Source organism: Marinobacter sediminum (assembly GCF_016820575.1).
GTDB lineage: Bacteria > Pseudomonadota > Gammaproteobacteria > Pseudomonadales > Oleiphilaceae > Marinobacter > Marinobacter sediminum.
Window position 1 is genome coordinate 172,639 of record NZ_JAEMQH010000001.1, and the last position, 56,158, is coordinate 228,796.

Annotated in this window: 56 protein-coding genes (2 of these 56 running past the window's edge); 32 read left to right on the forward strand and 24 right to left on the reverse strand. The window is 56.9% G+C overall.

All coding sequences use genetic code 11. From position 1 onward, the window contains the following. Together FGO67_RS00790 and FGO67_RS00795 are read right to left on the reverse strand one after the other, a co-directional pair. On the reverse strand, positions 1-1,322 hold the 5' portion of the coding sequence (locus tag FGO67_RS00790; protein ID WP_203298843.1) for a methyl-accepting chemotaxis protein. Its footprint begins 316 nt before the window's first position; the window shows 1,322 of its 1,638 coding nt (coding positions 1-1,322); it begins with the start codon at positions 1,320-1,322; the stop codon falls past the left edge of the window. Positions 1,323-1,496: 174 nt separating this feature from the next. Next, positions 1,497-1,889 (reverse strand): glutaredoxin family protein, encoded by a 393-nt coding sequence (locus tag FGO67_RS00795; protein ID WP_203298844.1) that lies wholly within the window; start codon positions 1,887-1,889, stop codon positions 1,497-1,499. 658 nt (positions 1,890-2,547) lie between these two features. Between FGO67_RS00795 and FGO67_RS00800 the strand changes: the two genes are divergently transcribed. Next, positions 2,548-5,097, forward strand: a complete 2,550-nt coding sequence (locus FGO67_RS00800) for an EAL domain-containing protein (RefSeq protein WP_203298845.1) — start codon at positions 2,548-2,550, stop codon at positions 5,095-5,097. A gap of 237 nt (positions 5,098-5,334) precedes the next feature. Here the strand turns inward: FGO67_RS00800 and FGO67_RS00805 are convergent, their stop codons facing one another. Together FGO67_RS00805 and FGO67_RS00810 are read right to left on the reverse strand one after the other, a co-directional pair. Further along, positions 5,335-5,793, reverse strand: coding sequence for a response regulator (locus FGO67_RS00805; RefSeq protein ID WP_238942121.1), 459 nt, complete (start codon positions 5,791-5,793; stop codon positions 5,335-5,337). Between the two features lie 19 nt (positions 5,794-5,812). Further along, the gene (locus FGO67_RS00810; RefSeq protein WP_203298846.1) at positions 5,813-5,962 is read right to left on the reverse strand and encodes a hypothetical protein; all 150 of its coding nucleotides are present in this window, start codon (positions 5,960-5,962) and stop codon (positions 5,813-5,815) included. Positions 5,963-6,402: 440 nt separating this feature from the next. On the opposite strand from FGO67_RS00810, the gene FGO67_RS00815 reads away from it, so the two are divergent. After that, positions 6,403-8,754, forward strand: a complete 2,352-nt coding sequence (locus FGO67_RS00815; RefSeq protein ID WP_203298847.1) for a 7TM diverse intracellular signaling domain-containing protein — start codon at positions 6,403-6,405, stop codon at positions 8,752-8,754. Positions 8,755-8,785: 31 nt separating this feature from the next. Here FGO67_RS00815 and FGO67_RS00820 read toward each other — a convergent pair whose 3' ends face one another. After that, complete coding sequence (locus tag FGO67_RS00820) at positions 8,786-9,478, reverse strand: type 2 periplasmic-binding domain-containing protein (RefSeq protein ID WP_203298848.1); 693 nt, start codon at positions 9,476-9,478, stop codon at positions 8,786-8,788. A 214-nt stretch (positions 9,479-9,692) separates the two neighbouring features. Between FGO67_RS00820 and FGO67_RS00825 the strand changes: the two genes are divergently transcribed. From FGO67_RS00825 to FGO67_RS00855, 7 genes are all read left to right on the forward strand, one after another. Then, positions 9,693-10,388, forward strand: a complete 696-nt coding sequence (locus FGO67_RS00825) for an ABC transporter permease (protein ID WP_203298849.1) — start codon at positions 9,693-9,695, stop codon at positions 10,386-10,388. Beyond that, positions 10,381-11,091, forward strand: coding sequence for an ATP-binding cassette domain-containing protein (locus FGO67_RS00830; protein ID WP_203298850.1), 711 nt, complete (start codon positions 10,381-10,383; stop codon positions 11,089-11,091). Before FGO67_RS00825 ends, FGO67_RS00830 begins: the two co-directional genes overlap by 8 nt. A gap of 56 nt (positions 11,092-11,147) precedes the next feature. Further along, complete coding sequence (locus tag FGO67_RS00835) at positions 11,148-11,945, forward strand: ABC transporter substrate-binding protein (protein WP_203298851.1); 798 nt, start codon at positions 11,148-11,150, stop codon at positions 11,943-11,945. Between the two features lie 100 nt (positions 11,946-12,045). Beyond that, positions 12,046-12,915, forward strand: a complete 870-nt coding sequence (locus FGO67_RS00840) for a formate dehydrogenase accessory sulfurtransferase FdhD (RefSeq protein ID WP_203298852.1) — start codon at positions 12,046-12,048, stop codon at positions 12,913-12,915. 12 nt (positions 12,916-12,927) lie between these two features. Continuing rightward, on the forward strand, positions 12,928-13,515 hold the full coding sequence (gene mobA, locus FGO67_RS00845) for a molybdenum cofactor guanylyltransferase MobA (protein WP_203298853.1): 588 nt from the start codon (positions 12,928-12,930) through the stop codon (positions 13,513-13,515). Next, the gene (gene mobB, locus FGO67_RS00850) at positions 13,512-14,033 is read left to right on the forward strand and encodes a molybdopterin-guanine dinucleotide biosynthesis protein B (RefSeq protein ID WP_203298854.1); all 522 of its coding nucleotides are present in this window, start codon (positions 13,512-13,514) and stop codon (positions 14,031-14,033) included. The genes mobA and mobB overlap by 4 nt, the downstream gene beginning before the upstream one ends. Then, positions 14,030-15,292: a molybdopterin-binding protein gene (locus tag FGO67_RS00855; protein ID WP_203298855.1), complete on the forward strand. Its 1,263-nt coding sequence runs from the start codon at positions 14,030-14,032 to the stop codon at positions 15,290-15,292. The genes mobB and FGO67_RS00855 overlap by 4 nt, the downstream gene beginning before the upstream one ends. Here FGO67_RS00855 and FGO67_RS00860 read toward each other — a convergent pair whose 3' ends face one another. Genes FGO67_RS00860 through FGO67_RS00875 form a run of 4 tightly spaced genes read right to left on the reverse strand, consistent with a single transcriptional unit; the run spans position 15,293 to position 19,312 of the window. After that, the gene (locus FGO67_RS00860; protein ID WP_203298856.1) at positions 15,293-15,769 is read right to left on the reverse strand and encodes a DUF6505 family protein; all 477 of its coding nucleotides are present in this window, start codon (positions 15,767-15,769) and stop codon (positions 15,293-15,295) included. After that, positions 15,766-16,470, reverse strand: a complete 705-nt coding sequence (locus FGO67_RS00865; RefSeq protein WP_203298857.1) for a biotin/lipoate--protein ligase family protein — start codon at positions 16,468-16,470, stop codon at positions 15,766-15,768. Before FGO67_RS00865 ends, FGO67_RS00860 begins: the two co-directional genes overlap by 4 nt. After that, a complete protein-coding gene (locus FGO67_RS00870) occupies positions 16,467-17,315 on the reverse strand; it encodes an Mrp/NBP35 family ATP-binding protein (protein ID WP_203298858.1) in 849 nt (282 codons plus the stop codon). The genes FGO67_RS00865 and FGO67_RS00870 overlap by 4 nt, the downstream gene beginning before the upstream one ends. Positions 17,316-17,332: 17 nt before the next feature. After that, complete coding sequence (locus FGO67_RS00875; RefSeq protein ID WP_203298859.1) at positions 17,333-19,312, reverse strand: 4Fe-4S binding protein; 1,980 nt, start codon at positions 19,310-19,312, stop codon at positions 17,333-17,335. A 143-nt stretch (positions 19,313-19,455) separates the two neighbouring features. Between FGO67_RS00875 and FGO67_RS00880 the strand changes: the two genes are divergently transcribed. The 9 genes from FGO67_RS00880 (at position 19,456) to FGO67_RS00920 (ending at position 26,854) form a co-directional block, all read left to right on the forward strand. Next, positions 19,456-20,034, forward strand: coding sequence for a DUF3305 domain-containing protein (locus FGO67_RS00880; RefSeq protein ID WP_203298860.1), 579 nt, complete (start codon positions 19,456-19,458; stop codon positions 20,032-20,034). Then, complete coding sequence (locus tag FGO67_RS00885; RefSeq protein ID WP_203298861.1) at positions 20,034-20,660, forward strand: DUF3306 domain-containing protein; 627 nt, start codon at positions 20,034-20,036, stop codon at positions 20,658-20,660. The genes FGO67_RS00880 and FGO67_RS00885 overlap by 1 nt, the downstream gene beginning before the upstream one ends. 109 nt (positions 20,661-20,769) lie before the next feature. Beyond that, entirely contained in the window at positions 20,770-21,381 is a 612-nt protein-coding gene (locus tag FGO67_RS00890) for a TorD/DmsD family molecular chaperone (protein ID WP_203298862.1), read from the forward strand. A 41-nt stretch (positions 21,382-21,422) separates the two neighbouring features. Beyond that, complete coding sequence (locus FGO67_RS00895) at positions 21,423-21,614, forward strand: twin-arginine translocation signal domain-containing protein (RefSeq protein WP_203298863.1); 192 nt, start codon at positions 21,423-21,425, stop codon at positions 21,612-21,614. Positions 21,615-21,704: 90 nt separating this feature from the next. After that, positions 21,705-24,590, forward strand: a complete 2,886-nt coding sequence (locus FGO67_RS00900) for a formate dehydrogenase subunit alpha (RefSeq protein ID WP_238942122.1) — start codon at positions 21,705-21,707, stop codon at positions 24,588-24,590. Between the two features lie 15 nt (positions 24,591-24,605). Then, a complete protein-coding gene (fdh3B, locus tag FGO67_RS00905) occupies positions 24,606-25,214 on the forward strand; it encodes a formate dehydrogenase FDH3 subunit beta (RefSeq protein ID WP_203298864.1) in 609 nt (202 codons plus the stop codon). 86 nt (positions 25,215-25,300) lie between these two features. Beyond that, complete coding sequence (locus tag FGO67_RS00910) at positions 25,301-26,473, forward strand: formate dehydrogenase subunit gamma (protein ID WP_203298865.1); 1,173 nt, start codon at positions 25,301-25,303, stop codon at positions 26,471-26,473. Beyond that, the gene (locus FGO67_RS00915; protein WP_203298866.1) at positions 26,470-26,610 is read left to right on the forward strand and encodes a hypothetical protein; all 141 of its coding nucleotides are present in this window, start codon (positions 26,470-26,472) and stop codon (positions 26,608-26,610) included. The genes FGO67_RS00910 and FGO67_RS00915 overlap by 4 nt, the downstream gene beginning before the upstream one ends. Next, on the forward strand, positions 26,591-26,854 hold the full coding sequence (locus FGO67_RS00920) for a sulfurtransferase TusA family protein (RefSeq protein ID WP_203299994.1): 264 nt from the start codon (positions 26,591-26,593) through the stop codon (positions 26,852-26,854). The genes FGO67_RS00915 and FGO67_RS00920 overlap by 20 nt, the downstream gene beginning before the upstream one ends. Before the next feature lie 23 nt (positions 26,855-26,877). Here the strand turns inward: FGO67_RS00920 and FGO67_RS00925 are convergent, their stop codons facing one another. Then, positions 26,878-27,645 (reverse strand): metalloregulator ArsR/SmtB family transcription factor, encoded by a 768-nt coding sequence (locus FGO67_RS00925; protein WP_203298867.1) that lies wholly within the window; start codon positions 27,643-27,645, stop codon positions 26,878-26,880. Between the two features lie 200 nt (positions 27,646-27,845). Between FGO67_RS00925 and FGO67_RS00930 the strand changes: the two genes are divergently transcribed. After that, entirely contained in the window at positions 27,846-28,109 is a 264-nt protein-coding gene (locus FGO67_RS00930) for a hypothetical protein (protein ID WP_203298868.1), read from the forward strand. 306 nt (positions 28,110-28,415) lie between these two features. Here FGO67_RS00930 and nei read toward each other — a convergent pair whose 3' ends face one another. The 3 genes from nei to FGO67_RS00945 form a co-directional block, all read right to left on the reverse strand. Continuing rightward, positions 28,416-29,291: an endonuclease VIII gene (gene nei, locus FGO67_RS00935; protein ID WP_238942123.1), complete on the reverse strand. Its 876-nt coding sequence runs from the start codon at positions 29,289-29,291 to the stop codon at positions 28,416-28,418. A 66-nt stretch (positions 29,292-29,357) separates the two neighbouring features. Beyond that, entirely contained in the window at positions 29,358-30,182 is an 825-nt protein-coding gene (locus tag FGO67_RS00940) for a DODA-type extradiol aromatic ring-opening family dioxygenase (RefSeq protein WP_203298869.1), read from the reverse strand. 91 nt (positions 30,183-30,273) lie between these two features. Further along, complete coding sequence (locus FGO67_RS00945) at positions 30,274-30,750, reverse strand: DoxX family protein (RefSeq protein WP_203298870.1); 477 nt, start codon at positions 30,748-30,750, stop codon at positions 30,274-30,276. Between the two features lie 155 nt (positions 30,751-30,905). Between FGO67_RS00945 and FGO67_RS00950 the strand changes: the two genes are divergently transcribed. From FGO67_RS00950 to FGO67_RS00960, 3 genes are all read left to right on the forward strand, one after another. Further along, entirely contained in the window at positions 30,906-31,814 is a 909-nt protein-coding gene (locus FGO67_RS00950) for a LysR family transcriptional regulator (RefSeq protein WP_203298871.1), read from the forward strand. 83 nt (positions 31,815-31,897) lie between these two features. Further along, entirely contained in the window at positions 31,898-33,055 is a 1,158-nt protein-coding gene (locus FGO67_RS00955) for an iron-containing alcohol dehydrogenase (protein ID WP_203298872.1), read from the forward strand. A 27-nt stretch (positions 33,056-33,082) separates the two neighbouring features. Further along, positions 33,083-33,502 (forward strand): acyl-CoA thioesterase, encoded by a 420-nt coding sequence (locus tag FGO67_RS00960; RefSeq protein ID WP_238942124.1) that lies wholly within the window; start codon positions 33,083-33,085, stop codon positions 33,500-33,502. Between the two features lies 1 nt (position 33,503). On the opposite strand, the gene FGO67_RS00965 is transcribed toward FGO67_RS00960, so the two are convergent. Continuing rightward, complete coding sequence (locus FGO67_RS00965; protein ID WP_203298873.1) at positions 33,504-34,388, reverse strand: LysR family transcriptional regulator; 885 nt, start codon at positions 34,386-34,388, stop codon at positions 33,504-33,506. Positions 34,389-34,489: 101 nt separating this feature from the next. Here FGO67_RS00965 and FGO67_RS00970 point away from each other — a divergent pair, with 101 nt between their 5' ends. Then, entirely contained in the window at positions 34,490-35,662 is a 1,173-nt protein-coding gene (locus FGO67_RS00970; protein ID WP_203298874.1) for an MFS transporter, read from the forward strand. Between the two features lie 170 nt (positions 35,663-35,832). On the opposite strand, the gene katG is transcribed toward FGO67_RS00970, so the two are convergent. Then, positions 35,833-38,061 (reverse strand): catalase/peroxidase HPI, encoded by a 2,229-nt coding sequence (gene katG, locus FGO67_RS00975; RefSeq protein ID WP_203298875.1) that lies wholly within the window; start codon positions 38,059-38,061, stop codon positions 35,833-35,835. A gap of 436 nt (positions 38,062-38,497) precedes the next feature. On the opposite strand from katG, the gene FGO67_RS00980 reads away from it, so the two are divergent. Beyond that, positions 38,498-38,749, forward strand: coding sequence for a hypothetical protein (locus FGO67_RS00980; protein ID WP_238942125.1), 252 nt, complete (start codon positions 38,498-38,500; stop codon positions 38,747-38,749). Between the two features lie 106 nt (positions 38,750-38,855). On the opposite strand, the gene eat is transcribed toward FGO67_RS00980, so the two are convergent. Genes eat through FGO67_RS00995 form a run of 3 tightly spaced genes read right to left on the reverse strand, consistent with a single transcriptional unit; the run spans position 38,856 to position 42,564 of the window. Continuing rightward, entirely contained in the window at positions 38,856-40,289 is a 1,434-nt protein-coding gene (gene eat, locus FGO67_RS00985) for an ethanolamine permease (protein WP_203298877.1), read from the reverse strand. A gap of 39 nt (positions 40,290-40,328) precedes the next feature. Further along, on the reverse strand, positions 40,329-41,159 hold the full coding sequence (eutC, locus tag FGO67_RS00990) for an ethanolamine ammonia-lyase subunit EutC (RefSeq protein WP_203298878.1): 831 nt from the start codon (positions 41,157-41,159) through the stop codon (positions 40,329-40,331). Beyond that, a complete protein-coding gene (locus FGO67_RS00995; RefSeq protein WP_203298879.1) occupies positions 41,152-42,564 on the reverse strand; it encodes an ethanolamine ammonia-lyase subunit EutB in 1,413 nt (470 codons plus the stop codon). The genes eutC and FGO67_RS00995 overlap by 8 nt, the downstream gene beginning before the upstream one ends. A 220-nt stretch (positions 42,565-42,784) precedes the next feature. Between FGO67_RS00995 and FGO67_RS01000 the strand changes: the two genes are divergently transcribed. Further along, complete coding sequence (locus tag FGO67_RS01000; protein ID WP_203298880.1) at positions 42,785-43,726, forward strand: helix-turn-helix domain-containing protein; 942 nt, start codon at positions 42,785-42,787, stop codon at positions 43,724-43,726. Here FGO67_RS01000 and FGO67_RS01005 read toward each other — a convergent pair. Then, positions 43,718-44,896, reverse strand: coding sequence for a GGDEF domain-containing protein (locus FGO67_RS01005; RefSeq protein WP_203298881.1), 1,179 nt, complete (start codon positions 44,894-44,896; stop codon positions 43,718-43,720). The two genes, FGO67_RS01000 and FGO67_RS01005, sit on opposite strands and share 9 nt — an antisense overlap. A gap of 143 nt (positions 44,897-45,039) precedes the next feature. Here FGO67_RS01005 and nfsA point away from each other — a divergent pair, with 143 nt between their 5' ends. Continuing rightward, positions 45,040-45,777 (forward strand): oxygen-insensitive NADPH nitroreductase, encoded by a 738-nt coding sequence (nfsA, locus tag FGO67_RS01010; RefSeq protein WP_203298882.1) that lies wholly within the window; start codon positions 45,040-45,042, stop codon positions 45,775-45,777. Positions 45,778-45,822: 45 nt separating this feature from the next. Here nfsA and FGO67_RS01015 read toward each other — a convergent pair whose 3' ends face one another. The 3 genes from FGO67_RS01015 to FGO67_RS01025 all read right to left on the reverse strand — a co-directional run bounded on the left by FGO67_RS01015 (position 45,823) and on the right by FGO67_RS01025 (position 48,738). Beyond that, positions 45,823-46,578: a putative 4-mercaptohistidine N1-methyltransferase gene (locus FGO67_RS01015; RefSeq protein WP_203298883.1), complete on the reverse strand. Its 756-nt coding sequence runs from the start codon at positions 46,576-46,578 to the stop codon at positions 45,823-45,825. Between the two features lie 44 nt (positions 46,579-46,622). Beyond that, positions 46,623-47,768 carry a mechanosensitive ion channel family protein gene (locus FGO67_RS01020; RefSeq protein ID WP_203298884.1) on the reverse strand — a complete coding sequence of 382 codons (1,146 nt, stop codon included), beginning with the start codon at positions 47,766-47,768 and terminating at the stop codon, positions 46,623-46,625. 94 nt (positions 47,769-47,862) lie between these two features. Beyond that, a complete protein-coding gene (locus tag FGO67_RS01025) occupies positions 47,863-48,738 on the reverse strand; it encodes an Nmad3 family putative nucleotide modification protein (RefSeq protein WP_203298885.1) in 876 nt (291 codons plus the stop codon). Positions 48,739-48,898: 160 nt separating this feature from the next. Here FGO67_RS01025 and FGO67_RS01030 point away from each other — a divergent pair, with 160 nt between their 5' ends. Next, positions 48,899-49,897, forward strand: coding sequence for an LLM class flavin-dependent oxidoreductase (locus tag FGO67_RS01030; protein ID WP_203298886.1), 999 nt, complete (start codon positions 48,899-48,901; stop codon positions 49,895-49,897). Here FGO67_RS01030 and FGO67_RS01035 read toward each other — a convergent pair. Then, positions 49,894-50,445, reverse strand: a complete 552-nt coding sequence (locus tag FGO67_RS01035) for a glutathione peroxidase (RefSeq protein ID WP_203298887.1) — start codon at positions 50,443-50,445, stop codon at positions 49,894-49,896. The genes FGO67_RS01030 and FGO67_RS01035 overlap by 4 nt on opposite strands. Before the next feature lie 136 nt (positions 50,446-50,581). Between FGO67_RS01035 and FGO67_RS01040 the strand changes: the two genes are divergently transcribed. The 5 genes from FGO67_RS01040 (at position 50,582) to FGO67_RS01060 (ending at position 54,804) form a co-directional block, all read left to right on the forward strand. Continuing rightward, a complete protein-coding gene (locus tag FGO67_RS01040) occupies positions 50,582-51,121 on the forward strand; it encodes a YqiA/YcfP family alpha/beta fold hydrolase (protein ID WP_203298888.1) in 540 nt (179 codons plus the stop codon). A gap of 140 nt (positions 51,122-51,261) precedes the next feature. Beyond that, the gene (locus FGO67_RS01045; protein WP_203298889.1) at positions 51,262-52,290 is read left to right on the forward strand and encodes a TRAP transporter substrate-binding protein; all 1,029 of its coding nucleotides are present in this window, start codon (positions 51,262-51,264) and stop codon (positions 52,288-52,290) included. A 123-nt stretch (positions 52,291-52,413) separates the two neighbouring features. Further along, a complete protein-coding gene (locus FGO67_RS01050; protein WP_203298890.1) occupies positions 52,414-53,007 on the forward strand; it encodes a TRAP transporter small permease in 594 nt (197 codons plus the stop codon). A 35-nt stretch (positions 53,008-53,042) separates the two neighbouring features. After that, positions 53,043-54,329 (forward strand): TRAP transporter large permease, encoded by a 1,287-nt coding sequence (locus tag FGO67_RS01055; RefSeq protein ID WP_203298891.1) that lies wholly within the window; start codon positions 53,043-53,045, stop codon positions 54,327-54,329. Positions 54,330-54,363: 34 nt separating this feature from the next. Further along, complete coding sequence (locus tag FGO67_RS01060) at positions 54,364-54,804, forward strand: universal stress protein (protein ID WP_203298892.1); 441 nt, start codon at positions 54,364-54,366, stop codon at positions 54,802-54,804. Between the two features lie 9 nt (positions 54,805-54,813). Here the strand turns inward: FGO67_RS01060 and FGO67_RS01065 are convergent, their stop codons facing one another. Further along, a protein-coding gene (locus FGO67_RS01065; RefSeq protein ID WP_203298893.1) for a GGDEF domain-containing protein crosses the window boundary here: on the reverse strand, positions 54,814-56,158 show its 3' portion. It continues 929 nt past the right edge of the window; only the last 1,345 of its 2,274 coding nucleotides appear in the window; its start codon lies off the right edge, out of view; the stop codon is at positions 54,814-54,816.

Below are 56,158 nucleotides of genomic sequence, written 5' to 3' on the forward strand. Positions count from 1 at the left end.
CCTGTTTGCAATGCGGTGATCATCTTTTGGATGTCTTCGGTTGAGGTCTGAGTGCGCTGAGCCAGAGTCCGGACTTCATCGGCGACGACAGCGAAGCCCCGTCCCTGCTCCCCCGCCCTGGCCGCTTCAATTGCGGCATTCAAGGCCAGAAGGTTGGTCTGCTCGGCAACTCCCCGAATGACATCGAGTACAGAAGTAATGTTGTTGGAGTCCTCAGACAGCTGACGGATTACCTCTACCGCTTTCGAGATCTGCGCCGACAGTTGCTGGACCTGCTCGGAAGACTGACGAATAATTCGCCCTCCATTCTGACCTTTTTCCTCAGCGTCACGGGTAAGTTCGGAAGCCCTGGAGGCATTGCCAGCAACCTCCCCAATGGCGCTTTGCATTTCGTTGATGGCGGTTGCCACCATGGAAATGGAGTCGGTCTGGCGAGCCACACCATCGCTGTTTTCAGCGGCGGTTCGCGACAGATCAGTTGCCCCACCTGCAAGCTCGGTGGTCAGCTTCTGTGTAGATGCAATCATTGACTGCAGATTCTCCAGCACCTGATTGAAACTCTGCGCCAGCTTCCCCAGGTCGTCTTCTTGCTCAACGGCTACACGCTGAGTGAGATCTCCTTCGCCTTGGGCGATGTTATCCAACTGACCGCGAATGTCGGCTATCGCACTGATAATCAGCCTGAGGAAAAACACGAAAAATCCGGTGCTCAAAAGCAGCGTGACCCCTGTCACTGAAATGATGACGATGGAGCTTGACTGACCTTCCTCAGAGGTGGACTTTGCCTGGGCGTGAGCTTGCTGGTCAGCGTGGGCACCCACTTCGTCGAAATAATTTCGCAGGTTCTCAAAGAGCTCTTTGGCTTCTGAAGTGGCGATTTCCTGAGCCGCTGAAACATTGCCGTTGCGAGCTTGTTCGAACACCCTATCCGCCGAAGCCTTCCAGTCGTTGAACGCCGATTCAAAGCCCTCAGCAATGTCAGACACATTTGTGCCCTGGAGCCGGCTCACGGCCTGATTAAAACGATCATAGGCCTGCTGGGCGTTCTCTTCATAGCTGGCCCTATACCCTTCGGCCTCATCGCCATAACCAAAAACGCCGACGTAATCCTTCTGCGCCACCAGCGCCTGATATAAGTCACGGTCGCCATTCAAAACCTCACTGACCGCCGGCAGGTACACCTCAGCTACCTGATCGGTATCGGATACAAGGTTGCGGACGGTATTGACTGCAAAAAACACAATCACGATCAACGCCAACGCCGTAATCAGGAATGGCAGCGCCACTTTTACACGGAATCCAAACCGATTTGCCAAGTTCATTCGACGCCTCCCGACACCTCGCAGTTGATCTAAGTCTAGCGGCCTGTTCTGAACATTCTTGAGTTAAATATGTGAAGAAATCAACAAATACTTCGGGCCGACCATATCCCACAAAAAAGCCCGCTTTGTGCGGGCTCTTGTGTTTCGCTGTGTCTCTGACGTCGCGGCGTTCGATCAGGCCGGCTCGAATCGTTCCTGCAGCCATGCCTTGATCTCTCCGGACTCGTACAGCCAGCGTTCACTGCCATCTTCTTGCTGAATCTTCAGGCAGGGCACTTTGATGCGGCCACCACCGGCCTCCAGCGCCGCACGATGCTGCGGGTCATGCTGGGCATTGCGGGTTTCAATGTTCAGGCCAAGCCGCGCGATTTCTTTGCGCACCTTAATGCAGAACGGGCAGGCGCTGAACTGGTAAAGAGCAAGCTGTTTGCTGGCCTCGTCGGCGGCGGCCTGCTCTTCAGCGGTGCGGGTCACGCTCTTAGGCGTGCTGAGCTTTTCGCTCAGCAGCATGAAGGGGGTCAGCACCAGGCGCAGGGTACGGAAAAAATAACGAATCAAAACTCTCATGGATAAGGCTCCAGCTCCGGATTGATCGTGGCCTGCCGGTTGTCGGTATTCAGGCTTGATTTGGCTACTTAGAAGAGGAGGCTGAGGATATCATTCACGCGGTTGATTAGGTACCGACCAGGACCACAGCAGCCGTGCACAGTATCTTTTCTAAAGCAGGCGGTGCCTGCAGCTGCAACCGGCTAGTGTGTCCGATGGTAGCCAGTCTGGACCAGACCGCACTGAGCGTATTGCGCAAATCAAAACGAGTACGAAATTTGGAGAAAGAGAGGCCAGAGGCTCGGATCCTCTCGGGCGGGCCATTATGTTCAGAGCCTGCGCGAAAACGCCGGCTTTTTTTGTGAGTCTGTGCCCACGGTGGCCCCTTGCACGTTGGCCCAAGTGATTCAAACAGGAAGTCTGGCCCTTGAACCGATTCCAAAAACTGGAATTAGACACTCTTCGCATTCACCTCCAACACCCGTAGATTTGGCATCTAGTGAAACGACATCAGAGCGCCTGCTCTGCCGAGAGTTTGCCACATCTCTGGCACGAAGAAAGAATGTCAGGTGGGTAAAAAACTGTAAATTTTCGTATTTCCTGAATACGAAGAGGCAGAGCTACTTTATAGTTTTTCGACTACATAGTTCTTCGACAACCCCACGGAAAAGACCAGTCGATGTTTCAGCTGAACTTCACCAAAGAAAGCACTCCCATAGAGCTTGCTCTCACCGGCAACCACTCTTTACCACTGGTCGCTCTGTCTGTACTCATAGCGATTCTCGCAGCCTTTGCCAGCGTTAGCCATGTCGATTTGATGCGCGCGACCAAGTCTCAATCTGTAGCTCATCGCTGGCATCTAACCGGCGCTTTAGCGATGGGTATCGGTGTGTGGACTATGCACTTCGTTGGAATGGTTGCATTTCAGCTGCCAATGGACGTGTATTTTGAGCCTTTGAAGACGTCGATCTCAGTTATCCCAGCTATTTTCGCGGGTTACATTGGTCTAAGCGTACTTCGTAACATCAAGCCTAGTGGCTTCGCTATCGTTTGCGGAGGCACGCTGATGGGGGTTGGCATTGGCGTAATGCACTATATTGGCATGGGAGGAATGCTAGTAAGCGCAGAAATGGCCTACCGCCCGGAGCTCTTTGCACTGTCCATCCTCAGCGCTGCGGTAATGGCAAGCTTAGCCCTGGCAGTTCCGCGCCTGTTAATGGTTTTGCAGTACAAGTTCGATATCCGGAATTTTCCATCCTTATTAAAGCTAGCCACTGCGTCACTGATGGGACTTGCCATATCCAGCCTGCACTACGTTGCCATGTCTGCGACTGTCTTTTTGCCCTTGGATGGGGCAATTGCTCCAAAGCCGAGTCACATCATCGATGAAACGCTCATTGCAGCCCTTGCTGTTATTGCGAGCATTTCTATTCTGGTTGTCTCGACCATCACCGTTATCCTGCGCTTTCGGATTCTCACATCGGACAGCTTGGCCGAGAAATCCGAACGCCAAGCTCGACAAATGGAGGACCGGTTCCAGAGGCTGGTGTCTCGATTGCCGGGCACGGTCTATCAGTTCCAGCTGGATCCCGACGGCCGCATGCATATCCCCTACGCCAGTGACGCGATCGAGAGTGTTCACGGTGTAACGGCAGACGAAGTTAAGCATAACGCTGATCGTATCTTTCAGCTTGTTCATCGTGATGATCTGGAAAAGCTGACGTTGTCGATCCAGCAGTCGGCTCAAACCCTGAGTGTCTGGAAACATGAATACCGTATCTGCCTGAACGAAGGTGAGCATTGGCTGCAAGGGAACGCCATCCCAGAACGTTTGGAGGATGGGAGCGTCCTGTGGAATGGCTTCATCACTGATGTAACTGAAAAAAAACAGGCCGAAGCTCGCATCAACCAACTGGCTTTTTACGATGACCTGACAGGCTTACCCAATCGACGATTATTTGAAGACCGATTAGGGTTCGCTCTCGCAACTGCCTCCAGACATCAACAGTATGGCGCCCTGCTCTATCTGGATCTGGATGATTTTAAGAGCCTTAACGATACGTTAGGACACTCTTTTGGAGACAAGCTGCTCCGAAGTCTTGCTGACATCCTAAGTCGCAATTTTCGTGAAACAGACACCGTTGCACGGCTTGGCGGTGATGAATTTGTGATTATCGCTGGCAATCTAGGGGGATCAGAAGAAATCGCAACCCAAAATGCAAACCGACTTGCACAAAATCTGTTAACCCTCCTTAACAAGCCTGTTGATCTAAATGGCTACGAGTATAAATGTGAGACGAGTATCGGCATTGCATTGTTCGATGGTGCGGAACAGTCCAGAGAGGAGCTGTTAAAAAGAGCAGACACGGCGATGTATGAAGCCAAATCTGTCGGCCGTAATGTCATCCGATTTCACGACCCCCACATTCAGTCCATCCTTGCCAAAAGGTTCCGGCTTGAAATTGAGCTAAGACAGGCGATGGAACGAAACGAACTCACACTGGCTTATCAAAAACAAATCGGCCGAAATGGCAGATGTGAGGGATTAGAAGCCCTGCTGCGATGGAAGCACCCGCAACAGGGCTTTATCTCCCCTGCAAATTTCATCCCTATTGCCGAATACAACGGACTGATAATTCCTCTCGGCCAATGGGTTCTGAAAAACGCTTGCAGCCAGCTCTCGGTTTGGCAGCAAGAGCCAAAAACTCGAGATTTACACGTCTCTGTGAATGTTAGCTCAAAACAATTTCACCAGCCTGATTTCGTTGAAATTGTAATGAGAACTTTGGAGCAGGCGGGGGCGACGGCAGACGGACTATGCCTGGAGGTCACAGAATCGATAGTATTGGATGATCTCGAGGATGCACTGGTGAAAATGCAGGCCTTAAAAGCGCACGGCATCCGAATCGCTATGGACGACTTCGGGACTGGCTACTCATCTATGGCTTACCTCTCCAGACTACCGTTCGACGAGGTCAAAATAGACAAGTCCTTCGTCCAGCAGGCAGATGAACAAACCAACGGTAACGAGTGGGTTATTATTGAGACTATTATAACGATGGCTCGTAAACTGGGAATGCGGGTCGTAGCTGAGGGCGTAGAAACGTCTCGGCAGCACGAGCTTCTTGACAAACTGGGCTGCGATTGTTTTCAAGGCTTCTATTTCAGTCACCCAGTCGATCTGCAAACTTTGAGCCGCTCACTGCTTGAAGAGGAGCCTGTAATTTAGTTCTCCGATTAACTCAATTTCGGCACATAGATCATGCTATGAGTTTTCGAGGTGAATCGCCACGGATTAGCTAGGCACCCTTCAGCTTTACAAGTTACCTCGCTGACCAGCCCCTCATCCCAACGCTTTCTGTGCTCGGACGTTCATCAAGATCCCAGCGATGTTGGTAAGACGCCCTCATTTCTGGACTGCGCAAGCAGCTCTGGCTGAACCTAAATGGGGCCAGGGTCAATGTTACTAACTGGAACAAACCTTCCTAGTGCGGCTCCTCGAATTCCGATCATGGACTCGTTTATCCAGAGCCTTTAACAAATCGCTAGGAATAATCTGGGATTTGAGCAACACCGACTCGACCTTGCGGGCCTCATCAGCTGTCAATTCGGTGCCAGAGAGAACCAGCACCCCCGCCTCAGGTTGCAGGGCACGTATTTCGGGCAGCAAAACCCAACCAGAGCCATCGGGCAGGCCGATATCCAGAATGATTACGTCGAAGCGCTCATGCGCAACCCGCTCTCGTGCCTTACGCACGGAGGTCTCCTGCATAAAATCAAATCGTTCGCCCGCCATTGCACGAATGACCTGATGGACATCCGAATCATCCTCCACATGCAGCACACGCGCTTTGGAGTGCTCTGATGTGGCGAACAGCCTTTCCAGGGATTCAAGCAGTCGCCACTCGTCTATGGGCTTGGCCAACCACTCGATACCAGAAAAATCACCATTGATTGCCAGATGCCCACTGCAAGCAGCGCCGCGAGAAAAGTGGCAGACTGAGGTAATTCCCGCCCAAGGCCAGCAGCGCGAGCGCCAGGGTGGCCACGACTTTGCCTCGCGGGCTCGCTGCAGAAGTTTTTGGAACGCTCATGACGCATTCCCAGTACCCGTTGTTTTATCGTTAAACCAGAAACTCCCGCGCTCATTGGCCCGCCAGACCAATCGTCTCCGCGTCATTCTCGCTCGATTCGTGAGGCTCGCGAGGTCAGCTCTTCTCTCCTGCCCCGTTCTCACTTCGACTGCGCCTTGGATAGCCCAGTCCCAAAAGCTCGCCAATTCTCTGCAAAGTGTAGATCTCACAGGCAAAACTTGAAGCAACTGCCGAATCACAATCGGTAGCGCGGTCAACGTCCTCGGCTGTTCAACTGCCCCTTGTGACTCTCAGACGAATTTATCGCAGCGTGGAGCTATACAGGCAGCACACTCTTGAGTACGCTGCGAAGCATCGTCATCAACGACACACCCACTCAAATTACAGCGCGAAGCTTTGAACTTCCGTAGCTCGAACAGATCAGAAAACAGGATAGAAAGATGGGCCATATTGGATTGAGCGCCTTGAGACTCCGAGCAGCACTGGTTTTCCTCCTTCTGCTTCTATCCTCTGATTTATGGGCGAACGAAAATTCAGCGGGCTTTCTCGATCTGGCGTCCCGAATTGAAGTTTTTGAAGGCGATTGGGATAACCCTACCCGTCCGGCTCAGTCCAAACAGGGCTGGACACCTATGAGCGAAACTTCGTTCAGAGCCCAGGACACGCGGCAATTCATCTGGTTGCGAACCGAGCTGACGAGCTCTGAAATCACCTCAAAACCGTTTCTCCTGCTGCACCCTTACGCCCAAAACGTACAAGTCTATGTGGATGGTGAAGCCGCTACTGCTGAGCCGGTGGCTTACTGGAGTCATCCTGAGCAAAGACCCTTGCCCCACCATTTCATCGCAATCCCCTTGGATAAGGTCACGCGGGATACCAAGGCCGGGAAGCATACGATCCACATCAGGATCGAGCCACATATGCACATCAACACCTTTTTTTACTTGCTCGATGACCGCGAACTTGTAAAGGAGCTTACCTTTCACACAGCGTTAGCATTTGCGCTACTCGCGATCATCATCATCATGGCGATCTATAACCTTTTTCTGTATTTCAGCGTTCGGGACAGGGTCTATCTGATCTATGTGGCGGCATCTCTGGCTACTCTGGCTTACTCTTCTCTCCTGATGAACGTCCAGGTGTATTTCCTCGATGTACCAGACTTCTCCCCGAAAATAGGCTTTTTTGCCGGCTTATCATCATTGATTCTCCATGTGCTCCTTTTTCAAAAGCTATTGGACACAAAACGGACTTATCCCCGCATCCACAAGTTTTCCTACGGGCTCACCGCCTTCGGCGTTGCCTGGCTCATTTCTGCGCCTTTGCTGACGTTTACCGTCCTGCTGATAGGGTGGATGGCCGTAGGCTACACGGTCTATCTCGGCGCACTGGTTCTCGCCATTCCACTTGCGATAAGAGGTTATCGGCCTGCCCGATATTTCCTTGTCGGCTGGATTCCTTACCTTGCAGCTATTGTTCTAACCAGTTTTGAATACGCGTCATTGATTGAACCGACCAACTGGGCGTCTTACTTCGTCCCGGCAGCGCTTTCTTGGGAAATGGCACTTTTCTCTCTCGCTTTGGCATCTCGCATAAAAACCCTCCGTGACGAGCGCGACACCCTCCTCGCCCACCAAATTCAGGTTAGCGAAACAGCCCGCGAAGCCCTTGAACGCAGTAACCGCATCAAGGACGACTTCCTGAATGCAGTCAGCCACGAGCTGCGAACGCCCTTGCACACCATTCAGGGCCAGCTTGATCTGCTTCAGGATGCACCCTTTAGCACAGAGCAAATCGAGGCCCTTCGTCTGATCGAACGCGCCAACCTGCGCGTTACCCGTCAAGTCGGCGGTATTCTGGATTTTGTGGATGCCCAGGGCGACAACCTGCTCACTTCTCCTCAGGTATTCGAGCCAAAGTCCCTGTTTGATCTTCTCAGCGATGAATTTAGAGAAGCGGCCATGGCAAAACCGATTGCTCTGACGTTCCGCATGAGTGAAAAGGTGCCGACCAAGATTTCCATGGATGGGCTGATGCTGGAAAAGGTGCTGTACCAGCTCATTGATAATGCAGTGAAATTCACACCCGCGGGCGGCGAGGTATTGGTTCAAGGGGACCAGCACCAAGCCGACTCTGTTTTACACATTGTGATTTCAGACACTGGCCCGGGCATCCGGGATGATCAAAGAGAGAAAGTGTTCCAGGCCTTCAGACAGGGCGAAGCCGGTCTCACCCGTCGCTATGGCGGCGTAGGCCTCGGATTGCCCCTGGCCAGTTCATTAGTCAGTGCCCTTGGCGGGCACGTAACAGTTGTGGAGTCATCAGACCAGGGGACCACACTGGAAGTCACGGTGCCTTATGGCGACGTTCACCAATCTGGTGTTGATGAGCTGAGCGTGGAATGCCATCAGCCTGCTAATGCTGTGCCGAAAGTTCTTGTGGTGGAGGACGATGCCTGCAACCAGAAGATTATTCGCAAACAGCTGGAAAGGCTGGGCGCGGTCTCAAAATGCGTCCAGAACGGTGAGGAGGCTGTAAAAGCGGCAATAAATGAGCCCTGGGACCTGATCTTGATGGACTGTCAGATGCCCATCATGGATGGCATTGAGGCAACCAGGGAAATCCGACTCAACGCCTCCGCTAATCTGGACACCCCGATTATCGCAGTCACGGCGAATGCCAGTGAAAGCTTCCGCATCCAGTGTCTCGAGGCAGGCATGGATGATTACTACACCAAACCGCTGCGCATGGAAAATCTGAAACGGCTGGTTGCCCGGCATGCGGAGGCTTAAATATTTATGTCCCGCTCCCTCTCATTTTCTTTCAGAGGCGACACCGAGCATTCGCGGCGTTCATAGCATGCAATAACTCCGGCGCGGTGTTGCTGACATAAAACGCCACATCCAGATCACGCACGCTCTCGACAACAAACTGCTCATCACTATCGGCGGTCATAGCGCCGAACGTCTTCTCGGTGATGAGGACATAATCAGCCCTTTCCCTGCGCAGCATCTCTAATGCCTGGCCCCATTCACTAACCCCAAAGATTGGCCCTTCAAGATCTTTGAGCATGGTTTTACCGGCAAAGCCACGAATGTAGGCATACCTGACATCGTGCCCATCAGGCTGAGCCGAATTGGCGGGCAAGGATATTCGCAGGTAACTTGAGCCAAAGACGGTGTCGCCGAAGGTGGCGAACCCATCCCTGGAAGGATCATGAACGAGCGGCAGCCCCACATCTACGTTGCCCGCGCGCAATTCATTGATCAGCCGTGCCAGCGGCAAAACCACGAATTCGAAGCGATACCCCGAACCGTTGATCACACAGTTGTAGCCTGCGGAAAGCTCCCCTTTAAGCTGCCCGTTGTCCGGGGCAATGACACTGGCGAACTCCTGCCCAATGCCTATCCGAATACCCTGCCCGAACGCTAAAACCGGAAATACCATTAGCGCCAAGAGTAACGCTGACATTCTTCGGTCTTTCATTTTTTCCCTGGTCGGCCAAGCGAGAACCATAATTCCTCCTTGAATTACTGCTTAAAGTTTCGCACCTTGCTCTGGTCAATCACTGAATCTACAGATCTTGTTGATGAGCGGAAAGCGATACTTCAATGACTTGAGAATACCGGCGGTTTCCTCACCGCTCAGCTTCGATCCGCCCGAAACCCTTGAGAATCTGGAACAAAGAAGGTTCAATCTCCGATTCACTACTTCAGGACTCCACTCGTAAATGGACTCTTTGGTTGAAGCCTTTCGACTGATAATCACGCTGGACGCAGATTTATTCGAAATTCTCTGGCTGTCCGTCCGGGTCAGTCTGGTTGCCCTATTCATCTCCGCCATCATCGGTTTGCCGCTGGGAACCTGGCTGGCGATCGCCCAGTTCCCGGGACGGAAATTCTGCATCCTTTTACTCAATGCCCTGATGGGCATGCCACCTGTGGTCGTTGGCCTGATGGTCTACCTACTGTTGTCGCGGTCTGGCCCGCTGGGCTGGATGGGGCTGCTATACACACCCACGGCCATGATCATTGCCCAGGTCGTACTGATTACCCCGATCATCGCAGCTCTTTCGAACCAAGTGATTGAGCACCTGCACCAGGAGTACAGCGATACCTTTTACTCCATGGGTGTCACCGGACGGCGGGCGGTGGCGGCCTACCTGGTGGATGCGCGCTATGCTCTGACCACCTGCATTCTGGCAGGTTTCGGACGCGCCATCGCGGAGGTTGGTGCCGTTATCATCGTAGGCGGTAACATTGATCACCTGACCCGCGTGATGACCACCGCCATCGCACTGGAGACCTCTAAAGGCAATCTGACTCTGGCCTTGGCGCTGGGTGCAATACTGCTTACGCTCTCCTTACTGGTCAACGCCCTGGTGATCGGTGTCCGCGAATACGCAGCGAAGCGCCAATATGCCTAATCCGCTCTTACCGATTCGTATCAGTGATCTTCGTCTTATCAAGGGTGATCGCCCGGTGCTGGGCGGTGTGGATCTGATGATTGATACCCCCGGAATTACTGTGATCATGGGGCCAAACGGCGCCGGCAAGAGCTTGCTGCTACGCTGCCTACACGGGCTGATTAAGCCGGATCAGGGGCACATCACTCTTGGTCAGCTAAAAGTACCGGAAAGCCGGAGCTGGCAAGCCATGGTGTTTCAGCAACCGGTACTTCTGCGGCGAACGGTACTGCAGAATCTGGCCTTCGCCGCCCCGGAAATTGCAAAGTCCAGCCCCCAACGTTTGCTTCAAGCCCTGGATGCGGTGAATTTGGCGGAACTGGTCAACCAACCGGCTCGTATGTTGTCGGGAGGGGAACAGCAACGACTGTCGCTCGCGCGGGCGCTGCTGAGCAAACCTGCGCTGCTGCTACTGGATGAAGCAACGGCCAGCCTGGACCCAGCGTCCGTGCTGTTGATTGAATCCCTGTTGAAAGCCCAGAGCGCCCATGGAACGAAGGTGATTCTGGTCAGTCACGACCAAGGTCAGGCTCGACGAATGGCCGATGAAGTCGTATTTATATCCAATGGACAGGTAGCCGAACAGGGGCCGGCGAAGGAGTTCTTTACCTCCCCCGAAACCCCGATGGCACAGGCATACCTGGCCGGTGAACTGCTGTTCTAGGCGCATTCGTACTTTTGGGGTGCTCCGGGCGACGACCACTAATTAAGAGGGCAACCATGAAGAACCTGTTTATTGCCGCAACATTGGCCCTGAGCACTCCGAGCCTGGCCGACACCATTATTGTTCAATCGACCACTTCAACCAAAAACAGTGGTTTCTACGATTACCTGCTTCCTATGATAAAAAAGGACACAGGCATTCAGGTTAACGTCGTGGCCGTAGGTACCGGGCAGGCGATCAAGAACGCTCGACGTTGTGATGGCGACGTCCTGCTGGTGCACGCCAAGGAAGCCGAAGAAAAGTTTGTCGCCGACGGTTATGGCGAATACCGTCAGGACCTGATGTACAACGACTTTGTCATCATCGGGCCCGACACCGATCCGGCCGATGTGGCCGGAGCGAGCGACGTCATCGACGCACTGCAGCGAATTGAACAAGCCGGTGCCAAATTTGCATCACGCGGCGATGATTCAGGGACTCACAAAAAGGAACGGGCCTTATGGCAAGAGGCCGGCATTGACCCTGTCGAAGGGTCTGGCCAATGGTACCTTGAAACCGGCAGCGGCATGGGCGCCACCCTGAATACCGGCGTGGGCCTCAGTGCCTACGTGCTGACCGACAGAGCCACCTGGATCACCTTTGCCAACAAGCAGGATGCGGTCATTGCTTTTGAGGGAGACCCGACCTTATTTAACCAATACGGTGTCATTCCCGTGAGTGCCGAGAAGTGTCCCAGCGTTAATCGGGAGGGAGCGGAGATCTTCGCGCGGTGGTTGCTGTCCGAGACCGGACAAGCCACCATTGTTTCCTATAAGGTGGACGGAAAACAGCTGTTTTTCCCGAACGCTAACTAGCCAGAACAGATACGATTAAAGTGCTGAAGCGTATTTCGGAGCACATATCCAAAAGCGCAGTTTCTTTATTGAGTAATTTCCCACGCGGGCTACAACAACAATGACGATAGAACCTCTTCTTCCCAATCCGACCGATCCTCGGCTATCCCGCACTGTTGAGGGCATTGATGAAACCGGGCAACCGAAATCGATCAGTGTCATCGAAGAGCGCCCACTGACCATCTACCTGAACAGCCAGGAAATCGTCACAGCAATGACCATCGGCGACTACCCGGAATACCTGGCGCTCGGATTCCTTTTGAATCAGGGTATGCTTCATGAGAGCGACCAGGTTACCGGCATTGATTTTGACGAAGAGCTGGAAGTGGCTGTCGTTCGCACTGCCAGTGTCACGGATGTCGAGGAAAAACTGAAAAAGAAAACCCGTACTTCGGGCTGTGCGGTGGGGACGGTGTTCGGAGACATGATGGCCGGCCTTGATGGCTTGTTACTACCGGACACCCCGGTGCACACCAGCACCTTCTACGACCTCTCCTATCAGATTAACCACACCCCCAGCCTGTATATGGAAACCGGCGCCATTCATGGCACCGCTCTGTGTCAGGGCCAGCAGGTACTGGCCTACATGGAGGATGTCGGGCGTCACAACGCAGTCGACAAAATAGCGGGCTGGATGCACCTGAACACTATCTCGGCAGCCGATAAAGTCCTCTACACCACGGGCCGGCTGACCTCCGAAATGGTGATCAAGACCGCGCTGATGGGCATTCCAACGCTGATCAGTCGGTCGGGGTTTACCGCTTGGGGCGTAGATATCGCCCGACAGGTGGGGTTAACCCTGATCGGACGGATGCGCGGCAAGAAATTCACCTGCCTTAGTGGCCAGCATCGCCTGGTGTTCGATCAGGATCTCTCCCAGGTGCCGGATGAGGACAAAAAGATGCGACGTAAAGGCGCGGCCCATGATTGACGGAGACCAGGCATGACACAGTGTGCAGTCATTCTGGCCGGCGGCCAGGCAAACCGCATGGGCGGTGGTGACAAAGGGCGATTGATGTTGGGCGACCAGTCCCTGATCCAACGTGTGGTTGATCGAATCACACCCCAGGTCGATGCCGTGGTGTTGAATGCAAACGGGGATTTGAGTCGCTTCGACGATTTGAGCCTACCGGTAGTGGCCGACTCGATCCCCGATTTCCCGGGTCCACTGGCCGGTGTGTTGGCAGGCATGGATTGGGCCGCCGAACAGGGGCACGAGTGGCTGATCAGCGTCGCTGCGGATACCCCGTCGTTCCCGCTGGACCTGGCCGAGCGGCTGGCCGAATGCAACACTCCCGTGGTGTTGGCGGCGACACCGGATCCGGAGCGCGGCCGCCTGCCCCAACCAACCTTTGGCCGCTGGCACGTCGCGTTACGGGATGATCTGAGAGCCGCCCTGAATGAGGGCGTGCGCAAGATCCGGCAATGGACCCAGGCCCAAGGTGAGTCGCTGGTGGTGTTTGGGCAGGACGATTTTTTCAACATCAATACGCCAGAGGATCTGGCCTGGGCGGAGCAACACCTGAAGTGAACGTTATTGGCATCGTAGGTTGGAAAAACTCCGGAAAAACCACCCTGGCAAGCGCATTAATCCGCGAACTCAACGCCCGGGGGCTGCGGGTGAACTCGATCAAGCATGCCCATCACGGGGTGGATGTCGATCAGCCCGGCACCGACAGCTATCAACATCGGGAAGCCGGAGCCCAGGAAGTGATTCTGGCCGGAGGCCAGCGCTTCGCCATCATGCACGAATTGCGCGGCGCGGCTGAGCCAACCATGGATGAGTTGCTGGCGCGCCTTGGCCCCTGCGACTGGGTGGTGGTGGAAGGCTTCAAGTCCCACTCGCACCCAAAAATTGAAGTACACCGGCAGGCGAGCGAACGCCCCCCCCTGTACCCCCAGGACGAAAGCATCATTGCCGTTGCCGCGGACTACACGCCGGAGTTCCCGGGTCCCGTTTTCGATGCCAATGATGTTGCCGGAATTGCTGACTTCGTCCAGGGCCTGGAAACACCTTCAGTGAACAAGCGACGCACGGGAGACGCATGAACGAAAACACCGCCAAGCCACTGCGTAACGACTGTTTCGCCCTGCCACCAGGTGTGAACTGGACGCCGGTAGACGAAGCCCTGGAGCGGTTGCGTTCACGCTTGCATCCAGTGGTAAGCGTGAACCGTGCGGTTCCGCTGTCACAGGTGAATGGCCGGATCCTGGCACAAGACGTCTATGCGCCCCGTGCTCACCCTCCCAGCAGCAATTCCGCAGTCGACGGTTATGCCTTTGCCGGACCACTGACCACCGTGCCCTGCACCCTGCCCCTGATTGATGCCCGGAGTGCTGCCGGCGAGCCTTACACCGGGCATGTGCCGGAGGGCCACGCCATCCGGATTCTAACCGGGGCAGTGATGCCGGCCGGCACCGACACAGTAGTGCTTGAGGAAGACTGCGAGGTTATCAATCACGAACTGCACCTGCAGGGGACCCTGAAAGCGGGCGCCAACCGGCGCAAAGCCGGTGAGGACATCCAGGCTCAAGACCGAATTCTGACCGCCGGAACCCGCCTGACACCTACTCAGATTTCCGTCCTCGCCAGTGTCGGGGTCGACTCAGTGGACGTATTTTCGAGGCTACGCGTGGGTGTTCTGTCCACCGGCGATGAAGTAAAACCGGTTGGCGCTACCGTCACCGACTGGCAGATTTACGACGCCAATCGCCCGATGCTGAGTGCACTGGTTACCCAGCTGGGTTATCAGCTAGTGGACCTGGGCCACGCATTAGACCGGGCCGACGAGGTGAAAGACGCACTGGAGCGGGGTGCCGAGCACTGCGATCTGATCCTGACCAGCGGCGGTGTTTCGGCTGGCGACGAAGATCATGTCTCAAAAACGCTCAAAGCCCACGGCGACATCAGCAACTGGCGCATTGCCATCAAGCCCGGCCGGCCCCTTGCATTGGCCATGTTCAACAGCACACCAGTAGTAGGCTTGCCAGGAAACCCGGTGGCCGCCTGGGTTTGCGCGCTGCGCTTTGGTGCACCGGCAATGGCGCTGCTGGCCGGCGGCGAATGGTTCGAGCCTCAGGGCTATGTCATGCCCGCCAATTTCTCCAAGAACAAAAAGCCGGGGCGCAGCGAGATGCTGCGGGCACGGGTCCGGGATGGGCAGGTTGAGGTGTTCGGTTCGGAAGGCTCCGGCCGGGTGACCGGCCTGGCCTGGTCCGAAGGACTGGTGGAACTGGATGAAAGCGCCCAGCAGATAGAGCCGGGCACCCCTGTTCGGTTTATTCCCTACGGCAGTTTCGGCCTGTGATCAGTCGACGCTGCCATGAACAGCAAAGGCCTCCAGTGATGCATCCTGAGGCCCCCGGGAGCGGTAGGTTTCCTCGACCCCCAATTCGGTCAGGGTGCGGCTGACCATCAACAGTGTGTTGTCCTCGAAGTCTTCACACATGTTGCGCATCTGATCGATTTCCTCACAGGCCACCGGATAGGCCGCATCGATATTCGGCGCGCCGTAATGGTCAACAAATGTCTGTGCGAGAATCCGGCGAACATGCTCCAGTTCCGGTTCGGTAATGTTGCACACACCCACGAAACTGGCGCGCCCGCCTGATTCAATGCTGTACCAGCCGTTGCTGAATGCCTGACGGGCTTTACCCTTCAGATCTGCTTCGGTCCAGTTGGAAAATTCGAAGCCGCCGGAAATCGCCCATTCACCGCTGGGCGCGGGCTTTTCAAATACGTTTTCATCGGAAATATCCAGCTGAAGGGTTCGGGCCAGTTTCATACGTGCTCCGCGAATTCGATCAAACTCAGTGTCTCGGTCATGACATCCTGACGCAACAGCATCCGGCCTTTTTCATCCAGGCCAACGAAGGTGCCTGGTTTGGGCAGCTCAATCATTTTGCCCAGAGTATCGCATCTTGGCCGCCACTCGTTGTGTACCCGGTCAAAGCCGCTGTCCAGGAAGTAGGTCAGCCACAGCAAGGTGTGCTTGGACCAGCTTTCCAGAAGGGCCATGGGCGTGATTTCGATGCAGCCTTCTTCATACAGACAGGTTTCATCCGGATTTTCTCCCGGCTGGTCCGTCCTCGGAATGAACGGTATTTCAATACCAATGACCAGCCAGTTGGGATAGGCCTTGGGATCGGACACATCCGATGCGAAACGGACACTGCCACAGAGCGCACCGTTTACCTTGATGCGATCGGGCCACTGAAAGTGCACCGGCACTTCGGGCGGGGCCAGCGCACCCAAGCTTTCGGCAAGACCTATCTGGGCCACATAGACCGCCTGAATGGCCTCTTCCAGAGGTGTTTCTGGCGCCAGCACCAGAGCCGCGCGCAGGGTGTCGTCCTGCTCGGAGTAGAACACCGTGCCGGAATCAACACCTGCGACTGCCCGGCTAACGGCTTTATCAAACGGGTCCGTGTGTCTGGGCACCACTTCTCCCGTGAGTAACGGCGGGAACTGGGGTGATTCGATCATTGGATGGCCCGGGCGTAGACGTCAGAGGCAACAATTTCATCGGCAATGCGCTGGAAAGCTTGCGCCTGAGGACTATCCGGCTTGGATACCACAATCGGAACACCGCCATCCGACCCCACACGGATATCGAGATCCAGCGGAATCTCCCCCAGGAAGGGCGAACCGAGTTTCTCTGCTTCCGCCCGCGCGCCACCGTGTCCGAACGGATGGTGCTCTTTGCCGCAGCCATCGCAGACAAACGACGCCATATTTTCGATCAGCCCAAATAGCGGAACTTCCATTCGCTTGAACATATCAATGCCCTTGCGAGCATCCATCAAGGCAATATCCTGCGGTGTCGAGACAATGACTGCACCCGCCACGAAGAACTTCTGACTCAGGGTCATCTGGACATCACCGGTGCCCGGCGGAAGATCCACGAGCAGCACGTCCAGTCGGCCCCACTCGACCTGGTTCATCATCTGCTGCAGTGCACCCATCAGCATCGGACCGCGCCAGACAATCGCTTCATCATCCGAGGCCATCAGGCCGAGAGACATCAGCGTTACGCCATGGTTCCTCAAAGGCAGAATGGTACTTCCGTCCGGACTGGAAGGCCGACCGGAGACCCCCAGCATGCGGGGCTGGCTCGGGCCATAGACGTCGGCATCCAACAGGCCGACTTTCAGGCCTTTTGAGGCCAGGGCCACCGCCAGGTTGGAGGACACAGTCGATTTACCAACGCCACCCTTGCCGGAAGCAACGGCAATAATGCGATCCACGCCCCTCGGGTTCTTGTCCTGCGGCCTTGGAGCGTCAGTTCCGATCAGATTCGGCTTTTTTCCTACTTCGGTGTACTCAACCATGGTGTGTCCTGTTGTTTTTAACTGTCCAGATAATCATCACTGGTGCGAACCCGAGGCCGCTCGCCGCCTGCCATGGGGGCTGTATTCCCATGAAACTGGGCCTTGACCCGACAGTCATCGCACATCTTGATGAGCTGCACATTATCAGAGTTCTTGTACATCCAGTGCTGGTTTTCCAGTTTCTCGACGATCCGGTTAATGGTGCTGGCAACGCCAAACGGAGTGCCACACTTTATGCATTCGAATGGCTCTTCACCATGCAATGCCCGGGCACTGAGCGCCGCCTTGGACACATCAAGCTGGGGTTTGAGGGTGATAGCGGTTTCAGGGCAGGTGCTTTCGCAGATGCCGCACTGGACACAGGCGTTTTCCGTGAATTGGACTTCCGGACGATCCGGATGGTCACCAAGCGCCCCTGTTGGGCAGAGTGATACACAGGCAAGGCAAAGCGTACATTTATCGGAATCAATTTCGATGGCACCGTATGGCGCCCCTATGGGCAGCGGAATCGGCTCTTCAATCTTGTCCGACATCGCAGCCACTGTCACCCGAGTGATATCCCGGCGACCGCCTACCAGCAAAACGGGGTCACTCACGCGTCCGGCATTTTCACCGGCATCGCAGAGCTCAATAGCGGAAATAACCCGCACCCGGCTCGGCGAGTTGTGGGTACCTTTAAGCATGGCCTGGGCCAATTCAACTTCCGCAGTCACCGCCAGACGATCCAGCTCGTTGTCCGCGAGAATCAGAACCTCCGCATACCCGGCTCCGAACGCCGCCAGGATTTCAGCGTGGCCGATGCGATCGACGTGCTCCAGCCCCATCGGGATCAAATCATCCGCGAGGCCATTATCGTAGCGTGCCAGGTTCGCAATCGCCTCTGCTCCTGCACCTAAGGTGTGAAAAACCAGGCGTGGGGATTCATGGGTATGCTCACGATAGACCTTGGCCATCACTTCCACGGCCTTGGTCAGCGCCTCGAACGGCGTCTCATTCATGGTCACCGCAGAGGTCGGACAGACGGCAGCGCATGAGCCACAACCGGCGCAAATGTCCGAGTCGATCTGAATGTGGTCGCCGAAGGAAAAAATGGCTTCCGTCGGGCAGACATCCAGGCAGCGGGTACACCCGGGCTTGTTGGCCCGGGAGTGCGCGCACAGAGACTCTTCGAGCCTGAAGTACACGGTTTTCTCGAACTCACCCACCATTTCTCTGGCTGTCAGGGCGATCCGCTCCAGCTCTCCGGTTTTGTCCGGGTCGGCCCAGAAGTAGCCGTTACGCTTTTCATGGCTGGGAAATGCCGGAGCAACGCCGCGAAGATCGATAAATACATCGCACTCACTGCGGGCGGTGGGCTTGGCTGCTTCATAACCCAATTCACCGCGCCCGGCCGGATGCAGGGGTTGCAGGTGGGCAAATTCCAGCTTGAAATTGCCAAGTGCGCCGTAGGCTCCCGTCAGTTGGCCTTTGGCCACGTCGTAAGCGGCGGATGGCAGCTGGATGGGGCCGGCATCGTTAACAATGCAGGTAACACCCAGCTCATCCTGCACCAGTTCGGCCATCCGGATCGCCTTCTCGGTGGGACCAATGATGCAGCATACGCCGCTGGACTGAATGGTTTTTGCCGGGGCCATGGGCGCCGGCAATTGGGCAGCGGCGATCAGCGCCACCTGCTTCGCATGCAGGCGCTCGGGCTTCGCATCAGATGCACTCCAACCTGCGCGATCCCGAATATCAATAGTTTGTAATGGCGCGGAATGCTGGATCTCCGCGTAAACGTCCTCAGCGAGACGCTCGAACAAAGCTGCCTGCTGGCCACAGGCAATCAGGACGTCACTTCGGGCGCCAAGATGTTCGGCGGCAACACTCATTTCCTTTCCACACAGTTGATCAACTGCAATCACCTGCTCAGCGTCCGCGGCTTTGCGCAAGGCCTCTGAATCAAAGGTCTGTGACTTATCGCAGCTGCACAATAATAGGGTTTTGTATGCCGTCATCAGGAGTTTGACTCTTTCGTTGTTTTTATACGTATACGTTTCCGTATCGCTTTTCGAGCATGCCACAGGCATTATCTTTTGGACAATTGGATAATCGTTTGAGCCCTGCTAGTTTTACGCCAAAACAAAAAATGAGAAGCACCATGTGTAGTCGTACGGAACAGTGGAAACGCGAGTTGAGGGTCGGCGCTGTCGTTCGCCGTTCCCCCGGAGTCACTCGCTGGGTAAAGGAAATCTGGAAGCCCGTTGCCGTTATACCTGGGGCACCTGATGCATTCTGGAAAGAACTGGTCCGCGAGGAAGACGTCGTCGATTACCACGCTGACACCGTTACGATGGAGCTTTTCCGGGCCGACGTCGAGGGCTATCTTGTGTCCCTGAATATGGCTGTTCCATCCATTTGGATCATTATGGACAGGGATGTAACGAGCCAGTCGCCTTCCGGGTGGGTGGTCAGCACTATCACTGCCAGTGCCCATGAGGCATTGGATGCCCTTGATAGCGGCGAGAGCATCGTTGAGGCGGTTCCCATTCCCGAATCGATGGCGGCATGGATCAAGGAATTTATCGACATGCACTACATCGAAGAGCCGTTCAAGAAACGCCGTCGAGACGAGGTTCGTGTTGATGGCGCCGAGGACGCCAAGGGCGACCCGCGCATTCGTCAGGAAAGTGACGTTTACCGTGCTCCTGCGAATATCAAAAAGCCGAGAATTCAGTAATGGCGGAATCTAGACTCCAGCGCTGGGCGCGCAAAAAAGCTGAAGCCGGAAAGCGGCCGGAACCACCCCCTCCTCCGGTTACAGAGACTCAACTGACCCCGGAAGAGCAGGAGCTTGCGACCAATGAAGCACTGCCCGAACACGAGCTTTTGGAGAAATATGACCTTCCTGACCCGGACAACATCGAGCTGGGCACAGACATCACCGGTTTCATGCGCAAGGAAATCCCGGAGTTCCTCCGAAAGAGGGCTCTGAGAGGGCTATGGAAATCCAACCCGGTACTGGCCGTTTTGGACGGCCTCAACGATTACGATGAGGACTACACATTGGCCTCGACGGCCGGGCAGACAGTGACAACCCTATATAAGGTTGGGGAGGGACTCGTCGAAAAAGCCAAAAAAGCCTCGGAGGTTGTGGACGATCAGTCGGAAAAGCAGGCGATCTCTTCGATGGCAGAGCCGGATTCGACGGCTGCCGGGGAACCGGAGTCTGAGGACAGCCCCGAGCTGGAGGACATGGCAACGCCGACGGAACTTCCCGAGCAACAGCTTGCCCAAGAAGAGGCCAGCCAGTTGGAAGAGGAGCCGGAACCACGCTTCCGTCCTCGTATGCGTTTTGACGATTAGCAGAATGCATTCCAGCTATTAGCAAATCAAAGGCAGGTCAGGCTACTATTCCCGGATATGAACTAGCATAGTGCGACAGACCACAAATAATAATTAGAAGGAACATGAATTGAGCAATACTGCGGAAATCCAGTGCCCCCGTTCGATCTCCGAGGAAGATCGTGCCAGGGCCCAGATCTATCAGCTGTTGGGCTCCCTGCTTGTCGACCCTCCCTCCAGCGACTTATTGAAGGGGCTGGCATCACTACAGGGTGACGAGACGCCCCTCGGTTCAGCCTGCAAGAATCTGGCCGCCCTGGCAGAACGTACCAACCCGTATGACGCCGAGCGAGAGTTTAACAACTTGTTTGTTGGCCTCGGTCGTGGAGAATTGCTTCCCTACGCCAGTTACTACCTCACCGGTTTCCTGAACGAGAAGCCCCTGGCGGAGCTGAGAACCGATCTCATGTCCCGCGGTATCAAATCCCGCAGCGATGTAAAGGAGCCAGAAGATCACATTGGCACCCTTTGCGAAATCATGGCCGGCATCATTACCGGCGATTTTCCCTGCGACAGCGGACTGCCGTCGCAAAAAGCGTTTTTTGATGCCCATCTGGCGAAGTGGGCAGCCTTGTTTTTTACTGATTTGGAAGAAGCGCAAAGCGCCATCTTCTACGCGCCAATAGGTTCGCTTGGTCGAGCCTTCATGGCCGTGGAAGCCGACGCCTTTGCAATTCAGTAACCGGGATTTCAAGGTCCCATTAACCCAGGGGGAGGTGTCCAATGGACAACCCGAAGCGTGAAAACAGCCGTCGCCATTTCTTGAAAATGGCAGCAGCCGCAGCTCCTGCTGCCGTTGCCATGACGGTTGCACCGAACGCCGCAGCTGAGGTCGTCAGAAAAGATGTGCCGAAAAGCAGCGGTTTACGTGATACCGAACACACACGTAAATATTTCGAATCGGCTCGCTTTTAACGGGGGTGTGAGTTGATCGAGGTTGCGAAAGGCCCTTGAGAGACTCAGCTTTCCGGGAAAACGAGAATAATAAAGAGAGAGGTAAACGACATGTTAAGGAAGAAGACCAACGGGGTAGCGAAAGGCTCCCGTGCAGGTTCTTTGCTTTCTTCTCTCGCTGCCAAGACTCTGGACCGTCGTCAATTTCTGACAACGTCTGGCGTGGCAGTGGGTGGTCTGGCGGCACTGTCGCTGACATCGGGACGGGTGGAAGCCGCAGCCCCTGCAACCGGTGGCGGAGAAGTGGTCGTCAAGAAATCCGTGTGTACGCACTGCTCGGTCGGCTGCACCGTCGAAGCCGAAGTTCAGAACGGCGTATGGACCGGCCAGGAGCCAGGCTGGGACAGCCCCTTCAATATGGGTGCTCACTGCGCCAAAGGCGCCTCCGTGCGGGAACATGCCCACGGCGAACGTCGTCTTAAGTCGCCCATGAAAATGGTTAATGGCCAGTGGCAAAAGATTTCCTGGGACACCGCCATCAACGAAATCGGCGACAAAATGCTCGAAATCCGCGAGCAAAGCGGTCCCGATTCGGTCTACTGGCTGGGCAGCGCAAAGTTCAACAATGAACAGGCCTACCTGTACCGTAAGTTTGCGGCCTACTGGGGCACCAACAACGTGGACCACCAGGCACGTATCTGCCACTCCACGACCGTCGCCGGCGTAGCCAATACCTGGGGCTACGGCGCAATGACCAACTCCTACAACGACATCCACAAGTCCAAAGCGATCTTCATCATCGGGGGCAACCCCGCCGAAGCGCACCCGGTGTCGCTGCTGCATGTATTGAAGGCGAAGGAAGAAAATAACGCTCCGCTGATCGTGTGCGATCCGCGCTTCACGCGGACAGCGGCCCATGCCGACGAATTCGTCCGTTTCCGCCCGGGCTCAGATGTTGCGCTGGTGTGGGGTATTCTCTGGCACATCTTCGAAAACGGCTGGGAAGACAAAGAATTCATCCGTACCCGTGTGTACGGCATGGAAGACATTCGCGAGGAAGTGAAGCGCTGGAATCCCGAAGAAGTTGAGCGTGTAACCGGCGCACCGGGTGCACAGCTTGAGCGTGTGGCCCGTACTCTGGTCAACCACCGGCCCGGCACGGTTATCTGGTGTATGGGTGGTACCCAGCACACCAACGGTAACAACAACACCCGCGCTTACTGCGTGCTTCAGCTGGCCCTCGGCAACATGGGCGTAGCAGGCGGCGGTACTAACATCTTCCGCGGCCACGACAACGTTCAGGGAGCTACCGACCTCGGTGTGCTTGCCGACACCCTGCCTGGCTATTACGGACTGTCTGCTGGTTCCTGGGCCCATTGGGCAAGAGTTTGGGAAGAGGACCTCGACTATTTGAAAGGCCGCTTTGCGGTTTGGGACAAAGACGGCAAGTCCCGGGCCATGATGAACGAGAAGGGCATCCCGGTCTCCCGCTGGATTGACGGTGTTCTGGAAGCCAAGGAAAACCTTGAGCAGCCGGACAACACCCGGGCCATGGTTCTGTGGGGGCATGCGCCCAACTCCCAGACCCGAATGCCAGAAATGAAAGAGGCCATGGAGAAACTCGACCTGTTGGTTGTCGTGGATCCCTTCCCGACCGTTTCTGCCGTTCTCCACGATCGTAAGGAAGGCGCCTACCTGCTGCCCACGACCACCCAGTTCGAGACCCACGGCTCGGTAACCGCGTCGAACCGTTCTCTGCAGTGGCGTGAAAAAGTAGTAGAGCCGCTGTTCGACTCCAAGGTCGATCACGAAATCATAAAACTGTTTGCGGACAAGTTCGGCTTCACCGATCGCATGTTCCGCAACATCGCCATTGATGGCGATGAGCCGTCGATTGAGGACATTACCCGCGAATTCAACCGCGGCATGTGGACCATCGGCTACACGGGTCAATCGCCTGAGCGCATGAAGAAACACATGAAGTACCAGCACCACTTCGACAAGACCACCCTGCGCGCAGTGGGTGGACCTTGCGATGGTGACTTCTACGGTATGCCGTGGCCGTGCTGGGGCACCCCGGAGATGAACCACCCGGGAACGGCCAACCTGTACGACATGTCGTTGCCAGTCTCTGAGGGTGGCCTGACGTTCCGGGCCCGCTTTGGTGTTGAACACAACGGTCAGAACATTTTGGCAGATGGTGTTTACTCCAAGAATTCGGAAATCAAGGACGGGTATCCAGAGTTCACCATGCAAATGCTGATGGACCTGGGCTGGGACGGCGACCTGACGGCTGAAGAACGAGCCAGCATCGAAGCAGTGGCCGGCCCGTCAACCAACTGGAAGACAGACCTGTCCGGTGGTATCCAGCGCGTGGCCATCAAACACGAATGTGCGCCATTTGGTAACGCCAAGGCCCGTGCCATTGTCTGGAACTTCCCGGATCCGGTACCGCTGCACCGTGAACCTCTGTACACCACACGTCGCGACCTGGTAGCGGATTACCCGACCTATGAGGACAAGACTTTCTGGCGGGTACCGACCCTGTACGAGTCAATCCAGAAGAACGACTTCAGCAAGGAGTTCCCGATCATTCTCACCTCCGGCCGTCTGGTCGAATACGAGGGTGGTGGTGACGAAACTCGCTCAAACCCCTGGCTGGCAGAACTGCAGCAGGATATGTTCATCGAGATCAATCCTCGTGACGCCAACAATCTGAATGTCCGTGACGGCAATGACGTCTGGGTGTCCGGTCCAGAGGGGGCGAGGATCAAAGTCAAGGCCATGGTCACCGAGCGTGTTGGAGAAGGCGTGGCGTTCATGCCGTTCCACTTCGGCGGCCACTACCAGGGCAAAGACCTCCGGGACAAGTACCCGAAGGGCGCTGACCCCATCGTTCTCGGTGAATCCACCAACACTGTTCAAACATACGGGTACGACTCGGTCACACAGATGCAAGAGACCAAAGCCACCCTATGTTCGATCATGCCGGCATAACAAGAGGTGTAGACCATGGCACTTGAAGGACAAGCACGCGCAAAATTCCTTTGCGATGCCGAACGCTGCATCGAATGCAATGCTTGCGTAACGGCCTGTAAGAATGAGCACGAAGTCCCCTGGGGCATCAACCGTCGTCGGGTAGTCACCATTGAAGATGGTAAACCTGGCGAGCGTTCGATCTCGGTAGCTTGCATGCACTGTTCAGACGCGCCTTGTATGGCCGTCTGTCCGGTGGATTGCTTCTACCAGACCGAAGACGGTGTGGTGTTGCACTCCAAGGATCTGTGCATTGGTTGTGGGTATTGTTTTTACGCTTGCCCCTTCGGCGCGCCCCAGTTCCCGCAAGCGGGCAACTTTGGCAGCCGTGGCAAGATGGACAAATGCACGTTCTGTGCAGGTGGTCCGGAAGAAGACAACTCCGCGGCTGAGTTCAACAAATATGGACGCAACCGTATTGCCGAGGGCAAGCTGCCGATTTGTGCAGAGATGTGCTCCACCAAAGCCTTGCTGGCTGGTGACGGCAACGACGTGGCGGACATCTATCGTCAACGCGTGGTGAACCGTGGCTTCGGTTCCGGCGCCTGGGGATGGGGCACGGCTTACGAGAAGAAGGGTGCATAACATCGCCTGAGAATTCCGGGGCCCCTGTTGCCCCGGTAATCTCTGAAGAAACGAATTCTTCTGGTTGATTCCGTTGGAGTGCTCACATGAATCTAAACTTTTTTGGTGCCGCCCTATTTGTATTGGCGACACTGGTCTCCAGCCCGTTATGGGCGGAAGAGGCTTCGGCGGTTGATCGGACCGCTACCGGGGGTGCACAAACTCTCGAGGATATTATGGCCCGTCAGCAACAGTTGAAAGTGGACGAGAGCTTTCGGTCTGAAAACCTGGGCAACCCTGCTAACGCCGCTCCGATCAGTGGTCAGTTGGGTACTAACGGTGGCCGCTCGGATGCCGACATCTGGCGCGGTGTACGTTACAACGAAGCGGATATCAGGAGTCAAGCCCGGACACCCGCGGCTACCGTTCTGATCCAGGACGGGGGCATGCCTTGGTACAAGCTACGTGAAGGACCGTTAATCACCTACGGTGGTCTTGCGCTGTTGGGCATGATTGCGCTGTTGACGGTGTTTTATTTCATTCGTGGCAGAATCAAAATCGATGGTGGCCCTGCCGGCACTACGATTGAACGATTCAAAGCCATCGAACGCTTTGGCCATTGGCTGCTAGCAGGCTCGTTTGTAGCTTTGGGCCTAACAGGACTGATCACATTAATGGGGCGCAGTTTCCTTATTCCCATGATGGGGCCTGATGCCTTCGCCACTATGGCCGCTGGCTCCAAATGGCTGCACAACAATGTTGCCTGGGCTTTCATGCTGGGTTTGGTGATGACTTTTGTGATGTGGGTAGCCCACAACATTCCTAATAAACTTGATTGGCAGTGGCTAAAAGCTGGCGGCGGGATATTTTCCGATGCTCACCCTTCGGCCAAGAAGTTCAATGCCGGACAGAAGATTGTTTTCTGGATGGTTATGATTCTGGGCTTTTCCGTGTCACTTTCTGGACTGTCGCTGTTGTTCCCGTTCCAAATGCCAATGTTTGCCGACACTTTCGGCTTTATTAACGGCATTCTTGGCACGAGCCTACCAACCGATCTTGCGCCCCATGAAGAAATGCAATATGCCAATATCTGGCATTCGATTGTCGCCTTCGTGATGATGGTCGCCATCCTTGCTCACATCTACATTGGTTCGGTCGGCATGGAAGGCGCCTTCGACGCCATGGGTAACGGTCAGGTCGATCTGGAGTGGGCGCGCCAGCACCACGACCTGTGGGTCGCTGAGGTAAAAGCCAAACAAGGCGAAGGAGGGTCATCATGAAAGTTATGATTGCCGGTTTTGTCGCCGCCTTGGTGATTGCCTATGCTGCTCCAATCGTATTGGATCAGTTTGGCTGGTCTTCCTCCGCACAATACAGCAGTGAAACGAGTGTGCGTCTTGATCAATCAAGCCGCTGAACAGGCTCCCGAGCTGACAGAGGTATACCAGGTCGACGCTGTCGGCCTGGTGTGCCCTCTCCCCATTCTGCGTTTCAAAAAACGCACCCAGCATCTGCCCAGCGGCACCCAAGTGGAGTTTCTGGCCGATGACCCTACCGGTCGCAAAGACCTGCAAGCCCTATGCGACATCACCGGCCACCGTATCCACTGGATCCGCGAAGAAGGTGCAGGCGTCCTCCGGTATCGAATTTCCTTAGCCTGAACGGCGCCTGGGAATATTAACGCCTACACACACCGAACAGCCGGCCGGTCGGCCATGGCTAGGAGCCGTTCCTGCGCCGGTTGAATCAAGCCCCCATTGGAACTCGCAGTTTCATCAAGCACCCGCACCAGCCACGACGGGATTTGCGGGCTGAGGGAATAGTAAATCCACTGGCCACGGCGCTCCGTTTCCAGCAACCCCGTGTCTTTCAATGTGGCCAAGTGCCGGCTGACTTTGGGCTGGGGCGCATCAAAGGCTTCGGTCAGTTCACAGACGCAGAGCGGGCCCTGATCCCGAATCAGCAACAGCGCAGACAACCGAAACTCATCGGCCATGGACTTAAAAACCGCGACCGGATCATAGCTGATGGGCTTCCGCCCGGTCTCCTTCTGATGCACCTGGGTAAACAGTGAGATCCGCTCTTTGATCTCCTTGAGGGTCAGGGCAAAGGTGGCGTGGCGGTTGGAGGGTACCGGATCGGGAAAATCCCAGGCAATCTGTTGCGCGGGTTGGCACACACTGCCGCACTGGTGGTTGGCAGCTTTTTCACACAGGGTGATCACATAATCCCAATGCTGCCCCTGCAGATCGGCCAACTGCTTGCTGTGCAAACTATCGGTAGCAATGCCCGCCTCTTGTAGCACCTGCAATGCCATTGGGTGGGGCGAGGTCGGCCCGGTGCCTGCACTGGCCACTTCGAACAGGTCACCAGCCATGTCCCGGAGCAGAGCTTCTGCCATCAATGAACGAGCACTATTGGCGGTGCAGACGAACAAAACCCGGCGTTTCATTTCGAACCCTCAATATATGCGGATTTTTGAATATGCGTTTTTCCGGATAGTAAGCTCAGCCCAGTGACGAGTAAAGGTTTTACGCGCTTCGCGAACGGAGTGAAGTGCCAGCAGATAGACAACAACAAGATCCATAGCAAGCGAACCTTCGTATTCTGCCCCTCATCTATAAAAGCTTATGAGCCAAGGGATAACGAACGATGAAGGACAATCAGATACCGATCATGCTGACCAGTCAGCAAATTACCACCCTTCAGGACATGATCCTGGAGAAACAATTCGAGATTGCCACTGCTCAATCGGAGCGACAGTCCACGGCAAGCTCCAGCGCCTTGCGCGAGCAAATGAGCCACATCACCGATCTACTGATGGCACTGAACATGGCACTGCCGAACAACCACGTTCCCGATGCCCAAAGCTTCATCTCGGTTCGCCATAAAGAAACTGCCGACAGCCCTCACTGAGCAAGCCGCCGAGCTACTGAGCCCGACAGGGAGAATGATCGTACACATTCAGCGCGTCACTCCTCGAAAGGTCGGAAACTATGAAAATCAAGGCTCTGCTGCTCACTGCCACGCCGTCCGCAGCCTTGTCGCTTTATTCGGCCCTTGCTTCGGATTCAATGCCCGCTTCGGTGGTCCCGCTTGAATGATCGAGGCGGCCTGGAATGGGCTGACGAGACTCGCCGTTGATCGGAACGAGTACAAGGCTGTGGTGACCTTACGACAGTGTTGTTACACCCAATTCCAGTAGCGCCAACGCGCACTCTACTACCCCTCGACCGGCTGACACGTCGGGCACACATACAAGCGCCGACTGGCCACCATTCTCTTGACGATCTTGGTGCCACACTCGTGACAGGCCCTCGATTCGCGATTAAACACCATGTGCCGACGCTGATTGAAACTCCAGCCCTGCTCTTTTAACGCCTGCGCCCGATCCGGATCGTTGGTAATGCCTTTCAGAACGTAGGTGCGGTCAATCAATTTGAGTACGGCTTCGGCCAGCCGCTTGCGACTGCTGGCATCAAGATCTCGGGGACGGTTTTTCGGAGCCAGTCGCGCTTCGAATAGAATCTCGGAGCGCAGGTAATTGCCCACGCCGGCGATGAAGCCCTGATCGAGCAAGAGCCCACCCAGATTCCGCCCCCGAAAACGCTTGTCGTCAAACACCGCCATCAGGTCATCAACCGAAACGTTCTGGTTCAGGGGATCCGGTCCAAGACGGGCCAGATAGTCTACTTCGTGCAGTTCGTCCGGTCGGACCAAACGGATGTCGGAGGCGCTGTATAAGCGGGCGGCTTTTTTGGGGGCAATAATGGCAAAGCGAAGCTGCCGTCTGGTGCGAGGCACCACCGACGGCCTGCCGATGCGCCACTTGCCGTACAGCTGATTGTGACTATAAACGCACCAGGGACCGTCCTCATCCGTCGCCGCGAAGAAGATCAGCACCGCCTTGCCCCGGGCAGCCACCTCCGTGACCTGGCGTCCGGACAGCATTGATTCGAATGGTTTGAAGTGATCGAAGGCAAAAAACACCTGCTCGGCAGTCTTGCCGGCAACAGCCTTACCTATGTCATCGACCATACGGCGTATTTCGGGGCCTTCCGGCATGAGCTGGCTCCGTATTAGCGTGGGTGAATTCATAACCGTATCCACGTCTTATAGGGCCAGTCACTGCAGCAGGATCACAACAACGCGGGAACACTACCCTTAGCACTCTTCAGCACCTCTGTTCTGGCGCCAATGAAACATCCCTGACTGTTTTCCCAAAATAGTGGCGGCAAGGCGGTCATCACTGGGCCCATTGGCGAGCCCGTAACACACGTGAAGAGGCAGCAGGTGCTCCTCCCGGGGATGGCAGAACCGCGCGTGGGGTGCGGATTCCCAATTCACCAGGCGCTGGTAGCGCTCTGTTTCGGTGAGATCGGGGTCGCAGCAGGTCTGCGCCAGCCAATCTTCGAAGGCCTGATTCGAGGCCTGGACCTCTGGGGTATTCGGCGCAAAAAACGCCCGCATGTTGTGGAACGAGAAGCCCGACCCGATCACCAGCAGATTGTCATACTCCAGGTGTCTGAGCGCACGCCCTATCGACAGATGGGTAGCGGCGTCCAGGCTATTAACCAGTGAAAGCTGAACTACCGGAATATTGGCTTCCGGGTACATCAACTTCAGTGGCACAAACACGCCATGATCAAAACCCCGCTGGGTGTCGAGCCGCGGTGACATACCGGCCTGTTGCAGCACCCCAAACACACGGGTTGCCAATTCAGGTTGGCCTGGACACGGGTACTGGATGTCATAAGCCTCGGGCGGGAAACCATGATAATCATAGATCAACGGCGGATGGCTGCCCGCGGTGATGGTGGGCGCTGACTCTTCCCAGTGGGCGCTGATAACCAGAATCGCGTCGGGCTTGCGCAATGTAGCCGCAAGCTCGGTAAGCCGATCCACCATATCCCTGTGCTCCGGGTCGCCCAACAAGGGCCGGGGCCCACCTCCGTGGGACACGAATACAACATCGGTTCCGGTATTCATCGCGCCTGCTCCTTTTCAAACGAACGCGCTCCCCGTTTTCGGGGAGCGGTGCCAACTGGACTAATTGCCCTGTCTGACCACCATTGCAGGGTCAGGCTACTGCCTGCCGATTGAGGCCGACGCCGCCCATCTGCCGCTCCATTAGCCCGTCCAGCGAGAAACGGCCGCCACCCTGAAGGGTCAAGGCCACGGTTACCGCAAACAATGTCAGCGCGTATTCGTAACCATTGTTGGACATAAACAGGCCGTTGCTGAAGTGGACCGCAAATATCGCCACCAACATGGTCAATGCCGACACCAGCGCCGCCGGACGAGTCAACAAACCAAGCACCAGCGCCAGGCCGCCGAAGAACTCGGCACTACCGGCTAGAAGTGCCATCAGGTAGCCCGGTTCAAGACCAATACTTGCCATCCACTGGCCAGTGCCTTCCAGCCCGTAACCGCCAAACCAGCCAAACAGTTTCTGCGCCCCATGGGCCGCCAGGATCAAGCCAACCGGAACCCGCAGGATCAATGACGCGAAACCACCGTTGGAACCGAGCAATGCCTGTGCAAATTGAGTGTTCATGTTTGTCACCTCTAAGCTTTCTTTAGTTAATGTGTCCTGAAGCGCTGCCTCAGTCGATGTAGAGACTTTACTCTCGCCAAATCGAAAGACTAAGAGGGCTAATATTGAGTTATTATCAACACTACGTTGATAAAATTAAGCCGGAGGGGAAAAAGATGGACCGCATCGAGGCCATGCGCGCCTTCGTGACCGTCGTCAATGAAGGGTCGTTCACCAGCGCCGCCGACAGGCTGGCGATGTCGCCTCAACTCGCCAGCAAGTACGTTTCCCAGCTGGAGCAACACCTGGGCGTGCGCCTGCTCAACCGCACCACCCGAAAACTGCACCTGACCGAGGCGGGAGCCCGATACCACCAACACGCCCAGCAGGTGCTGGACGACATCGACGACATAGAGAACCAGCTGGGTGACCTACAAACCCAGGCGCGGGGCCTGCTCCGAATCAGCGCTCCGGTCTCCTTTGCCACCCGTCACATGGCCCAGTTGCTGAGCGATTTCCAGAGCGCCCACCCGGATGTCGGCATAGACCTGCAGCTAAACGACCGTAAAGTCGACATCGTAGAAGAGGGCTTCGACATCGCTCTACGCATCGGCCATCTGAAAAGCTCATCGCTGATTGCCAGACGGATTGCACCGGTGCGTCTTGTACTGTGCGCCTCGCCCGACTACTTGGCGCAACAAGGCACTCCCATGCACCCGGACGACCTCCAACACCACCGCTACTTGCGTTATAGCTACATGGACCCTGAAGCCAGCCCTGCCTTACTCAAAGGATTCCAGGGCAGCGCTCGCGACAGCAGCCGCGACATGATCAGCAACAACGGCGATGTGCTGGTGGCGGCAGCCATCGCAGGTGCAGGGATTGCGCTGCAGCCCACGTTTATTTCCGGCGCCGCGATCAAGAAAGGTGCCTTGCAGATCGTTCTGCCCGACTACGAGCCCGAGCCCATGTCGCTGTATGCCGTGTATGCCCATCGCCAGTTGCTGGCCAGTAAAGTGCGCAGCTTCATCGACTTCATCGACGGCTATTTTGGCGAGCCGCCCTATTGGGATCGGTTTGAGTAACGGGAAGCGGTTCAATGCTATGCTGAACTTTTATGCCTCTGACAGCGCAGCGCCGTTGGCGCCTCAGACTTGGGAGAAGAACAATGACAGCATTCACCTTTAACACCACCAAAAGCGTTATTTGCGAGCCCGGCGCGATCAAGAAACTGGGCGCAATCGTGAAAGAACAGATCGGCAAGCGGGTGTTGATCGTGACGGATCCTGGCCTGATCAAGGCGGGCCTGTTGACCAGCGCGACTGACTCTCTGGATCAAGCCGGTGTGGAATATCAGGTGTTTGATGGCGTTGTTGCCGATCCCCCCGTGGCTGTCGTGGAAGCTGCCCTTGCCGAGGCCCGGGCAGCCAGCATTGATGGAGTTATCGGCTTTGGCGGCGGCTCGTCCATGGACATCGCCAAACTGATTGCGCTGCTGATGGGCGGCGGTGAGAAACTGGACGACATCTACGGCGTCGGGATGGCTAAAGGCCAGCGACTGCCGCTGATTCAGATCCCCACCACGGCCGGTACCGGCTCTGAAGTCACGCCCATTTCCATCATTACCGTGGGCGAGGCCGAGAAGAAAGGCGTGGTGGCACCGCAGCTGCTTCCAGACGTGGCCCTGCTGGATGCCGAGCTGACCCTTGGCCTGCCGGCTTCGGTGACCGCAGCAACCGGGGTGGATTCGATGGTTCATGCCATTGAAAGCTATACCTCCGCCTCAGCCAACAATAACCCGGTATCCCGCACGCTGGCCCGAGAAGCTCTGCGCTTGTTGGGCGCCAATATTGAGACGGCAGTGAAAGACGGCCGTAATGTTCAGGCCCGCTCCAACATGCTGCTGGGCGCCATGCTGGCCGGACAGGCTTTTGCCAATTCACCGGTAGCCGCCGTGCACGCCCTGGCCTACCCGATCGGCGGCATCTTCCATGTGCCCCACGGTCTTTCCAATGCCCTGGTGCTGCCCCACGTGATGCGATTTAACGCCAGTGCCTGTGCCGACGCCTACGCCACCCTGGCGCCCGACGCCTTCCCGGATCTGGCCTCAGTGCCAGAGGCGCAACGAGTAGATGAGTTCATCAACCGTCTGGAAGCCTTGAGTGCGGATATCGGGCTGGAACAAACTCTGCGAGAAGTAGGCATTGGCGAGACCGACCTTCCGGTCATGGCCGCTGATGCCATGAAGCAGACCCGCTTGCTGGTGAACAACCCACGGGAAGTCTCAGAAGCGGACGCCTTGGCCATATACCGAGCCGCGTACTGACACGAGCCGACCAACAGGAGAATTTTTTTGGAACGAAGCAACTTCCCGATGTTCTACGCCATCAACACCCGTTGGATGGATAACGACATCTACGGCCATGTAAACAATGTCACCTATTACTCCTACTTCGATTCCACCATCAATCGCTTCCTGATTGAGGAAGGCGGCCTGGATATCCATAACGGCTCGGTGGTCGGATTTGTGGTCAGCTCCAATTGCCAGTTCCGCAAACCCGTAGCCTATCCGGAGATAGTGGAGGCTGGATTACGGGTGGTGAAAACCGGTAACAGCTCGGTGACTTACGAGGTGGGCATTTTCCGGCAAGGCGACAACGAGGCATCTGCTGTCGGTCAGGTAGTGCACGTGTTCGTAAACCGGGAGAGCAACACCTCCACGCCAATTCCCGGCAATCTCCGAAGTGCCATGGAGAGAATTAGCCAACCCTGACCTAAAGGGACTGCCAGCGGGCACTGAAGAAATCGAGAAACACCTGAATTCGGGCCGACAGCGTGGTATTGCGATAGTAAACCGCATTCACCAGCTCCCGCGGATTGGGCCGAGTCAGGTGCTCGCCGAGCACTTCCACCAGGCGGCCTTGCTTCACATCCTCCCCCACCATAAAGCGCGAAAGGTAGGCCAGACCATTGCCTTGCAGACACAGCTGGCGTACCGCTTCACCACTGCTGGCACGGATGGACGGCCGGATTTGCAGGCCATCACCCACATGCCAATGATTGAGCGATTCCGGCGCGGTGAAACCGATCAGCGTGTGCCTGGCCAGATCGTCGGACGTCTCACATGGCCCCTGCTCCCGCAAATACTCAGGCGACCCTACGATCGACAATGGCGACCGCCCCATCGGCCGCGCGTGTAGCGTTGAATCCTCCAGCGGACCGATCCGGATTGCGACATCAATACGTTTTTCCAGCAGATCCACCATCTGATCACTGGCGGTCAGCTCCAGCTCGATCTCCGGGTACGCCTCCCGAAACGCTTTTACGTGCGGCACGATCTGATGCAGGACAAAGGGATTGGCGGCGTCTACCCGTAACCTCCCCGCGGGTTTTTGCCGCCGGACTGCCAACGTTTCTTCCGCCTCTTCCAGAGTGGACAACCCGGCACGCACCTGGTCGATAAAAGCCCGACCTTCCTCGGTCAGGTTGACCTGGCGTGTGGTGCGATTGAGCAAGGTGGCGCTCAGGGATTTCTCCAGACGGGACACTGCCCGGGAAACCTTGGTCACCGAGATTTCCAAATGTTCCGCCGCGGCGCTGAAACCACCGCTGTCGACTACCGCCAGCAGGTAAACCAGATCCTCAGAACGACTTTTCATTGCATATTCCGCAAAGGTTATTTTCGGAAAGAGACATTTATCGCAAAAGTATGAGGCGCCAGACTAGCCAGCGTCAATCAAACCTACTGGAGATATCTGACATGCCCATTGCGTTATTTGCACTGACGCTCAGTGCCTTTGCAATCGGGACCACCGAGTTCGTTATTGTCGGCCTGGTTCCAACCATTGCCCTGGATCTGGGAGTCAGCCTGCCGTCGGCGGGCCTGCTGGTCAGCCTGTATGCGCTCGGTGTTGCCATCGGCGCACCGGTTCTAACCGCTCTCACCGGGCGTTGGAACCGCAAACTGGTACTGCTGTCGCTGATGGCATTGTTCATCCTTGGCAACTTGCTGGCGTGGATGGCACCGAACTACGGCTCGTTGATCACCGCCCGGATCCTCACTGGCCTTGCCCACGGGGTGTTCTTCTCGATCGGCTCGACCATCGCCACCAGCCTGGTAGCGAAAGATAAAGAAGCCAGTGCCATCGCCATCATGTTCACTGGCCTCACGGTAGCCCTAGTGACAGGCGTTCCACTGGGGACATTCATCGGTCAGACATTTGGCTGGCGCGCGACCTTCCTCATCGTCGCCGCCCTGGGTGCCATTGCCCTGGTTGGCAGTGCCCTACTGGTCCCGAAAAACCTTAAGCAATCGGTGCCAGCGAGCCTGAGCCAGCAATTGCAGGTGCTCACTCACCCGCGCCTGCTACTGGTCTATGCCATGACCGCCATAGGCTATGGCGGAACATTCACCGCGTTCACCTACCTCACCCCCATTCTTGAGGATGTGACCGGCTTTGCTTCTGGCATGGTGAGCCTGCTACTCCTGGTTTATGGCGTGTCGGTGGCCACCGGAAACATTTGGGGCGGTGAACTCGCAGATCGCCTGGGGCCGACATCTGCGCTGTACATTATCTTTGGCGGGCTGGCGGCGATCATGTTTGCGCTCACCTTCAGCGCCCACTACCCGATTGCCGCCGTGATCACCTTGCTGGTCTGGGGTGCCTTTGCCTTCGGCAATGTTCCGGGGCTGCAGGTGTACGTCGTGCAACTGGCCGAACGCTACACACCTCACTCGGTTGATGTAGCTTCCGGTCTCAACATCGCTGCGTTCAACATCGGCATTGCCGGTGGCGCCTGGCTTGGCGGGCATATTGTTGAAGACATGGGGTTAATGAGTACGCCCTGGATCGGCGGGCTCATCGTGCTTTCGGCCTTGATGCTGACGCGGATTTCGGCAGCACTGGACAGCCGCAGTCCTATCCCAGCCTAGATTCCCCCAGAAGCTTCCGGTTGTGGCCGGCACGAGCTGAGCCGGGTCAATGCTATTGCTCGGCTTGAACGGGACAATTAACTCCTACCCAGTCGGCAAGGAATCAATAAAAAAGGGGCATGACAGTTTTACTGCCATGCCCCTCATTGGTTGATTGACTGACCGATTATTTAGGCCAGATCAAACCGGTCCGCGTTCATCACCTTGTTCCAGGCAGCCACGAAGTCCTTAACGAACTTCTCTTTCGAATCCGCCTGAGCGTAGATCTCGGAGATCGCCCGCAGTTGCGAGTTCGAGCCGAAGATCAGATCCACCCGGGTACCGGTCCATTTCACGTCGCCGGTCTTGCGGTCGCGGCCCTCGAAGACGTCGGGATCCTCGGAGGTTGGCTTCCACTCGGTGTCGAGGTCGGTCAGGTTCACGAAGAAATCGTTCGTGAGCTGGCCCGGCGACTTGGTGAACACACCGTGTTTGGCCTGCTTGTAGTTGGCATCCAGGGCACGCATACCACCCACCAGCACCGTCATCTCCGGTGCACTCAGGCCCAGCAGCTGCGCCCGATCAACCAGCATCTCCTCGTCTGAGACCGTAAATCTGGCCCGGCGATAGTTGCGGAATCCGTCCGCTTCCGGTTTCAGCGGCTCGAACGACTCGGCATCGGTCTGCTCGTCCGTGGCGTCGGTGCGGCCCGGAGCAAATTCAACGATCACCTTGTGACCGGCGTCTTTCGCCGCTTTCTCAACTGCGGCTGCGCCACCCAGTACGATCAGATCGGCCAGGGACACCTGCTTGTTGCCAGACTGCGCGTCATTGAACGCCTTCTGGATGCCTTCCAACGTCTGCAGTACTTTCGCCAATTGCTGCGGCTCATTGGACTCCCAGTCTTTCTGGGGCGCCAGCCGGATGCGTGCGCCATTGGCACCACCGCGCATGTCGGAGCCGCGGAACGTGGAGGCAGAGCACCAGGCAGTCGAAACCAGCTCAGGCACGGACAAGCCTGATTCCAGGATCTTACTCTTGAGATCGGCAATGTCCTGGGAATTCACCAGCTCATGGCTTACCGGCGGTACCGGATCCTGCCAGATCAGATCTTCGGCCGGCACTTCCGGGCCGAGGTAGCGAACCTTCGGGCCCATGTCCCGGTGCGTCAGCTTGAACCAGGCCCGGGCAAAGGCATCGGCGAACTCTTCCGGGTTCTTGTGGAAGTGCTCAGAGATCTTGCGGTACTCCGGATCCATCTTCATCGCCATGTCGGCGGTCGACATCATGATAGGCACTTTCTTGGACGGATCTTCCGGATCCGGTGCCATATCGCTTTCTGTCAAACCGACAGGCTTCCACTGGTTGGCGCCGGCCGGACTCTTGGTCAGTTCCCAGTCGTACTTGAACAGTACGTCAAAGTAACCCATGTCCCACTTGGTCGGGTTGGCGGTCCAGGCGCCTTCCAGGCCGCTGGTAATGGTGTCTCGGCCTTTGCCGGTGCCGTAGTTGTTTCTCCAGCCCAGGCCCATTTCCTCCATCGGGGCAGCTTCGGGTTCCGGGCCCACATGCGCGGGGTCACCGGCACCATGGGTTTTACCGAAGGTATGGCCACCAGCGGTCAGGGCTACGGTCTCGTAGTCGTTCATCGCCATGCGGGCGAAGGTTTCCCGAATATCGTGAGCCGAGGCCAGCGGGTCAGGGTTGCCGTCCGGGCCTTCCGGGTTTACGTAAATCAGGCCCATCTGCACTGCAGCCAGCGGGTTCTCAAGGTCACGGTCGCCGGAATAGCGGCTGTCGGCCTTGTCACTGGTGGCCAGCCATTCGTGCTCAGCACCCCAGTAGATGTCTTCTTCCGGCTGATAGATATCCTCGCGACCACCACCGAAGCCAAAGGTTTTGAAACCCATGGTTTCCATGGCCACGTTACCGGTCAGAATGAACAGATCGGCCCAGGACAGCTTGTTGCCGTACTTCTGTTTGATCGGCCAGAGCAGACGACGAGCCTTGTCGAGGTTGCCGTTGTCAGGCCAGCTGTTGATCGGTGCAAAGCGCTGGTTACCGGTTGCGGCGCCGCCACGGCCGTCGCCCTGGCGATAGGTTCCGGCGCTGTGCCAGGTCATACGGATGAAGAAGGCGCCATAGTGGCCGTAGTCTGCAGGCCACCAGTCCTTGGAGTCGGTCATCAGGTCGGCCAGATCTTTCTTCACCGCGGCCAGATCCAATTTTTTGAACTCTTCGGCGTAATCGAAATCCTCACCCAATGGATTGGAGCGAGGCGAATGCTGATGCAAGATGTTCAGGTTCAGCTGGTTCGGCCACCAATCCGCTACAGAGGGGCCACGGCTGTCCATTTTCGTTTGGGCGCCGTGCATCACCGGGCACTTGCCAGCACCTGATTGATTCGTACTTGAAGTCATAACTCTCTCCGGGTGTGCAACATTATCGTTGGTCTATCCAAGATAGACCAAGTTCACAATCCGGCAGCCTCCTGCGATGGGCACAGCAAAAAAACTTTGCCGCGCTGGTTCTTCCAGGAATTCCGCCAGCTTCTTGATTTATAGTTTTAGCAGTCGTACACGGTTGTCACTATTAGCTTTTTCTAACCAGCGCTATAGTTTTTTGTTGTCGATTAAAAAACAACCAATGCCGAAACTTTGGAGTCACACGAAGGGGCTTCGAAAGGTGCGTGGGGAGGATGTGGAGAGGGCAAACTGGATTAAAAGTGACCAATCAGGGATAATTTCACCGACTTTTTAAACCCATTATTGATGTCACTTTCCTCTTATTATGACGTTTTTCAATATAGCTCAAGTTGTTATCTTCACCGTTCTGCTTCTCAACACCGTGCACCTGATGCCAACACTTGGCCGTTGCTTGCGCTTACCCGAAGCCGCCCTGCAGTCAGGTTATCTGTGCACATTGCTCGCCGTGCGCCTGGCGCGGAACGTCCTGGGACTTATCCTGGTTACCGCCAGCACCGCACCCAATCCGGAAATTCACGCACTGGTACCCAAGGGTATTCTACTCTTCGTGGTACTGGCCGCCGCCAATGTAGCGCTGACTCACTACCGTCAGCGTAATGGAGTGGAAGGGGCGAGGTTCTAATGTTTTGAAGGTGCCTATTACCCTTCTCCAACAATAAAACGCCCGCTCAATGCGGGCGTTTTATTGGTCAGACTAACGATTGAAAGGTGTATTGGACTCGAGAATTTCAGGCTTCCGCCAACTTGGCCTTTGCCGCTTCGTCTTCATCCAGTGATGATTCCGCATCCAGCACCAGGGCCAGCTCTTCATCGGCGGTTTTCGCCACCAGCTGGTTTTTGCCGTAGGCGAAATAGTAGATGGCCCCCACAACGAACAGAATGATGGTGTAGTTGAACGCCCTCGGATCGAAAGCATAAACCCCGGTCATCGCCACCAACGACAGAATCAGGGCAATGGCCGACGTCATGATGCCGCCCGGAGTCTTGTAGGGCCGTGCCAGACCCGGCTGGCGAATCCTGAGCAGAATGTGACTGGCGGACATCAAGGCGTAGGAAATGGTGGCGCCGACCACAGCCATGCCCAGGATCAGGTCACCTTCGCCGGTGAGCGACACCAGGAAGCCAAACACACCGGGAACAATCAATGCCCACATCGGCGCCTTGCGCTTGCTGGTCAAAGACAGCGCCTTGGGCAGGTAGCCGGCCCGGGACAAGGCAAACACCAGCCGGCTGTAGCCGTAAATGATGGAAAAGAATGAGGCGATCAATCCCGCCAGACCCAGCACATTGATCAGCGTCGCCAGGGTTGGATTGCCCGTGACTTTCAGGGCATCAACAAGGGGTACACCGCTGGCCCCGATGGCTTGGGCACCGGCAGCGCCCGCCAGCAACACCACAACCAGCAACGCCGTGAACAACAGGAACACCATGGCTCCGATGATCCCGCGGGGCATGTCCCGGCCTGGATCCTTGGCCTCCTCAGCGGCCAGTGGCACCCCTTCTACCGCCAGAAACAGCCACATGGCAAACGGCAAAGCCGCCCACACACCGAACCAGCCGAACGGCAGGAAGTCACTGGTGCCGGCCTCACCCGTCGGCGCGATGTTGAACAGGTTGGCAGAATCGAAATCGCCGACGAGAGCCACCGCGGTCGCCAGGATCGCAAAGACCGCCAGGCCGCTGATCACCATCATCACCTTTAGCGCCTCACCTACGCCGGCCAAATGGATGCCAACAAACACCGCATAAAATAAGGCATACACCCAGGGCCCATTGACGCCGAGCAGCTCCTCCACGGCAGCGCCGATGAAGATGACGATTGCGGCCGGGGCCAATGCGTACTCAATGAGGACCGCCAGGCCGGTCAGGTAGCCACCGGTAGCCCCCATCGCGTGGCGGGCGAAGCTGTAGCCGCCGCCAGCGGCGGGAATCGCAGCCGACATTTCAGCCAACGACAGTACCAGGGCGAAATACATCACGGCCATCAGCGCCATGGCAATCGCGAAGCCACCCCAGCCCGCTTCTCCGATACCAAAGTTCCAGCCGGCAAAATCCCCGGAAATCACGTAGGAAACCCCCAGTCCCGCCAGCAGCACCCAGCCGGCGGTTCCCTTCTTTAATTGGCGCTTGGCCAAATACTCGTCATCAACACTATTAGACATGTGCATTCTCCAAATCTCTCTGGGTTTAAAGGTCAAAAGTCAGTTGGTCAGAAAATTGTTGTTGGCTAATTTGTTCTCGATCACCACCTCTTCGGTCCGGTCTTTGAGTTCGACCCCCGAAAGTTTCAGGCGGTCGGCCTCGCGGATCAGATACAGGAGGCGTTGGCTGGCATCTTCAAAGCGGAGTCCGGCAGGCCGGACATTAGAAATGCAGTTTCGATGGGCATCTGAGAGGCCAGCTTTCGGCCCGAAGGTCAGGTAGATGCCCAGGCTGTCTGGCGCACTCAGGCCCGGGCGTTCCCCGATGAGAACCACCACCATGCGAGCCCGCAACAGAGCGCCGATTTCATCGCCAATGGCGACCCGGCCCTGCTGAACAATGGTCAAAGGCGCCAACCGCCACGACTGGCGCTCCTGCTCAAAGTCGGCCAGGAAGCGCTCAAGAAAGGGGGTGACGTTGGTTTGCACCGCCGAGGACGACAGGCCATCCACCACCACCAACGCCAGGTCGGGCGCAGATTGCTCTGAATCTTGAGCCTCCAGCACGGCGTCCTGAGCGGATGGGGACAGGCGTCGCCCTAGATCCGGACGCTGCAGGTAGGTGAGTCGGTCGGCCGCCTGGCTGTGCAAGCACAAAGGCTCAGAGGCGATGGCCTTACTATCCAGATGACTCAAATCTTCAATCAACTGGCCAACCGCCAGCGGGAAGTGCACCGCATCCCGGGCCCGAGCGTGAGCAAGCTGAAACTCGAGCAGTTCCGAGGTCGGCAGGCTTATCCCGGCCCGGCCCAGGCCAATCCGGGCATCGGTATACCGGCGCAGCGAACGCCAAACGTTAGTGGTGACAAGGCCTTTGTGATGATCAGTCATGACGGGCCTCCCCGGACAACCCCTTGAGGCTGTTCTTGAACGCCGGCGGGAGTTCCGCGCTGGGCTCGTAACGGGCGCCGTCTTCAAAGATGTTCATGCGCTCCAGCCAGGCTGCGAATTCCGGCGCCGGTTTCAGATCCAGAGCGCGGCGGGCGTATAGGGCATCGTGGAAAGATGTGGTCTGGTAGTTCAACATGATGTCGTCTGAACCGGGAATGCCCATGATGAAGGTGCAGCCGGCAACCCCAAGCAAAGTGAGCAGGTTATCCATGTCGTTCTGGTCTGCTTCGGCGTGATTGGTGTAGCAGATGTCACACCCCATCGGGACGCCCAGCAATTTGCCGCAGAAATGGTCCTCCAGCCCGGCCCGGATGATTTCCTTACCATCAAACAGGTACTCCGGCCCGATAAATCCCACCACCGTATTCACCAGCAGCGGGTTGAACCGACGGGCCACCGCGTAGGCCCGGGCCTCGCAGGTCTGTTGATCCAGACCATGGTGGGCGTCGGCAGAAAGCGAACTGCCCTGCCCGGTTTCGAAATACATGACGTTTTGTCCGACCGTGCCCCGCTTAAGTGACAGTGCGGCATCCTGAGCCTCCTGCAGGGTTGCCAGGTTGAAACCGAAGCTGCTGTTGGTGGCTTCGGTGCCGCCAATGGACTGGAACACCAGATCCACCGGCGCCCCCTGCTCAATCGCCTCGAGGGTGTTGGTCACATGGGTGAGCACGCACGACTGGGTCGGGATGTCGTACTTGCGGATAACCTCGTCCATGAGCCGCATCAGTTTGGTGGCCTGGGCCACGTTGTCAGTCGCCGGATTAATGCCAATAACCGCGTCCCCACTGCCATACAGCAAACCGTCAAGAATGCTGGCGGCAATGCCTGCCATATCATCGGTGGGGTGATTCGGCTGCAAGCGAGTGGAAAGATGCCCCGGCAGGCCAATGGTGTTGCGAAAAGCGGTCTGCTCGCGACATTTACGGGCCACCAAAATCAAATCCTGATTGCGCATCAGCTTACTCACGGCGGCCACCATCTCTGGCGTCAGCCCCGGCCTCAGGGCTTCCAGCACCTCGGGGGTGGCATGATCACTAAGCAACCAGTTTCGGAAGTCGCCGACGGTCAGATGAGCGATCGCCAGAAAGGCTGTGGCGTCGTGATCGTCCAGAATCAGTCGCGTCACTTCGTCAGTCTCATAGGGAATCAGCGCTTCCGACAGGAATGCTTTCAGCGGCAGTTCAGCCAACCGCATCTGGGCCACCACACGTTCTTCCGCCGACTCTGCCATCACACCGGCCAACCGATCACCGGAGCGGGCTGGCGTGGCCTTGGCCATCAGGTCCGCCAGGTTCCGGAAGTGCCAGGTGCGTCCTCCGACCTGATGCGAATAGGTGTGCTGCATTGTGCCTCTCCGAAAAACACCCACCCCAGGCTCGTCGCCTGGCGTGGAAGGTATGGATATTGCTGGTCCTTCCACTGTAGCCGGTGAGCAAAAAACCGGTTATCGGAAATCGGCAAACCTTGGCAGGGCGGCAAGTCGACTGAAACCAAGACAAAAACCCGGCTCGCAGGAAGCGCAATTGAGGCAAAAAACCCCGTGAATCAGCACCTGAGAGTCAAACATGCACCATAAAACCAAAAAAAACGCACCAGAGCGGTGCGTTTACGAATGCGACGACGTCAATGAGCAGGCCAGCAACCTGACCGACTGGAACCAGACTTACAATCAGATGGGAGCTGGGCGCTTTTATGGCCGAATTGACGAACTCCGCCTGGGTAATATGCAGGTGTATCGCGAACACAGCAGCCGAACTCTGCACCAACAGTGCCTGGTTCGGCCAAAAGCCATCTGGTTTGGCATTCCTGCCAATCGGGAGAAGTGCCGCATAAACGGCCAGACGCTGGAGCGCACGGACATTCTGTGTCGCCCGGGAAACCAACCATTCGAACTGGTCACTCAGGATAGGTTCGATATGCTCGGGATTGTGGTTGGTAAACATGAGCTGCTGGGGCAAGCCCAGGCTCAGGGTGTCGCCATCAAGTCGCTGGACATGGACAGCTCCCCTAGACTGAAGCTACCGCTCAAGACGCTCCAACACCTACGCTATCTGATGACCCGCATCATCGACGCCGGGCCCGTCGATAGCCACATTCATCGGGACATACTGATCATGGGCCTGCTGGAACTCATGAGTGTTGAACAGCCCAACCACAAGGTTGCCCCCAGCTACAGCCATCGACAAAGCGTGGTCGACCGAATCAGGACTTACGTGGAGTCGGCCGACGAGATGCCAGCCACGATGGCGGAGCTGTGTGAAATCGGGTGTGTCAGCCGTCGCACATTGCAGTACAGCTTCGAGAGTATTCTGGGGGTCAGTCCGTCCCAGTTTCTGCGCGTCAGCCGGCTGAACCGGGTAAAACGCATGCTCAGTGGCCCAGACGCTGTCTCCGTTTCTGACGCCGCGGCCTTCAACGGCTTCTACCATCTGAGCCAGTTTGGATCCGATTACAAACAGCTGTTCGGCGAGCTACCGTCGCAGACCAGGGCCCGCCACTCAGCCTGATACCGGAGCAAACTCAACCCGGTTCCGGCCCTTGTCTTTGGCCTGGTACATAGCGGAATCCGCCCGCCGCATCATCTCCTGAAAGCTTTGGGTATGTGCTGACATGGCCACGCCGCCAATACTGGCCGAGATGGGCAGAGGATATCCCCCGACCTGATACCCTCGCTTGGCTATTTTGGTCAGCAGGCGCTCGGTAACAGTCTCCACCTCTTTACGAGTGCCGATGTTGAGAACGGCGGCGAACTCTTCACCACCAATACGACCAATGATGTCACCATCGCGCAATTCCTCAGTCATGATGGTGGCGACAAAGCTCAAGACGCGGTCGCCCACTTCGTGGCCCCACTGGTCGTTGATCTCTTTAAAATAATCCAAATCAATCATCAGCACCGTCAGCGTGTGTTGCTGTGCACGGGCCTGCTCGAACGCCGCGATGCCTTGCTGAAAAAAAGCACGCCGGTTCAGCAGCTGCGTGAGTTCGTCACGCTCCGCCAGCAGCTTCAGGTTGCGCTCCGCCTGGGTAAATGCCAGCAGCGGTAGCGCCATGACAGTGGCCGTTGCCAGCATCAAATGATGGGCCAGGATCAGTGTGAGTACAGCATCGACGTCGAGGCCAACCAGCTCCCATTTACTGGTGCCAATCACAATAACCTGAAGCATCATCAGGATGCCGTGAATACCGAAGATGGTCTGGAGTATTTGGAATGGCAATCTGGGCGTGCGGGCGCAGCTTGCCAGGCGATAGATCGCGACACTGAAAACAAGCGCAGACCAGAGCGCCGTTAGCACGCGCGGGGCCAGCGCGTCCCCCGCATGAGACACCAACAGACCCGTAACGTAAAACACGCCACAGGCAACCAGTACTCGCGATGACCTGCCGCCGCCTGCCAGGGGCATACCCAGCAGGTTGTGAATGCCTGCAAGAACCAACCACGGCGACAGACCGAGGCACAGGTGCGCCGCCAGCACCGTCACAAGGGGCACGTCTATAACGATGCGAGCACCGGCCAGCGCACTGCCGGCAACGAAGGTCACACAGGCAAGCGCCCAGAGCCGAAAACAGGTTTGCCGATCCCGCAACCGATAAACCAGCCACAACAGTCCACCCACCATCAGATTGATGGTGACCGATAACAACAGCAGTGTGGGCAAATGAATGTTCAGTTCCATGAAGCTCTGATTTATAGGGCTGGAAGACGGGCGGGAGTGGCCTCATGAGACAATAGCAGCTGCCACAGACCTTTCGATAGGTTGCTTTGTAGCGTTTAGTATCGTTATTGTCACTGCTTCTTACTCACCGACTCAGGAACGCCATGAACGCCACCATCGAACTTCTGCAGTCCCATCGCTCGATTCGCAAATTCACCGAGCAGAAAATCCCGCGCGAGTTACTGCACGAGCTGATTCGCGCCGGCCAGTGCGCTGCCACGTCGAATCACGTTCAGGCCTACTCCGTCATCCACGTAACCAACCCGGAAAACCGGCAGGCCATCGCCGAACTGGCCGGTGGCCAGAGCTACATTGCCGACTGTTCGGATTTTCTGGTGTTTTGCGCGGACATGAAACGCTCCACCAACGCGGCTGAGCGCGCGGGCGCCGAGGTCGTACGGGGCACCACGGAGCAGCTGGTGGTGGCCAGTGTGGATACCGCCCTGATGGCACAGAATGTGGCCGTGGCGGCCGAATCGGAGGGTCTGGGGCTGTGCTACATCGGCGGCATTCGCAACAATCCGGCCGAGGTCAGCAGCCTGTTGCGCCTGCCGGAGGATGTGTACCCGGTGTTCGGCATGTGCCTGGGCTACCCCGATCAGAACCCGGAAGTGAAGCCGCGACTGCCGGTGGAAACCATCCTGATGGAGGACTACTACCGGGACGATCAGGAGGAGCAGCAGGTGAGTGGGTTCGACAGCACCATGAACCGCTACTACCAGGTGCGCAGTGGCGGTAACAAAGACACCAACTGGTCGGAACAGTTGAAACCTCTGTTCACCACCAAGCTGCGGCCGCACATGCGTGAGTTTCTGAAGGATAAGGGCTTCGGACTGAAATAAAGGCTCACGTGCCCCGGGGGCAGGCCCCGGTGCACGTGGCCCCAATCAGGCGCTGACCTTCTGCCACACCGAAAATTCCGAGAAGCTGTGCTGGAACTTGTTCCGGGTTTCCCGGATCACAAATGGCAGGCTGCGCGGCTCGCCGAGAAGGCGGAAATGCGGCGCCAGCATGTCTTTCAGACCGTCCAACGTGGTGTATGCCTTTCCGTCCTTCATGAAACCACCCACCCATGAGGCCTTGGGCGTGTATTCCTCCATCCACGTATAGGGCGAGGCAATGGCCAGCAACCCGCCTTCGTTGATCCGTTCGTGCACGGTGGTCAGAAAGTCCGCAGGCCTGTAAAGCCGGTCGATCAGATTGCCGGCCAGCACCAGGTCGTAACCCGCGAACGAGGGGTCGAGGGCACAGGCATCACCCTCGTGAAACGCCACCCGTGCCGTCGTTTGCTCCAAACCCAGGGACGCCAGGGTGCGTTCGTGATAGGTCACCAGCTCACCTTCCTCCGGCCGGGCGTAGCGAACCTGCTTGTCCGTAGCCATCTCCCTGCACTTGCGAATGAAATTGGCTGAAAAGTCGATGCCGTCAACATGATCAAACTTTCTGGCCAATTCAAAACTGCTGCGACCGCAGGCGCAGCCAATGTCCAGTGCCCGTCCCAGGGGACGGCCGTCCATGGCGTCCAGGGCCGCATCCGCCAGCTCTTTTGGGAAATTCGGCTCGCCGTGCCATTGCTCGCCGTAATTGAACTCCAGATACTGGGCAAGCGTGGTGTTGTCCTCATAGAACGCGTGTTGCTGCACTTAGTCATCCTCCGGGATTAACAAAATAGCCAACTGAGCCGGTGTTACTGGCCTGCCAGTTTCGGGTAGAGCGGCTCCATGACCGGTTTGAGACCTTTCGCATCGTCAATGAACAGCTGCAGGTGCGGGAAGGGAATTTCTATGCCGGCGTGGTCCAGAGCGTCTTTGATCTGTTCCAGCAATTCCGCCTTGATACTGGGCTGCACATCGAGGTTATCCGGGCCGATCCAGGCCTGAACGGTAAGATCAATCGAAGAGTCACCCAGATTCGACAGCATCACCTTGGGCATCATGTCGGCGACCTGCAGCACCTCCGGATGCTGTTCCAGTATCGGCATGATGATCTGGCGGGCCGCCTCCGCTCGCTCCTTGTAGGCGATACCGACCGAAATGTTCAGCCGGATGGCGCCCTCGGTGCTGAAATTAACGATCTCGGACGAAGCTACGCTGTCGTTGGGAATCATCGTGAAGATGTTGTCCCGGGTCCGCAACCAAGTGGTGCGCAGGGCGATTTTCACCACCTTGCCATCCTGGCCATTGATCGTAACCCAATCCCCGATCCGAAACGGCCGTTCAATCAGCAAGGTCACCCCGGCGATGAAATTCGACAAGGTGGACTGGGCGGCGAAGCCCACCGCGATACCAACAATGCCCAGGCCGGCGACGATGGATAAGACATCAAAGCCAAACTGTGCCAGCACGGTAACCGCCCCAAACGCCACCAAAAGTACGGAAAACAGGTTATCCACCAGCTGACGGATGGACGGGTCGAGATGGGCACGCTGCATGGATTCAACGATGACCCTGCCTAACACCAGCCAACCGACGTAGAAGCCAAGGGCAATAAAGCCGGCCTTGGCAACCGATTGAAGCAACTCGGGGGTGCCACCAAACTGGGCCAACACGGTTAGCAGGAAACCAAGTCCGACCAGGTAACGCAGGCCGGTTCGGACATGGGCGAACGTATGACTGTCGCTTCGCTTTTGCCCCAATACCGCTTTCAGCGCCGCAACAATCACGAGATAGATGCCCGCATACAGGCCGAGGTAGACCATCAGAATCAGCAACTGGCTGATCACCCCGACCCCCAGGTCGGTCCAGTCCACCTCCCCTGCGCCCAGGGCTTCCAAGGAATCGCCGAGATTCTTTTTAAGCTGCTCAGCCACGGCTTGCCAGAAGCTGTCCGCCATTGTTGTTTTCCTTTTCCAAAGGTTCCGTGTGGCCAACAAGTCAGCCCGATGCCCTGCTATCTTAGGGGTACTACCAAATTATGGATCAATCACGTCAATTGCGCAGGGACCGCACGCCATCACCCGCTCCGAGCAGCGACGCCAGCCAGGGATTCAGTTCGGGATAAGCCGCCAGATCCAGAACAAACTCCTGGCCCCGGGCCGCGCACTGCAGGTAACACCAGGGCGCAGCCAGCCGCCAGCGGTCCGCCTTGGTGTGGTAGCTCAAGGGCGGCCGATCCTCACCAGGAAAAAAAGCGGCGGGCAGCCGCCACTGGGTCGGTAACCGGCCCTCAGGGTCACTCAAAACCTTGAGCGCATCCAACTGAGTGAATGCACCTGCGCCGGGCACGTCCTGGCTCAGACCCGGCATTTCCAAGCCTTCCGAGGCCAGGTATAAGGTGTTACCGGGATCGGGCTGACCGTGCAAATGCGGATGATACCGGGCCCAGGGCAAGTCCTGCTCCGACATCTCATCGACAGTCACCACCTCGCCAATGTGCAGCCAGCCCCAGAGCGCATGAAAAGGCCGGGTGCCGGGCACAAAGCGCCAGCGCCGACGCCAGAGTTCGGCGTGCCGAAACACCCCGAAGAACAGAAACAGATCTCCGGTCGTCACATCCTGGTTGCGCAGGTGGCCCTGAGCAGCACCGGTCTGGCCAAGCACGGGGCGCCAGCCTTCTGCACGGGGATAGACCCCCGCCAGCACGTCTGGATCAAGATGAGCACCGTCGCCGCCCCGAACCCGGCCGCCACTCAGATCCCGGGCCAGCTTGCCCAGCCGGCGCTCGCCAAAGCGCACGTCATCGTAACGGATTGAGGATTGGGCATCGGGTATCGGCAGTACACACAGGGAGCCGTCCGGCAGCACCGGGCTCGGGCAACCTCCGGCGGAGGAATCGAAACCTTTTCGGCTCAGGATCAGGCGCATGGGATCACCACAGCAAAAAGCAAAAAGCAAAAAGCAAAAAGCATGAAGCATGGGCGCGCCATGGTAACCCAGCTATCGGGGGAATGCCCGCGGGCGGGTTGAAACCCTGCCACTTCGGCACCATGATTTCCGTCTCACAAACGAATGTTGCTGGAGCCCCATGCCCACCCGACCTGACTATTCCCTGCTTGAACTCGCCTCGGTACGCGAGGGCGATTCTGTTGGCACTACCCTGGCCAACAGTGTCGCTTACGCCCAGCACGCCGAAGCGCTGGGGTTCCAGCGCTTCTGGCTGGCCGAGCACCACAACATGGAGGGCATCAGCAGCTCCGCCACGTCAGTTCTGATTGGCCATATCGCCGGCAAAACCAACCAGATCCGGGTCGGATCTGGTGGCGTGATGCTGCCGAATCATCCACCGCTGGTGATTGCTGAACAGTTCGGCACCCTCGAAAGCCTGTATCCGGGGCGCATTGATCTGGGCCTGGGTCGGGCGCCCGGTACTGACCCTGTTACCGCTCGAGCTTTGCGCCGGGATGGCCTGGGTGCGGAACAATTTCCAGAGGATGTGGCCCGGCTTCAGGAGCTGCTAGGACCGCTGCACCCCGGCCAGGCAGTGAAGGCCATTCCCGGGGCAGGCACCAAGGTGCCGATCTGGCTCCTGGGCTCAAGCCTTTATAGTGCTCAGCTGGCGGCTATGCGTGGTCTGCCCTATGCCTTCGCCGGACACTTTGCGCCGCGACTGTATCGCGAGGCCCTGCGTGTCTACCGGGATAACTTCCAGCCCTCTGAGCAACTGGATCGGCCCTACGCCATGCTTGCGGTTCCAGCCATTCCCGCCGACTCCATGGCGGAAGCCAAGTTCCTGGCGACCACCAGTTACCAGCGCATTCTGTCCCTGTTCCGAGGTCAGCCGCTGTGGATGCGTCCGCCAATCGAGTCCATGAACGGGCTCTGGAACGCCGGCGAGAAAGCCAGTGTGCAGGACTTCCTATCGCTGCAAATGATAGGCGATGTCAACGACCTGAACCGCCAGCTTGATGAGCTGTTGGCCAGTGTCGAGGTGGACGAGCTGATGTTTACCATCGACATCTACGATCCCGCCCACCGTCGTCGCGCCCTCGATATCCTGGCCCAAACTCGGGCCGAATCGCGCTAGAGCACCGACTCGATGGCCCGAATCAACTTCGGGTCAGACGGACCAACCCAGCTTGGGAAGGCCTCAAGCACCTGACCATTGCGATCGACCAGGTATTTCGAGAAGTTCCACTGAGGTGCGGTACTTTGCTCGTTGATGTGTGCGAACAACGGCGTGGCGCCTGCCCCGGTCACCGGGCCGGGCGCGATCATGGTGAACTCGACACCAAAATTCTTGTAGCACACCGACGCCGCTTCTTCTTCGCTGGAAGCTTCCTGCCGGAAGTCGTTGCTGGCAAAGCCAACGACGACAAGCCCCTGATCCCGGTATTGATCGTGAAGCGCCTGCAGGCCCCGGAACTGCCCGGTGTAGCCACAGTGGCTGGCGGTATTCACCACCAGCATGGGTTTGCCGGCTGCCAGGTCACAAAGATTCACTTCATCGGTGGAATGGAGCTTGCGCAGGTCGTGATCCAGAAAAGCCGGACACGCGACCGCTTCTGGCTCTGCAGCCTGGATACCCGGCGCCATCAGGATCATGATGACAAGCCCGAACATTACTCTGATCATCGTGTATTCCCCTCGTTTCCTGCCGATATTACGAACGACACCAGCAAACGGTTCCAACCACGCCTGAAGAAGCTGGACAGGCCCGGCATCTGCCACTAGATTGCCCCTGAACAGCAACCGGTCCAGAGTAGGAACCATGACAACGCCCGACCTTCACGTATTTCTATCCCACGGCCTGGAAAGCGGCCCCGGTGGCACCAAGATTCAGGCCATGAAAGCGGTTGCGGAGAGTTTCTCCGAGGTAACCGCCATTGCTGTTGATCATCGCAGCACCAAAGTTCCGGCGGAGCGGCTCGAGCAGATGGCAGCAGCCATGGCCGAGGCCGGCGCCGATCCGGCAAGAACAGTGTTAGCGGGATCGAGCATGGGCGGCTGGGTGTGTGCTCAAACCAGCGCCGAATCGCCCGTACTCGGGTGCTTCCTGCTGGCCCCCGCACTGGCCATGGCCGACTACCCGCAGTCCAGCCCCAAGATTCAGGCCCAACACTGCCAAATCATTCACGGCTGGGACGATGACGTGGTGCCGGTCAAACCCGTGCTTGAGCTGGCGCGTGAACAGGCGCTGCCGGCGCTGGTGCTGCCCGATGCCCATCGGCTCGAGAACAGTGTCGATCGGGTGGTCTCGGAGTTCCGGCTGTTTCTCGAACTTTGCCGCTCCGACCTGAATAAAGCCTAATTTCATGCACTTGCAATATCAGTTCAAAAGCATGGCTTGAAATTATTGTTTTGGTAGTTTCCTTGCGAAAACGTCGTTGTTTTGCCAGTCTTTATTAATGGAATAATAAGTTTCAGTCATAAAACGGACGGAGAAAACTGATGAGCAGGATGAGCAAACTCAAGAAGCTGGCCGGAATTTCAGCGTTCGCTTTTGCGGCCATGACCGCCGCCAACTCGGTCAACGCCGCCAACTGGCGTTATGCGCACGAGGAATATGAAGGCGACGTTCAGGACGTGTTCGCGTATAAGTTCAAGGAATATATCGAAAACAACTCCGAGCACACCCTCCAGATCTATCGCTTCGGCGAACTCGGCGAGTCTGACGACATCATGGAGCAGACCCAGGCTGGCATTCTGAACTTCGTTAACCAGTCCCCCGGTTTCACCGGCGCCCTGATTCCGGAAGCACAGATCTTCTTCATCCCTTACCTGATGCCCACCGACATGGACACGGTCATCAAATTCTTCCGTGAAAGCGAAGCGATCAACGAAGACTTCCCCGAGCTGTATGCAGAAAAGGGTCTTGAGCTGCTGAAGATGTACCCGGAAGGCGAGATGGTCGTCACCGTGGACGAGCCGGTAACCAAGCCGGAGGACTTCAACAACAAGAAGATCCGGGTTATGACCAACCCGCTGCTGTCGGAAACCTACAGCGCCTTTGGCGCCACCCCGACTCCGCTGCCCTGGGGTGAAGTGTACGGTGCCCTGCAGACCAACATGATTCAAGGTCAGGAAAACCCGATTTTCTGGATCGAATCCGGCGGTCTGTACGAAGTATCCCCGAACCTGGTCTTCACCAGCCACGGCTGGTTCACCACCGCCATGATGGCGAACCAGGAGTTCTACCTGAACCTCAACGCCCAGGACAAAATGCTGGTGCAGCGCGCAGCCGACTTCGCGTTCGAAGAAATCATCAAGCACATTGACGGTCTGGCCGACGAAGCACTGGCCAAGATTCAGAAGGCCTCTGACGAAGTTACTGTGACCCGTCTGAACGCCGAGCAGATCAAGGCATTCAAGGATCGCGCTCCGCAGGTCGAGAAGAAGTACATCGAAATGACCGGCGAAAGCGGCAAAGAGCTGCTGAACCAGTTCAAGGAAGACCTGAAAGAAGTTCAGAGCAAATAATCTGACCCGCATCATTCCTGATGCACCACGGCCCGCCGGCGCCAGCCGACGGGCCTGTCTCTTAACCCCGCGCCGCCGGGGACAGCCTACCGGCCGGGCGCAGCATGTTCTGGAGCAGAACTCATGTCCGAGAACTCCCCGGATCTAGAGGACGATACAGGCAGCTACGAATCGGGCCTGCCCGGGTTTCTGGGAACCATCGATGTCTGGATCAGTAAGATTGAAGCGGTAATGCTGGCGGTTGGGGTCATCCTGATGGCCGTTAATACCTGCGTAAACGTCATTGCACGCTTTGTCTTTGGCGAAGGGCTGTTCTTCTCCGGTGAGATTAACCGGATCCTCATCATCCTGATCACCTTTGCCGGTATCGGCTACGCCGCACGCCATGGTCGCCACATCCGTATGTCTGCGGTCTACGACGCCTTCCCCGCCAAAGGCCGCAAGGTCCTGATGATCTTTATTGCCCTCTTCACCTCCGTGGTGATGTTTTTCCTGTGTTATCACTCATTCGGTTACGTCGAGACTCTCTACAATCGCGGCCGGATCCTGCCCGCGCTCGGTTTCGAAATCTGGTGGATCTATGTCTGGGCACCCGTCGGCTTTGCCATAACCGGCATTCAGTACTTTCTAACGGCCGTCAAGAACTTGACCAGCAAGGATGTGTATCTCTCAACCGGAGTGGTTGATGGCTACAGCGATACCGAATCGGAAGTATGAACCACGCAGCTGATACCAGGTAAGGATAGAAAAACATGGCAACTACAATGATGTTGATCATGATCGGGTTGTTGCTGCTCGGCTTCCCGATGATGGTTCCGCTGATCGCCGCCGCGGTGTTCGGCTTTGTAACGATGTTCGATGGCTTTGGCCAGATGGGCACCTTTATCCAGCAGATGATGGGGGGAATCCGGCCAGCCTCGCTGATTGCCGTGCCCATGTTCATCCTGGCTGCTGACATCATGACCCGAGGCCAGTCGGCCGACCGGTTGATCAATATGGTCATGGCCTTCATTGGCCACTTCAAAGGCGGGCTGGCGATCAGCACCGCAACCTCCTGCACGCTGTTTGGTGCCGTTTCCGGGTCCACCCAGGCTACCGTGGTCGCCGTCGGCTCGCCGCTCCGTCCGAAAATGCTGAAAGCCGGCTACTCAGACCCGTTTACCCTGGCCCTGATCATCAACGCCAGTGACATTGCCTTCCTGATCCCGCCCAGCATTGGCATGATCATTTACGGGGTTATCTCGGGAACCTCCATTGCCGAGCTGTTCATCGCCGGTATCGGGCCGGGCGTCCTGATCCTGTTTATGTTTTCGATCTACTGCCTGATCTACGCCTATAAGAACAACGTGCCCACAGAGGAAAAAGCCTCCTGGGGCCAACGCGCGGTGTCGGTCCGCGACGCCCTGTGGCCACTGTTTTTCCCGGTGATCATCGTTGGCGGTATCTACGGCGGCATTTTCAGCCCGACCGAGGCGGCTGCGGTGTGCGTGCTCTACGCCTTCCTGCTGGAATTCGTAGTGTTCCGCGAGCTGAAACTGGCGGATATCTACCGCATTGCCAAGTCCACCGGCCTGATCACCGCCGTGGTGTTCATCCTGGTCGCCGTGGGCAATGGCTTTTCGTGGATTATCTCGTTTGCCCAGATCCCGCAAGCCATTCTGGAAGCCGTTGGCGTTAACGAGGCTGGTCCGGTCGGCGTGTTGGTCGCAATCTGCGTGGCGTTCTTCATCGCCTGCATGTTCGTCGATCCGATCGTGGTCATCCTGGTACTGACGCCAATCTTTGCGCCGGCCATACAATCCACGGGACTGGATCCGGTTCTGGTAGGCGTGCTCATTACTCTGCAGGTGGCTATCGGCTCGGCGACGCCGCCGTTTGGCTGTGACATATTCACCGCCATCGCCATCTTCAAGCGGCCTTATCTAGAGGTGATCCGGGGTACGCCGCCGTTCATCTTCATCCTGGTGGCAGCCGCCGGGTTGATCATCGCGTTCCCGGATATTGCCCTGTTCCTGCGTGACGTTGCCTTCAGGGACTAACCCGCAACCGGCCCTGAGGCTTAAGGAGAGAACCATGTTCAAAAGGATCCTGGTCGCTGTTGATGGCTCCAAGACATCCCTCAAGGCCATGGACAAGGCCATTGAACTGCAGCAGCTAACCGATGCCGAGATCTATCTGCTGTGCGTGTACAAGCACCATAGCCTGTTCGAGGCTTCACTATCGATTGGCAGGCCTCCTGGCATGGATATCCCGGACAAGGTGCTCTCGGAATACGCCAAAGAGGTGGTCAACCACGCCAAAGATCTGGCAAAGTCGCACGGCGCCACCAAGGTACGCGGCTTTGTCAAAGGCGGCCGGCCGTCAAAAGTGATCATAAAGTTCGCTCAGGACAAGGAAGCCGACCTGATCGTTGTGGGTACCAAGGGTACTCACAGCGACAAAGACGGCATCCTGCTCGGCAGCGTCTCCCATCGGGTGGCGTCCAACGCCAAGTGCCCTGTGCTTGTGGTCTGACTCGTATTCCTAGGCGACCTGGCCTCCGTGGATCCAGACCCGATTACGCCCTTCTTCCTTGGCCTGGTATAGCGCCTGGTCAGCGAGACTGAGCAGCTGGTGCGGCTCGCTATCAGCCTCCGGCCAACTGGCCACGCCCACCGACACCGTCACCGGGCCAAGATTCCGGCCCTCGAAAACCACATCAACCTTAGCCACAGCATCGCACAGGCTCTGCGCCCGCTCCCGACCATCATCGGTCAGCGCCCCCGGCAGAATCACCACAAACTCTTCGCCGCCAAAACGGCACACAATGTCGCTTTCCCTGAACTGGTTCAGCAACACAGAGGCAACGGATTGCAGTGCCCGGTCACCCGCTTCGTGCCCGTGGGTGTCGTTGAAGACTTTGAAATGGTCGATATCAACGACCAACAAGGACAGCGGGGTGCGGCCGCGCTGAGCCACGGCACACTGGTGCTGATAAAGCTGATCGAAGTAGCGCCGGTTTTTCAGACCCGTTAACGCGTCTTCGTAGGAAAACTTTTGCAGTTCCTCACGCAGGGAAATACTGGACAGGGTGATTCCGATTCGCTGAATAGCCTGGTTCAGGGCCGCAAACAGCCGGGCCACGCCGTATTCGCTCTCGGCGGAATCGAATAGACCTTCACTCTCCAGCAACAACACGCTATCGGTCACCAAGCCATCGCTGGCCGATTCCACGTTAATCCAGAAACACAGCAGGTCTGTTTTCGCCCGACGCCGGGCTGAAGCTGACGCCTCGAGCGAGGCAGGCGCCACTTCCGAGGGCCGGGGCAGCCCTTCGCTGGTATCCAGCTGGAGCGGCATGGCCGGATGCTCGCCTTCCAGCCCCCATTGCATGAGCCGCTCATAAGCCGCATTGGGTGTGCGCCGATATAGGGCACCGCGCAGGGGGCTGCACAGGTCGGGCATACTGCTCGCCAGCACAGCGTAGGCCTGGCCCAAGTTCAGACAGTCCTGCAACTGGCTGATCATATCGCCGAGCACTCGGTTTTTCTCGTTTTCAAAGGTCAGTAGCCGCACCCGCGCCTGCTCACGGAGGGCCAATGATTCTGCCCGTGCGGTGCGCTCCGCCACCTTCTGCTCCAGTGAGATCGCCAACTGGGTCAGCGCCTTTTGAGTGCGTGCGTAATGCCACAGGGCAATCACCACCACAGCCAGCAGGAACACCAGGATGCCCCAGCTGACGGGCACCCGGGTCCAGGGCAAGACACCATGAGCCACCGCCATATCCGCAACCAGTAACGCACAGAAGACACCATACGTCAGTAGCAAAACTCGCTGCTCGCGCAGAAGGTGACGGAACCGGCTCACAGCCACCGTGGCCAGCAAGGTC

Excerpts from the sequence above, each read along its gene's own strand:
- eat (WP_203298877.1), bottom strand. The coding sequence starts at position 40,289 with ATGTCTAATAGTGTTGATGACGAGTATTTGGCCAAGCGCCAATTAAAG.
- FGO67_RS00980 (WP_238942125.1), top strand. The coding sequence starts at position 38,498 with ATGCCAACACTTGGCCGTTGCTTGCGCTTACCCGAAGCCGCCCTGCAG.
- eutC (WP_203298878.1), bottom strand. The coding sequence starts at position 41,159 with ATGACTGATCATCACAAAGGCCTTGTCACCACTAACGTTTGGCGTTCG.
- FGO67_RS00925 (WP_203298867.1), bottom strand. The coding sequence starts at position 27,645 with ATGAAACGCCGGGTTTTGTTCGTCTGCACCGCCAATAGTGCTCGTTCA.
- FGO67_RS00880 (WP_203298860.1), top strand. The coding sequence starts at position 19,456 with ATGTGTAGTCGTACGGAACAGTGGAAACGCGAGTTGAGGGTCGGCGCT.
- FGO67_RS00795 (WP_203298844.1), bottom strand. The coding sequence starts at position 1,889 with ATGAGAGTTTTGATTCGTTATTTTTTCCGTACCCTGCGCCTGGTGCTG.
- FGO67_RS00810 (WP_203298846.1), bottom strand. The coding sequence starts at position 5,962 with ATGAGCGTTCCAAAAACTTCTGCAGCGAGCCCGCGAGGCAAAGTCGTG.
- katG (WP_203298875.1), bottom strand. The coding sequence starts at position 38,061 with ATGACTTCAAGTACGAATCAATCAGGTGCTGGCAAGTGCCCGGTGATG.
- FGO67_RS00840 (WP_203298852.1), top strand. The coding sequence starts at position 12,046 with ATGACGATAGAACCTCTTCTTCCCAATCCGACCGATCCTCGGCTATCC.
- FGO67_RS00835 (WP_203298851.1), top strand. The coding sequence starts at position 11,148 with ATGAAGAACCTGTTTATTGCCGCAACATTGGCCCTGAGCACTCCGAGC.
- mobA (WP_203298853.1), top strand. The coding sequence starts at position 12,928 with ATGACACAGTGTGCAGTCATTCTGGCCGGCGGCCAGGCAAACCGCATG.
- FGO67_RS00855 (WP_203298855.1), top strand. The coding sequence starts at position 14,030 with ATGAACGAAAACACCGCCAAGCCACTGCGTAACGACTGTTTCGCCCTG.
- FGO67_RS01020 (WP_203298884.1), bottom strand. The coding sequence starts at position 47,768 with ATGGCGGACAGCTTCTGGCAAGCCGTGGCTGAGCAGCTTAAAAAGAAT.
- FGO67_RS00865 (WP_203298857.1), bottom strand. The coding sequence starts at position 16,470 with ATGATCGAATCACCCCAGTTCCCGCCGTTACTCACGGGAGAAGTGGTG.
- FGO67_RS01045 (WP_203298889.1), top strand. The coding sequence starts at position 51,262 with ATGAGCAGGATGAGCAAACTCAAGAAGCTGGCCGGAATTTCAGCGTTC.
- nei (WP_238942123.1), bottom strand. The coding sequence starts at position 29,291 with ATGAATTCACCCACGCTAATACGGAGCCAGCTCATGCCGGAAGGCCCC.
- FGO67_RS00940 (WP_203298869.1), bottom strand. The coding sequence starts at position 30,182 with ATGAATACCGGAACCGATGTTGTATTCGTGTCCCACGGAGGTGGGCCC.
- FGO67_RS00860 (WP_203298856.1), bottom strand. The coding sequence starts at position 15,769 with ATGAAACTGGCCCGAACCCTTCAGCTGGATATTTCCGATGAAAACGTA.
- FGO67_RS01055 (WP_203298891.1), top strand. The coding sequence starts at position 53,043 with ATGGCAACTACAATGATGTTGATCATGATCGGGTTGTTGCTGCTCGGC.
- FGO67_RS01050 (WP_203298890.1), top strand. The coding sequence starts at position 52,414 with ATGTCCGAGAACTCCCCGGATCTAGAGGACGATACAGGCAGCTACGAA.
- FGO67_RS01005 (WP_203298881.1), bottom strand. The coding sequence starts at position 44,896 with ATGGAACTGAACATTCATTTGCCCACACTGCTGTTGTTATCGGTCACC.
- FGO67_RS00885 (WP_203298861.1), top strand. The coding sequence starts at position 20,034 with ATGGCGGAATCTAGACTCCAGCGCTGGGCGCGCAAAAAAGCTGAAGCC.
- FGO67_RS00800 (WP_203298845.1), top strand. The coding sequence starts at position 2,548 with ATGTTTCAGCTGAACTTCACCAAAGAAAGCACTCCCATAGAGCTTGCT.
- FGO67_RS01035 (WP_203298887.1), bottom strand. The coding sequence starts at position 50,445 with ATGATCAGAGTAATGTTCGGGCTTGTCATCATGATCCTGATGGCGCCG.
- FGO67_RS00820 (WP_203298848.1), bottom strand. The coding sequence starts at position 9,478 with ATGGTTCTCGCTTGGCCGACCAGGGAAAAAATGAAAGACCGAAGAATG.
- FGO67_RS00900 (WP_238942122.1), top strand. The coding sequence starts at position 21,705 with ATGTTAAGGAAGAAGACCAACGGGGTAGCGAAAGGCTCCCGTGCAGGT.
- FGO67_RS01025 (WP_203298885.1), bottom strand. The coding sequence starts at position 48,738 with ATGCGCCTGATCCTGAGCCGAAAAGGTTTCGATTCCTCCGCCGGAGGT.
- FGO67_RS00955 (WP_203298872.1), top strand. The coding sequence starts at position 31,898 with ATGACAGCATTCACCTTTAACACCACCAAAAGCGTTATTTGCGAGCCC.
- FGO67_RS00895 (WP_203298863.1), top strand. The coding sequence starts at position 21,423 with ATGGACAACCCGAAGCGTGAAAACAGCCGTCGCCATTTCTTGAAAATG.
- fdh3B (WP_203298864.1), top strand. The coding sequence starts at position 24,606 with ATGGCACTTGAAGGACAAGCACGCGCAAAATTCCTTTGCGATGCCGAA.
- FGO67_RS00915 (WP_203298866.1), top strand. The coding sequence starts at position 26,470 with ATGAAAGTTATGATTGCCGGTTTTGTCGCCGCCTTGGTGATTGCCTAT.
- FGO67_RS00870 (WP_203298858.1), bottom strand. The coding sequence starts at position 17,315 with ATGGTTGAGTACACCGAAGTAGGAAAAAAGCCGAATCTGATCGGAACT.
- FGO67_RS01000 (WP_203298880.1), top strand. The coding sequence starts at position 42,785 with ATGCACCATAAAACCAAAAAAAACGCACCAGAGCGGTGCGTTTACGAA.
- FGO67_RS00825 (WP_203298849.1), top strand. The coding sequence starts at position 9,693 with ATGGACTCTTTGGTTGAAGCCTTTCGACTGATAATCACGCTGGACGCA.
- FGO67_RS00875 (WP_203298859.1), bottom strand. The coding sequence starts at position 19,312 with ATGACGGCATACAAAACCCTATTATTGTGCAGCTGCGATAAGTCACAG.
- FGO67_RS01030 (WP_203298886.1), top strand. The coding sequence starts at position 48,899 with ATGCCCACCCGACCTGACTATTCCCTGCTTGAACTCGCCTCGGTACGC.
- FGO67_RS01060 (WP_203298892.1), top strand. The coding sequence starts at position 54,364 with ATGTTCAAAAGGATCCTGGTCGCTGTTGATGGCTCCAAGACATCCCTC.
- FGO67_RS00830 (WP_203298850.1), top strand. The coding sequence starts at position 10,381 with ATGCCTAATCCGCTCTTACCGATTCGTATCAGTGATCTTCGTCTTATC.
- FGO67_RS00930 (WP_203298868.1), top strand. The coding sequence starts at position 27,846 with ATGAAGGACAATCAGATACCGATCATGCTGACCAGTCAGCAAATTACC.
- FGO67_RS00910 (WP_203298865.1), top strand. The coding sequence starts at position 25,301 with ATGAATCTAAACTTTTTTGGTGCCGCCCTATTTGTATTGGCGACACTG.
- FGO67_RS00965 (WP_203298873.1), bottom strand. The coding sequence starts at position 34,388 with ATGAAAAGTCGTTCTGAGGATCTGGTTTACCTGCTGGCGGTAGTCGAC.
- nfsA (WP_203298882.1), top strand. The coding sequence starts at position 45,040 with ATGAACGCCACCATCGAACTTCTGCAGTCCCATCGCTCGATTCGCAAA.
- FGO67_RS00945 (WP_203298870.1), bottom strand. The coding sequence starts at position 30,750 with ATGAACACTCAATTTGCACAGGCATTGCTCGGTTCCAACGGTGGTTTC.
- FGO67_RS00950 (WP_203298871.1), top strand. The coding sequence starts at position 30,906 with ATGGACCGCATCGAGGCCATGCGCGCCTTCGTGACCGTCGTCAATGAA.
- FGO67_RS00995 (WP_203298879.1), bottom strand. The coding sequence starts at position 42,564 with ATGCAGCACACCTATTCGCATCAGGTCGGAGGACGCACCTGGCACTTC.
- FGO67_RS00815 (WP_203298847.1), top strand. The coding sequence starts at position 6,403 with ATGGGCCATATTGGATTGAGCGCCTTGAGACTCCGAGCAGCACTGGTT.
- FGO67_RS01040 (WP_203298888.1), top strand. The coding sequence starts at position 50,582 with ATGACAACGCCCGACCTTCACGTATTTCTATCCCACGGCCTGGAAAGC.
- FGO67_RS00970 (WP_203298874.1), top strand. The coding sequence starts at position 34,490 with ATGCCCATTGCGTTATTTGCACTGACGCTCAGTGCCTTTGCAATCGGG.